Source organism: Amycolatopsis sp. NPDC005232 (assembly GCF_040607795.1).
Taxonomy (GTDB): Bacteria; Actinomycetota; Actinomycetes; order Mycobacteriales; family Pseudonocardiaceae; genus Amycolatopsis.
The window spans coordinates 111,128-166,830 of the sequence record NZ_JBEXHL010000018.1 but is presented as its reverse complement, the minus strand read 5'-3'; the positions used below and the strand labels follow the sequence as shown (position 1 = coordinate 166,830).

Annotated in this window: 53 protein-coding genes, 1 pseudogene and 1 riboswitch (2 of these 55 running past the window's edge); of the genes and pseudogenes, 31 read left to right on the top strand and 23 right to left on the bottom strand. The window is 71.9% G+C overall.

Going from position 1 to position 55,703, the window contains the following annotated elements; translation table 11 throughout:
* Positions 1-1,533 carry the 5' portion of an elongation factor G-like protein EF-G2 gene (locus ABZU76_RS31125; RefSeq protein ID WP_354875675.1) on the bottom strand. The gene continues 576 nt to the left of window position 1, outside the view, so only the first 1,533 of its 2,109 coding nucleotides appear in the window; the start codon lies at positions 1,531-1,533; its stop codon lies beyond the left edge, outside the window.
* A 144-nt stretch (positions 1,534-1,677) separates the two neighbouring features.
* On the opposite strand from ABZU76_RS31125, the pseudogene ABZU76_RS31120 reads away from it, so the two are divergent.
* Positions 1,678-2,220: pseudogene (locus ABZU76_RS31120) on the top strand (FAD-dependent oxidoreductase); the annotation flags it as partial.
* A gap of 68 nt (positions 2,221-2,288) precedes the next feature.
* Here ABZU76_RS31120 and ABZU76_RS31115 read toward each other — a convergent pair.
* Positions 2,289-2,762, bottom strand: coding sequence for a hypothetical protein (locus ABZU76_RS31115; RefSeq protein WP_354875673.1), 474 nt, complete (start codon positions 2,760-2,762; stop codon positions 2,289-2,291).
* Positions 2,763-3,187: 425 nt separating this feature from the next.
* Between ABZU76_RS31115 and ABZU76_RS31110 the strand changes: the two genes are divergently transcribed.
* Entirely contained in the window at positions 3,188-4,153 is a 966-nt protein-coding gene (locus tag ABZU76_RS31110) for a DUF5937 family protein (protein WP_354875671.1), read from the top strand.
* A gap of 3 nt (positions 4,154-4,156) precedes the next feature.
* Here ABZU76_RS31110 and ABZU76_RS31105 read toward each other — a convergent pair whose 3' ends face one another.
* The gene (locus ABZU76_RS31105) at positions 4,157-4,477 is read right to left on the bottom strand and encodes an AzlD domain-containing protein (RefSeq protein WP_354875669.1); all 321 of its coding nucleotides are present in this window, start codon (positions 4,475-4,477) and stop codon (positions 4,157-4,159) included.
* Complete coding sequence (locus ABZU76_RS31100) at positions 4,477-5,172, bottom strand: AzlC family ABC transporter permease (protein WP_220241359.1); 696 nt, start codon at positions 5,170-5,172, stop codon at positions 4,477-4,479. The genes ABZU76_RS31105 and ABZU76_RS31100 overlap by 1 nt, the downstream gene beginning before the upstream one ends.
* Before the next feature lie 70 nt (positions 5,173-5,242).
* On the opposite strand from ABZU76_RS31100, the gene ABZU76_RS31095 reads away from it, so the two are divergent.
* A complete protein-coding gene (locus ABZU76_RS31095) occupies positions 5,243-5,806 on the top strand; it encodes an XRE family transcriptional regulator (RefSeq protein WP_354875667.1) in 564 nt (187 codons plus the stop codon).
* Between the two features lie 42 nt (positions 5,807-5,848).
* On the opposite strand, the gene pdxS is transcribed toward ABZU76_RS31095, so the two are convergent.
* Positions 5,849-6,763, bottom strand: coding sequence for a pyridoxal 5'-phosphate synthase lyase subunit PdxS (gene pdxS / locus ABZU76_RS31090; protein WP_220241358.1), 915 nt, complete (start codon positions 6,761-6,763; stop codon positions 5,849-5,851).
* 454 nt (positions 6,764-7,217) lie between these two features.
* Here pdxS and pdxT point away from each other — a divergent pair, with 454 nt between their 5' ends.
* The 3 genes from pdxT to ABZU76_RS31075 all read left to right on the top strand — a co-directional run bounded on the left by pdxT (position 7,218) and on the right by ABZU76_RS31075 (position 9,512).
* A complete protein-coding gene (gene pdxT / locus ABZU76_RS31085) occupies positions 7,218-7,877 on the top strand; it encodes a pyridoxal 5'-phosphate synthase glutaminase subunit PdxT (RefSeq protein WP_220241357.1) in 660 nt (219 codons plus the stop codon).
* Between the two features lie 60 nt (positions 7,878-7,937).
* A complete protein-coding gene (locus ABZU76_RS31080; RefSeq protein ID WP_354875664.1) occupies positions 7,938-8,693 on the top strand; it encodes a YebC/PmpR family DNA-binding transcriptional regulator in 756 nt (251 codons plus the stop codon).
* 297 nt (positions 8,694-8,990) lie between these two features.
* Complete coding sequence (locus ABZU76_RS31075; RefSeq protein ID WP_354875662.1) at positions 8,991-9,512, top strand: DUF4262 domain-containing protein; 522 nt, start codon at positions 8,991-8,993, stop codon at positions 9,510-9,512.
* A gap of 31 nt (positions 9,513-9,543) precedes the next feature.
* On the opposite strand, the gene ABZU76_RS31070 is transcribed toward ABZU76_RS31075, so the two are convergent.
* A complete protein-coding gene (locus tag ABZU76_RS31070; protein WP_354875660.1) occupies positions 9,544-9,990 on the bottom strand; it encodes a cupin domain-containing protein in 447 nt (148 codons plus the stop codon).
* A 74-nt stretch (positions 9,991-10,064) separates the two neighbouring features.
* Between ABZU76_RS31070 and ruvC the strand changes: the two genes are divergently transcribed.
* The 8 genes from ruvC (at position 10,065) to ABZU76_RS31030 (ending at position 19,246) form a co-directional block, all read left to right on the top strand.
* Complete coding sequence (gene ruvC, locus ABZU76_RS31065) at positions 10,065-10,706, top strand: crossover junction endodeoxyribonuclease RuvC (RefSeq protein ID WP_255638075.1); 642 nt, start codon at positions 10,065-10,067, stop codon at positions 10,704-10,706.
* Positions 10,703-11,299 carry a Holliday junction branch migration protein RuvA gene (ruvA, locus tag ABZU76_RS31060; RefSeq protein WP_354875658.1) on the top strand — a complete coding sequence of 199 codons (597 nt, stop codon included), beginning with the start codon at positions 10,703-10,705 and terminating at the stop codon, positions 11,297-11,299. Before ruvC ends, ruvA begins: the two co-directional genes overlap by 4 nt.
* A 3-nt stretch (positions 11,300-11,302) precedes the next feature.
* Positions 11,303-12,376 (top strand): Holliday junction branch migration DNA helicase RuvB, encoded by a 1,074-nt coding sequence (gene ruvB, locus ABZU76_RS31055; RefSeq protein ID WP_354875656.1) that lies wholly within the window; start codon positions 11,303-11,305, stop codon positions 12,374-12,376.
* Between the two features lie 144 nt (positions 12,377-12,520).
* Positions 12,521-12,943, top strand: a complete 423-nt coding sequence (gene yajC, locus ABZU76_RS31050) for a preprotein translocase subunit YajC (protein ID WP_354875654.1) — start codon at positions 12,521-12,523, stop codon at positions 12,941-12,943.
* A 205-nt stretch (positions 12,944-13,148) separates the two neighbouring features.
* Complete coding sequence (gene secD, locus ABZU76_RS31045; protein ID WP_354875652.1) at positions 13,149-14,912, top strand: protein translocase subunit SecD; 1,764 nt, start codon at positions 13,149-13,151, stop codon at positions 14,910-14,912.
* 1 nt (position 14,913) lies between these two features.
* A complete protein-coding gene (secF, locus tag ABZU76_RS31040) occupies positions 14,914-16,167 on the top strand; it encodes a protein translocase subunit SecF (RefSeq protein WP_354875650.1) in 1,254 nt (417 codons plus the stop codon).
* Between the two features lie 5 nt (positions 16,168-16,172).
* A complete protein-coding gene (locus tag ABZU76_RS31035) occupies positions 16,173-16,691 on the top strand; it encodes an adenine phosphoribosyltransferase (RefSeq protein WP_354875648.1) in 519 nt (172 codons plus the stop codon).
* Between the two features lie 179 nt (positions 16,692-16,870).
* Positions 16,871-19,246 carry a bifunctional (p)ppGpp synthetase/guanosine-3',5'-bis(diphosphate) 3'-pyrophosphohydrolase gene (locus ABZU76_RS31030; protein ID WP_354875646.1) on the top strand — a complete coding sequence of 792 codons (2,376 nt, stop codon included), beginning with the start codon at positions 16,871-16,873 and terminating at the stop codon, positions 19,244-19,246.
* Here ABZU76_RS31030 and ABZU76_RS31025 read toward each other — a convergent pair.
* The gene (locus ABZU76_RS31025; RefSeq protein WP_354875644.1) at positions 19,222-20,085 is read right to left on the bottom strand and encodes an alpha/beta hydrolase; all 864 of its coding nucleotides are present in this window, start codon (positions 20,083-20,085) and stop codon (positions 19,222-19,224) included. The two genes, ABZU76_RS31030 and ABZU76_RS31025, sit on opposite strands and share 25 nt — an antisense overlap.
* A gap of 73 nt (positions 20,086-20,158) precedes the next feature.
* Between ABZU76_RS31025 and ABZU76_RS31020 the strand changes: the two genes are divergently transcribed.
* The gene (locus tag ABZU76_RS31020; RefSeq protein ID WP_354875642.1) at positions 20,159-20,938 is read left to right on the top strand and encodes an enoyl-CoA hydratase-related protein; all 780 of its coding nucleotides are present in this window, start codon (positions 20,159-20,161) and stop codon (positions 20,936-20,938) included.
* 7 nt (positions 20,939-20,945) lie between these two features.
* Here ABZU76_RS31020 and ABZU76_RS31015 read toward each other — a convergent pair whose 3' ends face one another.
* Positions 20,946-21,734 (bottom strand): aminotransferase class IV, encoded by a 789-nt coding sequence (locus ABZU76_RS31015; RefSeq protein ID WP_354875640.1) that lies wholly within the window; start codon positions 21,732-21,734, stop codon positions 20,946-20,948.
* Positions 21,735-22,619, bottom strand: a complete 885-nt coding sequence (locus ABZU76_RS31010; protein ID WP_354875638.1) for a peptidylprolyl isomerase — start codon at positions 22,617-22,619, stop codon at positions 21,735-21,737.
* A 146-nt stretch (positions 22,620-22,765) separates the two neighbouring features.
* Between ABZU76_RS31010 and ABZU76_RS31005 the strand changes: the two genes are divergently transcribed.
* Positions 22,766-23,341, top strand: a complete 576-nt coding sequence (locus ABZU76_RS31005; protein ID WP_354875636.1) for an MBL fold metallo-hydrolase — start codon at positions 22,766-22,768, stop codon at positions 23,339-23,341.
* Between the two features lie 5 nt (positions 23,342-23,346).
* Positions 23,347-24,003, top strand: coding sequence for a hypothetical protein (locus tag ABZU76_RS31000; protein WP_354875634.1), 657 nt, complete (start codon positions 23,347-23,349; stop codon positions 24,001-24,003).
* On the opposite strand, the gene ABZU76_RS30995 is transcribed toward ABZU76_RS31000, so the two are convergent.
* The 3 genes from ABZU76_RS30995 to ABZU76_RS30985 form a co-directional block, all read right to left on the bottom strand.
* Entirely contained in the window at positions 23,975-24,262 is a 288-nt protein-coding gene (locus ABZU76_RS30995; protein WP_354875632.1) for a hypothetical protein, read from the bottom strand. The genes ABZU76_RS31000 and ABZU76_RS30995 overlap by 29 nt on opposite strands.
* 101 nt (positions 24,263-24,363) lie before the next feature.
* Positions 24,364-25,683: a YibE/F family protein gene (locus ABZU76_RS30990; protein WP_354875630.1), complete on the bottom strand. Its 1,320-nt coding sequence runs from the start codon at positions 25,681-25,683 to the stop codon at positions 24,364-24,366.
* An 802-nt stretch (positions 25,684-26,485) separates the two neighbouring features.
* Positions 26,486-27,463 (bottom strand): GlxA family transcriptional regulator, encoded by a 978-nt coding sequence (locus tag ABZU76_RS30985; protein ID WP_354875628.1) that lies wholly within the window; start codon positions 27,461-27,463, stop codon positions 26,486-26,488.
* Positions 27,464-27,561: 98 nt separating this feature from the next.
* Between ABZU76_RS30985 and ABZU76_RS30980 the strand changes: the two genes are divergently transcribed.
* From ABZU76_RS30980 to ABZU76_RS30960, 5 genes are all read left to right on the top strand, one after another.
* Positions 27,562-28,263, top strand: a complete 702-nt coding sequence (locus ABZU76_RS30980; RefSeq protein WP_354875626.1) for a DJ-1/PfpI family protein — start codon at positions 27,562-27,564, stop codon at positions 28,261-28,263.
* A 676-nt stretch (positions 28,264-28,939) separates the two neighbouring features.
* Complete coding sequence (locus ABZU76_RS30975) at positions 28,940-31,900, top strand: BTAD domain-containing putative transcriptional regulator (protein ID WP_354875624.1); 2,961 nt, start codon at positions 28,940-28,942, stop codon at positions 31,898-31,900.
* Positions 31,901-31,999: 99 nt separating this feature from the next.
* A complete protein-coding gene (locus tag ABZU76_RS30970; protein WP_354875622.1) occupies positions 32,000-32,506 on the top strand; it encodes a hypothetical protein in 507 nt (168 codons plus the stop codon).
* 200 nt (positions 32,507-32,706) lie between these two features.
* The gene (locus ABZU76_RS30965) at positions 32,707-33,060 is read left to right on the top strand and encodes an STAS domain-containing protein (RefSeq protein WP_354875620.1); all 354 of its coding nucleotides are present in this window, start codon (positions 32,707-32,709) and stop codon (positions 33,058-33,060) included.
* Positions 33,061-33,172: 112 nt separating this feature from the next.
* Positions 33,173-33,571, top strand: a complete 399-nt coding sequence (locus tag ABZU76_RS30960) for an SPW repeat protein (RefSeq protein WP_354875618.1) — start codon at positions 33,173-33,175, stop codon at positions 33,569-33,571.
* Here ABZU76_RS30960 and ABZU76_RS30955 read toward each other — a convergent pair.
* Both ABZU76_RS30955 and ABZU76_RS30950 read right to left on the bottom strand, forming a co-directional pair.
* Positions 33,555-35,003 carry a DNA polymerase ligase N-terminal domain-containing protein gene (locus ABZU76_RS30955; RefSeq protein ID WP_354875616.1) on the bottom strand — a complete coding sequence of 483 codons (1,449 nt, stop codon included), beginning with the start codon at positions 35,001-35,003 and terminating at the stop codon, positions 33,555-33,557. The genes ABZU76_RS30960 and ABZU76_RS30955 overlap by 17 nt on opposite strands.
* Before the next feature lie 50 nt (positions 35,004-35,053).
* Positions 35,054-35,803, bottom strand: coding sequence for an SRPBCC domain-containing protein (locus tag ABZU76_RS30950; protein WP_354875614.1), 750 nt, complete (start codon positions 35,801-35,803; stop codon positions 35,054-35,056).
* 121 nt (positions 35,804-35,924) lie between these two features.
* Here ABZU76_RS30950 and ABZU76_RS30945 point away from each other — a divergent pair, with 121 nt between their 5' ends.
* Positions 35,925-37,673 (top strand): pyruvate dehydrogenase, encoded by a 1,749-nt coding sequence (locus ABZU76_RS30945; protein WP_354875612.1) that lies wholly within the window; start codon positions 35,925-35,927, stop codon positions 37,671-37,673.
* Between the two features lie 95 nt (positions 37,674-37,768).
* On the opposite strand, the gene ABZU76_RS30940 is transcribed toward ABZU76_RS30945, so the two are convergent.
* From ABZU76_RS30940 to ABZU76_RS30930, 3 genes are all read right to left on the bottom strand, one after another.
* Complete coding sequence (locus ABZU76_RS30940) at positions 37,769-39,658, bottom strand: ABC transporter ATP-binding protein (RefSeq protein WP_354875737.1); 1,890 nt, start codon at positions 39,656-39,658, stop codon at positions 37,769-37,771.
* A gap of 190 nt (positions 39,659-39,848) precedes the next feature.
* A complete protein-coding gene (locus ABZU76_RS30935; RefSeq protein ID WP_354875610.1) occupies positions 39,849-41,582 on the bottom strand; it encodes an ABC transporter ATP-binding protein in 1,734 nt (577 codons plus the stop codon).
* Positions 41,583-41,646: 64 nt separating this feature from the next.
* Positions 41,647-42,288, bottom strand: a complete 642-nt coding sequence (locus ABZU76_RS30930) for a TetR family transcriptional regulator (protein WP_354875608.1) — start codon at positions 42,286-42,288, stop codon at positions 41,647-41,649.
* Between the two features lie 237 nt (positions 42,289-42,525).
* On the opposite strand from ABZU76_RS30930, the gene ABZU76_RS30925 reads away from it, so the two are divergent.
* Complete coding sequence (locus ABZU76_RS30925; protein WP_220241330.1) at positions 42,526-43,416, top strand: Ku protein; 891 nt, start codon at positions 42,526-42,528, stop codon at positions 43,414-43,416.
* Positions 43,417-43,624: 208 nt separating this feature from the next.
* The gene (locus ABZU76_RS30920; protein ID WP_354875735.1) at positions 43,625-43,837 is read left to right on the top strand and encodes a hypothetical protein; all 213 of its coding nucleotides are present in this window, start codon (positions 43,625-43,627) and stop codon (positions 43,835-43,837) included.
* A gap of 242 nt (positions 43,838-44,079) precedes the next feature.
* Here the strand turns inward: ABZU76_RS30920 and ahcY are convergent, their stop codons facing one another.
* The 4 genes from ahcY to ABZU76_RS30900 all read right to left on the bottom strand — a co-directional run bounded on the left by ahcY (position 44,080) and on the right by ABZU76_RS30900 (position 48,318).
* Complete coding sequence (gene ahcY, locus ABZU76_RS30915) at positions 44,080-45,555, bottom strand: adenosylhomocysteinase (RefSeq protein ID WP_354875606.1); 1,476 nt, start codon at positions 45,553-45,555, stop codon at positions 44,080-44,082.
* A 205-nt stretch (positions 45,556-45,760) separates the two neighbouring features.
* A riboswitch (S-adenosyl-L-homocysteine riboswitch) is annotated at positions 45,761-45,843 on the bottom strand.
* 67 nt (positions 45,844-45,910) lie between these two features.
* Positions 45,911-46,684: a GAF and ANTAR domain-containing protein gene (locus ABZU76_RS30910; RefSeq protein ID WP_354875605.1), complete on the bottom strand. Its 774-nt coding sequence runs from the start codon at positions 46,682-46,684 to the stop codon at positions 45,911-45,913.
* Positions 46,685-46,770: 86 nt separating this feature from the next.
* Positions 46,771-47,817 (bottom strand): DNA polymerase IV, encoded by a 1,047-nt coding sequence (locus tag ABZU76_RS30905; RefSeq protein ID WP_354875604.1) that lies wholly within the window; start codon positions 47,815-47,817, stop codon positions 46,771-46,773.
* A gap of 63 nt (positions 47,818-47,880) precedes the next feature.
* Entirely contained in the window at positions 47,881-48,318 is a 438-nt protein-coding gene (locus ABZU76_RS30900; protein ID WP_354875603.1) for a DUF3040 domain-containing protein, read from the bottom strand.
* Between the two features lie 342 nt (positions 48,319-48,660).
* Here ABZU76_RS30900 and ABZU76_RS30895 point away from each other — a divergent pair, with 342 nt between their 5' ends.
* The 3 genes from ABZU76_RS30895 to ABZU76_RS30885 all read left to right on the top strand — a co-directional run bounded on the left by ABZU76_RS30895 (position 48,661) and on the right by ABZU76_RS30885 (position 52,119).
* On the top strand, positions 48,661-50,481 hold the full coding sequence (locus ABZU76_RS30895) for a serine/threonine-protein kinase (RefSeq protein ID WP_354875601.1): 1,821 nt from the start codon (positions 48,661-48,663) through the stop codon (positions 50,479-50,481).
* A complete protein-coding gene (locus tag ABZU76_RS30890; protein WP_354875599.1) occupies positions 50,478-51,311 on the top strand; it encodes an FHA domain-containing protein in 834 nt (277 codons plus the stop codon). The genes ABZU76_RS30895 and ABZU76_RS30890 overlap by 4 nt, the downstream gene beginning before the upstream one ends.
* 67 nt (positions 51,312-51,378) lie before the next feature.
* Positions 51,379-52,119 carry an FHA domain-containing protein gene (locus ABZU76_RS30885; protein ID WP_354875597.1) on the top strand — a complete coding sequence of 247 codons (741 nt, stop codon included), beginning with the start codon at positions 51,379-51,381 and terminating at the stop codon, positions 52,117-52,119.
* A 16-nt stretch (positions 52,120-52,135) separates the two neighbouring features.
* Here the strand turns inward: ABZU76_RS30885 and ABZU76_RS30880 are convergent, their stop codons facing one another.
* A complete protein-coding gene (locus ABZU76_RS30880) occupies positions 52,136-52,615 on the bottom strand; it encodes a MarR family winged helix-turn-helix transcriptional regulator (RefSeq protein WP_220241321.1) in 480 nt (159 codons plus the stop codon).
* Between the two features lie 98 nt (positions 52,616-52,713).
* Between ABZU76_RS30880 and ribA the strand changes: the two genes are divergently transcribed.
* Positions 52,714-53,349, top strand: a complete 636-nt coding sequence (gene ribA / locus ABZU76_RS30875; protein WP_354875595.1) for a GTP cyclohydrolase II — start codon at positions 52,714-52,716, stop codon at positions 53,347-53,349.
* A 24-nt stretch (positions 53,350-53,373) separates the two neighbouring features.
* Here ribA and ABZU76_RS30870 read toward each other — a convergent pair whose 3' ends face one another.
* The gene (locus ABZU76_RS30870; RefSeq protein WP_354875593.1) at positions 53,374-54,357 is read right to left on the bottom strand and encodes a LacI family DNA-binding transcriptional regulator; all 984 of its coding nucleotides are present in this window, start codon (positions 54,355-54,357) and stop codon (positions 53,374-53,376) included.
* A 163-nt stretch (positions 54,358-54,520) separates the two neighbouring features.
* Here ABZU76_RS30870 and ABZU76_RS30865 point away from each other — a divergent pair, with 163 nt between their 5' ends.
* Together ABZU76_RS30865 and ABZU76_RS30860 are read left to right on the top strand one after the other, a co-directional pair.
* Positions 54,521-55,285: a sulfite exporter TauE/SafE family protein gene (locus tag ABZU76_RS30865; protein ID WP_354875733.1), complete on the top strand. Its 765-nt coding sequence runs from the start codon at positions 54,521-54,523 to the stop codon at positions 55,283-55,285.
* A gap of 84 nt (positions 55,286-55,369) precedes the next feature.
* A protein-coding gene (locus ABZU76_RS30860) for a xanthine dehydrogenase family protein molybdopterin-binding subunit (RefSeq protein WP_354875591.1) crosses the window boundary here: on the top strand, positions 55,370-55,703 show its 5' end (the start). The gene runs 1,931 nt beyond the window's last position; only the first 334 of its 2,265 coding nucleotides appear in the window; its start codon is at positions 55,370-55,372; its stop codon lies off the right edge, out of view.

Here is a 55,703-nt window from a genome sequence, read left to right as displayed (position 1 = left end):
ACGGCCGTGGCCGCGGGCGGGTTTGCCGAACGTGGCGCGCAGGCTGATGCGCACCGGTTCGGTGTCCACGTCGGCGCCGCCGGCGCGCAGCCGGGACAGGACGACGTCGGCGTGCGCCTCGCCCATGCACCAGAGCACGAGCTGACCGGTCTCGGCGTTGCGGTCGAGCCGCAGCGTCGGGTCGCCGGCCACGAGGCGCGACAGGTTGCGCGAGAGCGTGTCCTCGTCGCTGCGGGTCTTCGCGATGATGGCGACCGGCAGGAGCGGCTCGGGCATGCGCCAGGGTTTCATCACCAGCGGGTCGTCCGGCGACGAGACGGTGTCGCCCGTTTCCGCCGAGCCGACCTTGGTCAGCGCGCACAGATCGCCCGCCACGCAGTAGGGGACTTCGCGCAGCGCGGAGCCGAGCGGCGAGTACAGGTGCGCCACGCGTTCGTCGGCGTCGTGGTCCTCGTGCCCGCGCTCGGCGAGGCCGTGGCCGGACACGTGCACCGCGTTCTCTGGCCGCAGCGTCCCCGAGAACACCCGGACGAGCGACACGCGGCCGACGTAGGAGTCCACGGCCGTGCGCACGACCTCCGCCGCGAGCGGTCCGGCGGGGTCGGCCGTCAGATCACCGTGCGCGCCGCCGTCGGGCGTCGTGACGCCCGGCAGGGCGTGCTCCAGCGGTGACGGGAACGCGCGCACGATCCCGTCGAGCACCTCCGCGAGCCCGATGCCGCTGGTGGCGCACACGGGGATGACGGGGTGGAACGACCCGCGCGCCACCGCCGTCTCGAGATCGGCGATGAGCGTGTCCTCGGAGATCTCCTCGCCGCCGAGGTAGCGCTCCATGAGGGTCTCGTCCTCGCTCTCGGCGATGATGCCCTCGATGAGCGCGTTGCGGGCGTCTTCGAGCCCGGCGAGGTCGGCCGGGTCGGGCTCGCCGATCCGCGGCGGGTAGCCGGCCGAGTAGTCGAAGTAGCGCTGGGTGATGAGGCCGACCAGTCCATCGCGGGCCGGCAGGTAGAGCGGCAGCACGCCCGCGCCGAACGCGGCCTGGCAGGCGGCGATCTCCGCGAGCGCGTCGGCCCGGTGGTGGTCGAGGCGGGAGACGATCACGGCCCGGGGCATCCCGACCGACGCGCACTCCTCCCACACGGCGACCGTCGCGGCGTCGACGCCTTCGGCCGCGCACACCACGAACAGCGCGGCGTCGGCGGCGCGCAGCCCGGCACGCAGCTCACCCACGAAATCGGCGTACCCCGGCGTGTCGATCAGGTTGATCTTGTGGTCCTGGTGCAGCACCGGCGCCACCGACAACCCGACGGAACGCTGCTGGCGCTGTGCGGCCGGGTCGTGGTCGCACACCGTGGTGCCCTCGACGACCGAGCCGGCGCGTGGGACGGTGCCCGACGCCGCGAGCAACGCCTCGGTGAGCGTGGTCTTCCCGGAGCCCGAAGGCCCGACCAGTACGACGTTGCGCACCCGGGCGGGGTCGGCCACAGCGACGGCGGCCCCGGTGTCGGTACTCCTGCTCTGTTTGTCGGCCATAGCGACTCCTCGGCGAACGGCTGGTGTACGCGATGTGTCCTCGATCACACACCCGCTACCCTGGGCAGGGCAAGGCAGGGCCGGGGGGACCACGCGTTTGCTCCCCGGTGGGTTCCGGCCTCGGGCCGGGTAGGGGGGAGCGGGATGACGATCAGCAGGCGCACGTTCCTGTGGGTGTCCGGGGCGGCGGTACCGGTGGCGGCGGGCCTGGGAGCCACCACTCCGGACACGTCGCCGGACCGGTGGGCGGCCCTTCGGCGGCGGCTTTCGGGGGCGTTGCTGGTGCCCGGCGACGCGGGGTACGAGGCCGCCCGCCACGGCTATTTCACGTTGTACGACCACCATCCGGCGGCGATCGCCGGCTGTGTGAGCGAGGCGGACGTGCAGGCGTGCGTGGACTTCGCCGCGCAGCACGGCATCCCAGTGGCCGCGCGCGCGGGCGGGCACAGCTACGTCGGGTACTCCACTGTGGACGGTGGCCTGGTGGTGGACGTGGGGCGGCTCGACGGGATCCGCGTCCTCGGCCACGGACGGGCCGTGGTGGGTGCGGGCGCGCGGCTGGGGCCGGTGTATCAGGCGCTCGGTTCGGCCGGGCGGGCGCTGGCGGCGGGCACGTGCCCGACCGTCGGCATTGCCGGGCTGACGCTCGGTGGGGGAGTCGGCGTGCTGGGCCGCAAGCTCGGGCTCACGTGCGACCAGCTCGAGTCGGCGCGGGTCGTGACGGCGGACGGCGTGGCGCGCACGGTGTCGGCGCATCAGCACGCGGACCTGTTCTGGGCGTTGCGCGGCGGCGGGGGCGGCAACTTCGGCATCGTCACGTCGTTCACCTTCCGGACCGCCGAAGCGCCCGACCTCTCGTCGTTCGACCTGCAGTTCCCGCCCGAGACGGCCGCGACGCTGTTCGCCGAGTGGCAGGACTGGCAGCCGCGGATGCCCGACGAGCTCTGGTCCGACCTCGGGCTCGGCGCCACGGCGGCCAACTTCGGCGGCTGCTTCGCAGGTCCGCGCACCCGGCTGAAGCCGATCCTCGACGACTTCGTCCGCCGGGTGGGCGCCGTGCCGCTGAAGCGTGAGGAGCCGGAGACCGATTTCCTCGGCGCGATGCGGTACTTCGCCGGGTGCACGGACCTCGCGGGTTCGGCGTGCGGCCCCGGCTGGGGCGGCGGCACCGGCAAGATCGGGACCGGGGCGTACGTGGCGACCTCGCGGATGCTGATGCGCCCGGCCAAGGATCCGACCGCGGTGCTCGAGCTGCTGAGCGAGGACCCGGATTCTTACACGATCGTGGACGGTGGCGGCGGCGCGATCGCGCGCGGCGACTCGGCTTTCCCGCACCGCCGGGCGCTCGCGAGCTTCCAGTTCACCCACGGGCTGGAGCACGCGACCGAAACCGCGGCAAGGCGAGCGATCGGGCGAATTCGCGACGGGCTCGGGCCGGAATTCGGCACAACCGGTTACGTCAACTACCTCGATCCGGAAATGCCCGACTGGGGTCAGGCCTATTACGGCAGGAAACCTGCCCCGGCTGCGCGCTCTCGCCCGCCGATACGACCCGGACTGCGTGTTCGCCTTCCCGCAAGGGGTTACCCCGGCCTGACTGTCCACAACGGATTGTTTTACACTTCTCCGATTCCCGTTTTCGAGGAGGAGGAACGTGCTGGAGCTGGCGTGGTCGGTGGACGAATTGGCGCGAACGAGGCTCGCGTTCTCCCCGTTGTGGGAAATCGTGGCGAGCGTCCGGGTGCTGGCGCGTCCGGGGGAGCACGCGCTGCACCTGCCGTGGGTGCGCAAGGCGTCGGGCGCGCTGGCCGACGCGGGCATCGACGTCACGCCGCTCGCCGATCTCGTCGCCGGCCGCTCGGTGCCGCGGTTCCTCACGCCGACGCCGGCTTCGCCCGTGCCACAGCTGGCCGACGAGCTCGCGGACCTGCGCGACGTCGCCCCGCGCGCGGTTCGACGCGAGCTGGAGGCGATGGACCCGCCGCGCTCGGGCGCGCTGACGCGCTTGCACCGCGATCCGGAGGCGGGGCTCGACCGGCTCGCGGGCCTGATGGAGCGGTACTGGGCGGTGGCGCTGGCGCCCGCGTGGCCGCGCATGCGGGCACTGCTGGAAGGCGACGTGCTGCACCGTTCGCGCCTGCTCGCCGCCGGTGCGGCGGAGGACCTGTTCCGCGACCTGGCGCCCGCCGTCCACTGGGCCGAGGGCGCGCTGATCGTCGCGCAGCGCCACGTCCCCGGCACGGGCGCGCCGCACGGCCACGGGCTCGTGCTGGCGCCGTCGGTGTTCGTCTGGCCGCGCGTGATCTCCCGGACCCACGCGGGCCGGCAGCCCGTGCTGCGCTATCCGGCCCGCGGCGTCGCCGGCCTGTGGGAATCCGGCGGTACCGCGTCGTCGGCGGCCCTGCGCGGGGTGCTCGGCCGCAGCCGCAGCACGCTCCTCACCTCACTGACCACGCCGGCGGACGTCGGCGAGCTGGCGCGCCGCACGGGCCTGAAGCAGGGCGTTGTCGCGAAGCACCTCCAGCTCCTGCGCACCGCCGGCTTGGTCGCCACGGCTCCCGACGGCGTCCACTCGCGCACGGTCGCCGCCGACGCCGTGGTCACCGCGGCCGACGACTGAGCGTCAGGGGACTCCGGCCAGCCGCAGCAGCGCCGCCGTCGCCGCGGCGGCCACGACCACGGCCACGAACGGGGCTTTGCGCCAAGCCAACACGCCGCCGACCAGTACCCCGGCCGGCCGGGCGGCGCCGGCGAACGCATGCCCGTCCATCAGCGCGCTTGTCGCGACCAACGCGGCCAGCAGGACGACGGCGGACAGCGCCATGAGCCGCTGGGCGCGAGGGGAGAGGCGCACGCGCGTGCGCAGCACCGGCCCGGCGAAGCGGAAGGCGAACGTGCCTGCCGCGAGGACCGCGGTGGCGATCAGGAGCTCGACGCCGTCCATCAGTGGGCTCCTTCCAGCGTCTTCGGTTCCTTGGCCGCGACGCCGACGAGCACGCCGGCCAGTGCCAGCAGCACCGGGAGACCTGCGGGCAGGAACGGGGTCGCCACCAGGGCGACCACCACGCCCACGGCGACGGGCAGCCGGGTGGCGCGGTCGCGCAACGACGGCAGCACGAGGGCCAGCAGCACGGCCGGGAACGCGGCGTCCAGGCCGAAGGCGGCGGTGTCGCTGATCGCGGTGCCGGCGAAGGCGCCCGCGACGCAGCCGGCGTTCCACGCGACGAACAGGCCCGCGCCGCACGCCCAGTAGGCGGCGCGGCGGCGCCCGGAATCGCGCTGGGCCAGGGCGAAGGCCACAGACTCGTCGATCATCAGGTGGCTGCCGGCGATGCGGGCGGCCCACTTCGAGCCGAAGACGTCGCCGATCGCGAAGCCGAACGGCAGGTGCCGCGCGTTCACCAGCAGGCCCGCGACCACCGCGGCCAGCGGGTTGCCGCCGCCGGCGATGATGCCCACCAGCATGAACTGCGACGCGCCCGCGAAGACCAGCAGCGACAGCAGCATCGGAGCCCACAGCGGGAAGCCCGAGCTCACCGCGATGGCGCCGTAGGAGACGCCCACGAGGCCGTCGGCCACGCAGACGAGCGCGATGTCCCGGGTCAGCTCCCGGTCGAGTGTTCGCCAAATCGAACGCATAGTGCTTTATGCTGAACACAAGACCGGGTGTTCGTCAAGGCGAACGGAAAGACTGATGGAGCGAACACGGATGTCTCAGGAGACCACCGGCGCGCCGCTGGAGATCATCGCCGCGTCGCTGCGCCGCGAGCGCACCCGCGCGGGCCTGTCGCTCACCGAGGTCGCGCGCCGCGCCGGCCTGGCGAAGTCGACGCTGTCGCAGCTGGAATCCGGCTCGGGCAACCCGAGCGTGGAGACGCTGTGGGCCCTCGGAGTGGCGCTCGACGTGCCGTTCTCCCGGCTCGTGGAACCCGAACGGCCCCAGGTCCGCGTGATCCGCGCGGGCAAGGGGCCGACGGTGTTCGCCGAGCACGCCGACTACGCGTGCACGCTGCTGTCCGCGTGCCCGCCCTCGGCGCGCCGGGACATGTACGTGATCCGCGCGGAGCCGGGCACTCCGCGCAGGTCGGACCCGCACATGAACGGCGTGGTCGAGCACATCGTGATCTGCGCCGGACGAGCCCGCGTCGGCGTGCGCGACGACCCGGTCGAGCTGCTGCCCGGCGACTACATCTGCTACCCCGGGGACGTGCCGCACATCTTCGAGGCGTTGGAGCCCGGCACGTTCGGGGTGGAGATCTCCGAGTACTCGTGAAAGCAGTACTCGTGAAAAACCGGTGGTGAAAAACCCGGGGGCTTACCAGCCGCGCTCGGCGAGCCGGTGCGGCTCCGCCAGCTCCTCGACGTTGATGCCCACCATCGCCTCGCCGAGGCCGCGCGAGACCTTGGCCAGCACGTCGGGGTCGTCGTAGAACGTCGTCGCCTTGACGATGGCCTCGGCGCGCTGCGCGGGGTTGCCGGACTTGAAGATGCCCGAGCCCACGAACACGCCCTCGGCGCCGAGCTGCATCATCATCGCCGCGTCGGCCGGGGTCGCGATGCCGCCCGCGGTGAAGAGCACCACCGGCAGCTTGCCGTTCTGCGCGACCTCCTTGACCAGCTCGTACGGTGCCTGCAGCTCCTTCGCCGCGACGAACAGCTCGTCCTCGGGCAGCGACGACAGCTTGCGGATCTCGGCGCGGATCTGGCGCATGTGGGTCGTGGCGTTGGAGACGTCACCGGTGCCGGCCTCGCCCTTGGAGCGGATCATCGCCGCGCCCTCGGTGATGCGGCGCAGCGCTTCGCCCAGATTGGTCGCGCCGCAGACGAAGGGCACGGTGAAGGCCCACTTGTCGATGTGGTTGGCGTAGTCGGCGGGCGTGAGCACCTCGGACTCGTCGATGTAGTCGACGCCGAGCGACTGCAGCACCTGCGCCTCGACGAAGTGGCCGATGCGGGCCTTCGCCATGACCGGGATCGAGACGGTCTCGATGATGCCGTCGATCAGGTCCGGGTCGCTCATGCGCGCGACGCCGCCCTGGGCGCGGATGTCGGCGGGCACGCGCTCGAGCGCCATGACCGCGACCGCGCCGGCGTCCTCGGCGATCTTCGCCTGCTCGGCGGTGACTACGTCCATGATCACGCCGCCCTTGAGCATCTCCGCCATGCCGCGCTTGACCTTGGCGGTGCCGGTGACGGACTGGGGTTCGGGGGTGGTCTGCTGCTCGGACACCTCGGGGGCCTTTCTCGGGACGGACTCCTGCGCCTTCGAGCGTAGGGGTGTGGTGGACCGGTGAACCAGGCCAGTGCCCGGCTATCTCGGCAGTCCACTTTTCGAGTGGCCACCACCTGCGGATCCGGTCGCCGCGGGGCGGTGTCGGCCGCGTCACGTGCCGCCGGATCGACCCTGACCTGCGCTGGTGCCGACGGGGTATCCTGGACGTACGGATGGGGGTCGCTTCGCGGATTCCCGGTGCTGTCCGGCCGGTGGGTGTCGTGAGCTCCGGCAAGATCCCCCTCGAGGTGGCCACTTGGCGACGTTTCGGGAAGGCCACTCGTCGGCGCCGGAGTCCGGTGGCCGGCCCGGTCCCTCGGGTGGGTGACAGCCGGCCGACCGCCCGCTGACCTGGCCGGAAGGCCCGCGAGGCGTCCCCCTAAGCTGAGCAGAACGTCTTTCGGGAGGTCGGGTGGCGACAGCTTCGGGAGCACGGCCGACAGTCGGTGTGCTCGCCCTGCAGGGCGCCGTGCGCGAGCACGTCGCGATGCTGGAGCGCGCGGGCGCGCACGCCGTGCCCGTGCGCCGAGAGGCGGAGCTGTCCGAAGTGGACGGCCTGGTGCTCCCCGGCGGGGAGTCCACCACCATGTCGCGGCTGCTGGAGAGCTTCGAGCTGCTCGAGCCGCTGCGGGCGCGGATCGCGGACGGGATGCCCGCCTTCGGCTCGTGCGCCGGGTTGATCCTGCTGGCGCGCCAGGCGCTCGACGGGCGCCCGGACCAGCAGCAGCTCGGCGGGCTCGACGTGGTCGTCCGGCGCAACGCGTTCGGCAGGCAGGTCGACTCGTTCGAGGTGGACCTCGACTTCGCGGGTGTCGAAGGCGGGCCCGTGCACGCGGTCTTCATCCGGGCCCCGTGGGTCGAGAAGGCGGGGGCGGGCGTCGAGGTGCTGGCCACCGTCCCGGCGGCGCTCGTGCCGGGAGACTCGGTGCCCGAAGATCCCGCGGTCGGCGAGCCCGAGGCTAGGATCGTCGCCGTCCGGCAGGGGTCGGTGCTGGCCACGGCGTTCCACCCGGAGATCACCGGGGACGAGCGGGTGCACCGGTTGTTCGTCGAGCTCGTGCGAGAAGCCTGAGCAGGGATTGCGGCGTGCGCGCGACGCGAGTCGGGGGTACGCGGAACAAATGGAGGAAAGATGAGCGGCCACTCCAAGTGGGCCACGACGAAGCACAAGAAGGCCAACCTCGACGCGAAGCGTGGCAAGCTCTTCGCCCGGCTGATCAAGAACATCGAGGTGGCCGCCCGGACCGGCACCGGCGGTGGGGACCCCGACGGCAACCCCACGCTCTACGACGCCATCCAGAAGGCGAAGAAGAACTCGGTCCCGCAGGACAACATCGAGCGCGCGCGCAAGCGCGGCGGCGGTGAAGAGGCCGGCGGCGCCGACTGGCAGAACATCACGTACGAGGGCTACGGGCCCAACGGCGTGGCGGTGCTGATCGAGTGCCTCACCGACAACAAGAACCGCGCCGCCATGGAGGTCCGGACCGCGCTCACGCGCAACAACGGCTCGCTGGCCGACCCGGGCTCCGTCGCCTACATGTTCAACCGCAAGGGCGTCGTGATCATGCCCAAGGGCGAGGCGAGCGAGGACGACGTGCTCATGGCCGTGCTCGACGCGGGCGCCGAGGAGGTCAACGACCTCGACGAGAGCTTCGAGATCGTCTCCGAGGGCGGAGACCTGGTGCCAGTGCGCAAGGCGCTGCAGGAGGCCGGGTTCGAGTACGAGTCGGCGGAGCTCACGTTCCTCCCGACGGTCTCGGTGCCGCTGGACGTCGACGGCGCGAGGAAGGTCTTCAAGCTGATCGACGCGCTCGAGGACTGCGACGACGTGCAGAACGTGTACGCGAATTTCGATGTGTCCGACGAGGTCATGGCGTCCGTCGACTGATAGTGGTGAGGCGCAGAGCGTGTACGCGCTGCGTCGAATTCCATGTCTCTGATGAGGTCATGGCGTCCGTCGACTGACGGCCGATTTCGCCGCTCCGGCACGGGTTTTGGGTGCCGGCACGAGCGGCTTGATCACTTCTCGACCGGCCCCGGTCGGGCACGGGACCACCCGCGCCCGGCCGGGGCCGACTGATCACAGGCGAACTCGCGAGTAGTCGGATCCCTTGCGGCGTCCGGGAAAACGGCCGGGAAAATTGCCCCGCGCCGGTACTGGGCTCAGCCGCGCGGGTGCGGCACAATGACCGCCGTGACGACCTCAGCCCTCACCGCCGAAGAGCAGCGCCTGATCGACTGGATCGAATCTCAGGCGAAGGAACGGGGCAACGCGGTCATCGCGGTCCCGCAGGACGATCAGGGCGCAGGCTTCTGCTTCACCGCCTGCGCGTGGGCGCTGCACAACGTGCCGGAAGTCGTGGTCGTCGGCCTGCCCGGCGACCTGGGCCCGATCCTGCTCGACGCGTACGTCGACCGCGCGGCCAACGGCGAGATCTTCGAGGTCGGCAAACGCTACGACGACTTCTTCCAGGGCAGCGCCGTCGTTTTCGAACGCGTCGCCAAAGGCCACTACCCGGAGTACTTCGGGTCGGCGTTCCTCGTCTACCCCGACGGCGACTTCCCGGCGCTGCAGCTCGTCGTCGCCACGGCCGACGGGCACTTCCCCTGGCAGGACACGGCTCCCGAGGGCTTCTCCGAGTGGCAGCCGGTGCTCACCGAAAGCGGTGTGCCCGAGAGCTGGACCCCGGGCGTCGACGGGCCCTGATCACCGGCGCCTGATCATCGACGGCGCCTGATCACCGCGGCAAGGCCCTGAGATCCGCTGCTGCGGCGGGAAACCGCGCGGCGAGCGTCTCGATGTCGGCGAACTCCACGCAGTCGTCGGTGTAGGGCGGCACCACCACGGTGCCGAGCAGAGACCACTCGCCCAGCGGTACCGTCGCCTGCCAGGTCCCGGCGGGCACCACGACCTGCGGCCGTTCGCCAGCCGCGACGTCGGTGCCCAGCACCGGCCGCGTCACCGCGCCGTCCGGGTGCAGGAGCAGCATCCGTGCCGGCGCCCCGGCGTGGTGGACGAAGATTTCGACGCGATCCAGCCGGTGTGGCGCCGAGAACTGCGGCGCCACCAGCAGGTAGTAGATCGCGGACCCCTCTTCGGAACGCCAGCTCTGCGCGAAGAGGCCGCCTTCGACGGGCAGCGGCGACAGACCCAGGTGGCGGATGAATTCCGGTGGCTGCGGCATGGCGCCCATCCTGCCGGGCCCCGGCCCAGTAGCCTGCACGTCGAACGGATGTTCGTGCGGGCGAAGGAGAAGGTGTGCGGGTGCTCGGGGTCGACCCCGGTCTGACCAGGTGCGGTCTCGGCGTGGTCGACGGTGGCAAGGGCCGGGTCGTCCGCGCGGTGGCCGTCGGTGTCGTGCGCACCCCGCCGGAGGACGATCTCGCCCACCGGCTCCTCGGCATCGCCGACGAGGTCGAGGTCTGGCTGGACCGCTACAAGCCCGAGGCGATCGCCGTCGAGCGCGTGTTCGCGCAGCACAACGTCCGCACCGCCATGGGCACCGCGCAGGCGGGCGGCGTCGTCGCGCTGGCCGCGGCCCGGCGCGGGCTGCCGGTCGTGTTCCACACCCCGAGCGAGGTCAAGGCCGCGGTCACCGGGTCGGGCCGCGCGGACAAGGCGCAGGTCACCGGTATGGTGATGCGCCTGCTCAACCTCGAGGTGAAGCCGCACCCCGCCGACGCCGCCGACGCGCTGGCGCTGGCCATCTGCCACCTCTGGCGCGAGCCGATGCGGGTCCGCCTCGCCGAGGCCGAGGCGCGCGCGGCCGAGCTGGCCCGCGCGCACAAGGCCAAGCTGGCGGCCGCCGCGAAACAGGCGGGCGCGGCCACCCGGACCCCGGTGCGGCGCGCGGCCCGCCGGACCCCGAGCAAGCTGGACGACACTGGAGCACCCCGATGATCTCCTCCGTACGCGGTGAAGTGCTGTCCGTCGGCCTGGACCACGTCGTGGTCGAGGTCGGCGGCATGGGCTTCGCCGTCCAGGCCACCCCGGCGACGCTCGCGACGCTGCGCCGCGGCGAGCAGGTGCGGCTGCACACCGCGCTGGTCGTGCGCGAGGACTCGCTGACCCTGTTCGGGTTCGCCGACGACGACGCGCGCGAGCTGTTCGGCCTGCTGCAGACCGTGTCGGGCATCGGACCGCGGCTCGCGCTCGCCACGCTCGCCGTGCTGGAGCCCGACAAGCTGCGCGCCGCGCTCGTCGAAGGCAACATCACCGTCCTCACGCAGGTGCCCGGCATCGGCCGCAAGGGCGCCGAACGGCTCAGCCTCGAACTGCGCGACAAGGTCACCGCGCTCGCCGGCACCGGCGAGGTGCCGGCCGTGTCCGCGCCCGGCGCGCTGCGCGCCGAGGTCGTGGAAGCGTTGGCAGGACTGGGTTTCCCAGCCAAGCAGGCAGAGCAGGCGGTGGACCGCGTGCTGGCCGAGGGCGACGGGCACACCACCGCCACGGTGCTGCGCTCGGCGCTGGCCACCCTCGGGCGCAAGCGGTAGCCGATGGACCACGAAGTGACGGAGTTCGAAGCGGACGACGAGACACTCTCCGCTCTCTCGCAGAACGGCGAACGCGAGGTCGAGACGACCCTACGGCCGCGCAAGCTCGACGAGTTCGTGGGCCAGCCCCGCGTGCGTGAGCAGCTGGAGCTGGTGCTCGAGAGCGCCCGCCGCCGTGGGGTGCCGCCCGACCACGTGCTGCTGTCCGGTCCACCGGGGCTCGGCAAGACGAGCATGGCGATGATCGTGGCCGCGGAGCTCGGCGCGGCCATCCGCATCACGTCCGGTCCGGCGCTGGAACGCGCGGGCGACCTGGCCGCGATGCTGTCGAACCTCGCGCCCGGCGACGTGCTGTTCATCGACGAGATCCACCGCATCGCCCGGCCGGCCGAGGAGATGCTGTACCTCGCGATGGAGGACTTCCGCGTCGACGTCGTGGTCGGCAAGGGGCCGGGCGCCACGAGCATCCCGCTCGAGATCGCGCCGTTCACGCTGGTCGGGGCCACCACACGGTCGGGCTCGCTTACCGGGCCGCTGCGCGACCGCTTCGGCTTCACCGGCCAGATGGAGTTCTACACCGACGCGGAGCTGGAGCTCGTCGTGCGCCGCGCCGCGACGATCCTCGACATCCCCATCGACCGTGACGGCTGTTCGGAGATCGCCCGCCGCTCCCGCGGCACGCCCCGGATCGCGAACCGCCTGCTGCGCCGCGTCCGCGACTACGCGGAGGTCCGCGCCGACGGCAACGTGACCATTGACGTCGCCCGGGCGGCGCTGAAGGTCTACGACGTGGACGAACTGGGCCTCGACCGGCTGGACCGGGCCGTGCTCAGCGCGCTGACCCGCTCGTTCGGCGGGGGACCGGTCGGCATCTCGACACTCGCCGTCGCCGTCGGTGAGGAGGCGACCACGGTGGAAGAGGTGTGCGAGCCCTACCTGGTCCGCGCGGGTATGCTCGCCCGCACTCCGCGTGGCCGGGTCGCGACCGCGGCCGCGTGGGAGCACCTCGGCCTGGTGCCGCCGCCTGAGGCAGGGCGGCCGGACCAGGGCGGTCCCTCGTTGTTCGACCAGGGCTGACGGGGACGTCGGACACCGGCCGGCGGGAGCGCAACGGACGGTGGGTGCTGGCGATTTCGCGAGCACCTGGCACACTCGAAGACAGCACATCCGTCAAAACCGGACGTAAGCACCGACGACGTGACGTCCGTCGAATGGAGAGTCATGAACAACTTACTGCTGCCGTTGCTGCTGCTGGTCGTGGTGGCCGTGCCGCTCGTCCTCGGTACCCGCAAGCAGAAGAAGCAGCAGGCAGCCCAGCAGGACCTGCAGAAGAGCATCGCCCCCGGCGACCGCGTGATGACCACCTCGGGCCTCTACGGCACCGTCGCCGACGCTTCCGGCGACGACACGATCGACATCGAGATCGCCCCGGGCGTCGTCACCACGTGGCTGCGAATCGCGGTCCGCGAGAAGGTGCAGCCGGCCGTCGAGACCGACGAGACCGAGGTGGAGTCGGACTCCGACGACACCGTCGGCGGCGTGGCTTCGACCACCGCCGAGGCGCCCGCCCAGGAGTCCATCGAGGACGAGGGCGAGAAGTCCGGTGCGCAGATCGCGCCCCCGCTGGAGCACGGCAAGAAGTGACCTGCTTCTTCCCCGGGCAGTGACACGCGCGTAGCCGACGAAAGTCGGTACGGGCGAACGCAGGGCTCACGCAGCACCGAGTACTGTCTCGGTGCTGCGTGCGTGTCCGCCGCCATAGTCATGCCCAGCAGCGTGCCGGGAGCACCGTCCCGGCTCGCTCACCAAACCAGTTGGGGTCCACCCAGTCCGAGGAGACCGAAGCACCGTGGCACCATCGGCCGGGCATCTCCGCCCGGGACGCTATCTCGCCTTCTTCGCCCTGATCGTGGTCGTGCTTTACGCCCTGGTGTTCTTCACCGGCAGCGGCAAGGCCACGCCGAAGCTCGGCATCGACCTGCAGGGCGGCACCCGGGTCACGCTCACCGCGCGGACGCCGGACGGCGGCCAGCCCACGCGAGACTCGCTGAACCAGGCGCGCCAGATCATCGAACAGCGCGTGAACGGCATCGGTGTCGCCGGCACGGAGGTCGTGCTCGACGGCAACAACGTCGTCATCACGGTCCCGGGCGCGCAGGGTGACCAGGCGAAGTCCCTCGGCCAGACCGCGAAGCTCGGCTTCCGCAAGGTCATCACCTCGCAGCCGAACGCCCCGGCCGCGCCGCCCGCCTCGGGCAACCCGGCCGCCCCGCCGGCTTCGGGCACCCCGTCGCCGCCGCCGTCTTCCGGTGCGCCCTCGGCCCCGCCGTCCGCCACCGGCGCGCCGTCGAGCACGCCGAACGGCGGCGGTGGCGCGGCCGGTGCCCCGGCCCAGCAGCCGCCGAGCACCACGCCGTCGGCTCCGCCGGCCTCGAACACGCCGGCGGCCGGTGGCCAGGCGAAGACGCCGATCCAGCAGGCGCAGGAGATCCGGCAGAACCCCGACCTGGCTTCGGACGACCAGGCGAAGGCGCAGGCCGCGCAGCAGGCCGCGCTGGCCTCGCTCACCTGCGCGCCGAACGTCGCCGACCCGCTCGAGGGCAACGACCTCTCGGACAAGCCGCTGGTCGCCTGTGGTGACCAGGACGCGACGAAGTACGTGCTCGGCCCGCAGTTCCTGCCCGGCACCGAGATCTCCGGCGCGAACTCGGGCTACGACCAGCAGCGCGGCCAGTGGATCGTCGACCTGACGTTCAACGGCACCGGCAGCAAGACCTGGGGTGACTTCACCGCGGCCAACGTCGGCCAGCAGGCCGCGTTCGTGCTCGACACCCAGGTCGTGTCCGCGCCGACCATCCAGGGCGCCATCCTCGGCGGCAACACGCAGATCACCGGGCAGTTCACGCAGGCGACCGCGAAGAACCTCGCCGACGTCCTGAAGTACGGCTCGCTGCCGCTCTCGTTCGACTCGTCCGACGCCACCACGGTGTCGGCGACGCTCGGTTCCGCGTCGCTGCAGGCGGGCCTGCTCGCCGGCGCGATCGGCCTGATCGTGGTCTTCATCTACTGCCTGATCTACTACCGCCTGCTCGGCATCCTCACGATCCTGTCGCTGGCGCTGTCCGGCCTGCTGGTCTACGCGGTGCTGGTGCTGCTCGGCCGGTGGATCGGGTACACGCTCGACCTTGCCGGCATCGCCGGCCTGATCATCGCCATCGGCATCACGGCGGACTCGTTCGTCATCTACTTCGAACGGCTCAAGGACGAGATCCGGGAAGGGCGGACGTTCCGGTCCGCGGTTCCGCGCGGCTGGGCCCGCGCCCGGCGCACGATCCTGGCGTCCGACGCGGTGAGCTTCCTCGCCGCGGCGATCCTGTACGTGATCGCGGTCGGCGACGTGCAGGGCTTCGCGTTCACCCTCGGCATGTCGACGGTGCTCGACCTCGTGGTGGTCTACCTCGTGACGCACCCTGTGGTGGCGATGGTGTCCACGTCGAAGTCGGCGTTCCTGTCCAACCCCCGCAACCTCGGCCTCGGTGCCGTCCAGCGCCTGGCCTCGGAACGCAGGGCGTCTCGTCCCGCCGTCGGCCGCACGAACGTGAAGGAGGCCTGACGTGGGCGTCGAAGACCTGGGCACGGACGCCGAATCGGGCGCCGGCAAGGCCACCCCGTCCGGCAAGAAGGAAAGCGTCTTCCACCGGCTCTACGTCGGCACGGGCGCGTTCGACATCATCGGCAAGCGCAAGCGCTGGTACATCTTCTTCGCGGCGCTGGTGCTCGTCTGCATCGGCTCGATGTTCATCCGCGGCTTCAACGTCGGCATCGAGTTCGAGGGCGGCACGCAGATCCAGCTGCCCGCGCACGGCGCGCGCGGCGACATCAGCACTTCGCAGGCGGCCGAGTCGTTCACCAAGGCGCTGGGCGAGCAGCCGTCGGAGACCCAGCGCGTGGGCACCGGCAACGCGGCCACCATCCAGATCCGCTCGGAGGCACTGCCGGCCGACAAGGTCGCGAAGGTGAAGCAGCAGCTGTTCACCGACTGGGCGCCGATCGGGGCGAACAACCAGGCGAGCGTGCAGGCCATCAGCGACAGCGCGGTGAGCGCGTCGTGGGGCGACGAGATCTCGCGGCAGGCGCTGATCGCGCTCGCGGTCTTCCTCGTGGCCGTGGTGATCTTCCTGGCGATCTACTTCGACACCCGGATGGCCGCGGCCGCGCTGATCTCGCTGATCCACGACATCGTGGTCACGGCGGGCGTGTATTCGCTCGTCGGTTTCGAGGTCACGCCGGCGACGGTGATCGGCCTGCTGACCATCCTCGGGTTCTCGCTGTACGACACGGTGGTGGTCTTCGACAAGGTCCGCGAGAACACGCGCGGCCTGCTCGGCCTCACCCGCCGCACGTACGCCGAGGCGGCGAACCTGGCGCTGAACCAGACGCTGATGCGGTCGTTCAACACGGCGTTCATCGCCCTGCTGCCGATCCTCGGCCTGCTCATCGTCGGGTACATCCTGCTCGGCTCGGGCACGCTGCAGGACCTGGCGCTCGTGCAGCTCACGGGCACGCTGGTCGGCGTGCTGTCGTCGGTCGCACTCGCGACGCCGCTGCTGGTCGACCTCAAGATGCGTGAGCCGCAGTACCAGCAGCAGGCACAGCGCGTCGCGGCCCGTCGGGCCAAGGCCGCCGCTCGCGAGGCCGCGGGCGAGGACTTCGACGCGGCGGACGACGACGCCCTGGCCGCCGAGCTCCGCAAGGAGAAGGCGATGGCCGCGGCCGCCGGCGTTCCGGCCCGCACCCCGAAGGCGCGCCAGCAGAACAAGCCGCGCCGCACCGGTGGCGGCGTGTCGTCGGCGAAGCGGAAGCGCTGAGCCGGATGGAGCTGGAGAAGGCCCTCGGCCTGATCGCCGAGGTGCCGGACTTTCCCGAGCCCGGCGTGCTGTTCCGCGACCTGAGCCCGCTCTTCGCGGACGGCCCCGGGTTCGCCACGGTCGTCGACGCCCTGGCCGGCACGCTCAGCCCCGGGGTTGAGCTGCTGGCCGGCGTCGAGGCTCGCGGGTTCCTCCTCGCCGCGGCCGTCGGGTATGCCCGCGGCCTCGGCGTGGTGCTCATCCGCAAGCCCGGCAAGCTGCCGTCGGTGGCCGGCCGGGTCGACTACTCCCTCGAATACGGCACCGCCAGTGTCGAGCTGCCGGCCGACGTCGTGCGCCCCGGCCAGCGGGTCGGCGTGATCGACGACGTTCTCGCCACCGGCGGCACGGTCGCCGCGACGGTCAAGCTGCTCGAAGGCGCCGGCGCCGTGGTCGACGGCGTGTCGGTGGTGCTGGAGCTCGCGGCGCTGGGTGGTCGTGGCGTGCTGGCGGGCCGGCGGGTCGAGGCGCTGCAGGTCGTCTGACCCGTCTTCACCAGCGCGAACGGCCGGGAAGCCGGGACGCTCGTGCGGCGTTGAAGAAAATGTGGTTCCGCCGGTGCTCGGCGGCGCGTCGTCTGCCGATCGGACGTAGGCGGCGAGGCCACGCGGCCGAGCGGCTACCCTGGGGGTTTCGAAGGCCGCACGAGCAGCAGGAGGTGCGGGTGAGCCAAGAGCTCGACGCCGCGGTGCCCGCCAAGCCGGTGCCCGCGAAGGATGGCTCCGGTGCGCGCGGTGCGCAGTCGGTGCCGCCGCCGAAGGCGAACGGGGCCGCCCCCAACCCGTCGGCGACCCGCCGGGTGCGGGCCCGTCTGGCCCGCCGGATCACGGCCCAGCGGGCCGCGCCCGTGAAGCAGGTGCTCGAGCCGCTCGCCGTCATCCACCGCGAGCTGCACCCCAATGCGGACCTCGCGCTGCTGCAGCGCGCCTACGACGTCGCCGAGGAGCTGCACCGCGACCAGCGGCGCAAGTCCGGCGACCCGTACATCACGCACCCGCTCGCCGTGGCCACGATCCTCGCCGAGCTGGGCATGGACACCACCACACTCGTCGCGGCGCTGCTGCACGACACCGTGGAGGACACGGGCTTCTCGCTCGACCAGCTGAAGGCCGACTTCGGCGACAAGGTCGGCGAGCTCGTCGACGGCGTCACCAAGCTGGACAAGGTCAAGCTCGGTATTTCGGCCGAGGCCGAGACGATCCGCAAGATGGTCATCGCCATGGCGAAGGACCCGCGGGTGCTGGTCATCAAGCTGGCCGACCGGCTGCACAACATGCGCACCATGCGCTTCCTCCCACCGGAGAAGCAGGCCCGCAAGGCCCGCGAGACGCTGGAGGTGCTCGCCCCGCTGGCCCACCGCCTCGGCATGGCGACGGTCAAGTGGGAGCTCGAAGACCTCGCGTTCGCGATCCTGCAGCCGAAGAAGTACGACGAGATCGTGCGCCTGGTCGCCGACCGCGCGCCCTCGCGTGACACGTACCTGCGCAAGGTGATCGCCGACCTCACGGGCAACCTCGTGTCGTCGCGGATCACCGCCAAGGTCGAGGGCCGACCGAAGCACTACTACTCGATCCACCAGAAGATGATCGTGCGCGGGCGCGACCTCGACGACATCCACGACCTGGTGGGCGTGCGGATCCTCGTGGAGGACGTGCGCGACTGCTACGCCGCCATGGGTGTCGTCCACGCGCTGTGGCAGCCGGTGCCCGGGCGGTTCAAGGACTACATCGCCCAGCCGCGCTTCGGCGTGTACCAGTCGCTGCACACCACCGTGATCGGCCCGGACGGCAAGCCGCTCGAGGTGCAGATCCGCACCTACGAAATGCACCGCACCGCGGAGTACGGCATCGCGGCGCACTGGCGGTACAAGGAAACCAAGGGCACCCACAGTGGTAATGGGGCTGCCAACTCGATGGACGTCGACGAGATCGCGTGGATGCGCCAGCTGCTCGACTGGCAGCGCGAGGCCGCGGACCCGGGTGACTTCCTCGAGTCGCTGCGCTACGAGCTGGCCGCGCGCGAGATCTTCGTGTTCACGCCGAAGGGCGACGTGATCACGCTGCCGGCGGACTCGACGCCGGTCGACTTCGCGTACGCCGTGCACACCGAGGTAGGCCACCGCTGCATCGGCGCCCGCGTGAACGGCCGTCTCGTGGCTCTCGAGCGCAAGCTGGAGAACGGCGAGAACGTCGAGATCTTCACTTCGAAGGCGGAAAACGCCGGTCCGAGCCGCGACTGGCTGCAGTTCGCCGGGTCGCCGAAGGCGCGCGCGAAGATCCGCCAGTGGTTCGCGAAGGAGCGCCGCGACGAGGCGATCGACGCGGGCAAGGAAGCGATCACCAAGGAGATCCGCAAGGTCGGGCTGCCCATCCAGCGGCTCGTCTCGGCGGAGTCCATGGGCTCGGTCGCCAAGGAGCTGCGCCACGGCGACATCTCCTCGCTGTACGCGGCCGTGGGGGAGGGCCACACCAGCGCGAAGCACGTGGTGCAGCGGCTGGTGGCGCTCATCGGTGGCGTCGACGAGGCGGAGGAGGAGCTCGCCGAGCGGGCCACGCCGTCCACGGTTTCGCGGCGGCGCGGGTCCAACGACGTCGGCGTGATCGTGAAGGGCGCCAGCGACGTGTGGGCCAAACTCGCCCGTTGCTGCACCCCGGTGCCGGGCGACGAGATCCTCGGGTTCGTCACGCGCGGCGGTGGCGTGAGCGTGCACCGCACGGACTGCACCAACGCCGAGGACCTGCGCACTCAGCCCGAGCGGCTGGTCGAGGTGGAGTGGGCGCCGTCGTCCTCGTCGGTGTTCCTGGTGGCCATCCAGGTCGAGGCGCTCGACCGGCACCGGCTGCTGTCGGACGTCACCAAGGTGCTGGCCGACGAGAAGGTCAACATCCTCTCGGCGTCGGTCACGACCACACGCGACCGCGTGGCCGTGAGCCGGTTCTCGTTCGAGATGGGCGACCCGAAGCACCTCGGCCACGTGCTGAAGGTGGTCCGGGGCGTCGAGGGTGTGTACGACGTCTACCGGGTCACGTCGGCTTCCTGATCTTCGAACCACGAGCGGAGCGCCTCGGTCACTTCGGCGGGGCGCTCCATCGGGGGCAGGTGGCCGGTGTCGGGCAGGTCGAACCGGGTCGAGCCGCGGATTTCCCGCTCGAACTTGTCGGCCAGCTCCAGCAGGCCTGAGCCGTCTTCCCGGCCGATGACCACCAGCGTGGGTGCGGTGATCTCGCCGAGACGGTGACGGGTGTCGGGGACGTCCTCCGTCCACTTCGGATCGGTCCACTCGCGGCGGTAGACGCCCTCGCACATTTCGAGGGCGAGGGCGTAGAAGTCTTGGTCGACGTCCGATCGTGTTCGATGTGGACCGACGACGAGGTAGCGGACGTTGGCGTCGGCGATGGCCCGGACGTCTGCCTCGTCGATGTGGTCGGCGGTGTGGTCGAGGTAGCGCTTGAGCCGCTCCAGTGGCACCGCGGCGAGCATGGCTTCGCGGCTGTCCGACGCCATGGGCTCGGGCCAGTCGTGCCCGGACAGACCGGCGCCGATCAGGGCGATGCTCGTGACGCGCTCGGGCGCGGCGAGTGCGGCGTCGAGGGCGTAGGCGCCGCCCATCGAGGAGCCGGCGAGCGCGGCGCGGTCGATGCCGAGCGCGGACATGAGCGCGAGCAGGTCGCGGTGGTGGGAGACGGTGCCTTCGGCCGCCTGCGAGTCGCCGTGGCCGCGGCGGTCGTAGCGGATCACGCGGTGGTGTTCGGCCAGGGCCGCGAACTGGTGGTCCCACATGCGCCGGTCGGCGAGCCCGGCGTGCACGAGCACCACGGGCGGGCCCTCGCCAGCCTCGTCGTAGCCGAACCGTACGCCGTCGACCTCGATCATCCCCATGGGTGCCACGCTAGCGCGGGGAGCTGGTCACAGACGCGGGTTTCGCGCAGGGCGATCCCGCTAGGGTGCTGGCATGACCGACGGATTCGAGTTCACGCGCGACGGCGAAGTCGCGCGGCTGACGTTCGCCCGGCCGGAGAAGATGAACGCCATCACCTACGGGATGTGGTCGGCGATCCCGGACGTCGTGGCCGAGGTCGAGGCCGACCCGGCGCTCAAGGTCCTCGTGCTCACGGGCGCGGGCAAGCACTTCTCGGCCGGTGCCGACATCAGCGAGTTCCGCGACCTGCGTTCCACCGCCGACGGCGCGGCCACCTACGACAAGGCCGTCGACGGCGCCGTGGCCGCCCTGACCTCGATGCGCAAACCGTCGGTCGCCATGATCCAGGGCAACTGCATCGGCGGCGGCTGCCAGCTGTCGGTGGCGTGCGACTTCCGCTTCGCCTCGGAAGACGCGCGCTTCGGCATCACGCCCGCCAAGCTGGGCATCGTCTTCCACTTCGACTCGACGCGCTTGCTGGTCTCCCTCGTCGGTCCCGCGAACGCCAGGTACCTCCTGCTGTCCGGCGAGCTCATCGACGCCGTGCGCGCCCGCGAGATCGGCCTCGTCAACGACCTCCACGCCGCCGAAGGCCTCACCGCGGCCACCGCGGCCTTCGTGGACACCCTCTGCTCCCGCTCTCAGGCCTCAATCCGCGGCATGAACCGCATCATCGAGAAGATCGTCGCGGGCCGGCAAACGCCCGACGACGAAGTGGACGCCATCCGCCTCGCCGCGCTGCACGGCGAGGACTACGCGGAGGGCGTCGACGCCTTCCTGAACCGTCGGCCGCCGAAGTTCACGCACCGCTGAGGGGCGCTCAGATCTCGTCCCAGGGCACGCTTTCGTGCGCCTCGGCGAGCATCCGCGCGGCGGCGGGGTCGTTGCGCAGCGCCACACCGTCGACGGACGCGACGGGTCGGCCGACAGTCTCGGAGTTGGTGAGGAAGACGGCGTCGAAGCCGGGGAGCTCGCGGGGGTGGACCGGGCGGGTCACCTGCGCGACCGCTCCCTGCTGCTGCAGCCGTTCCTTCAGCAGCAGGTAGGTGATGCCCGGCAGCACCGCTGCTTCCGGCCACACCACGGTGTCGCCCTCGAGGAACCCGAGGTTCCAACTGGACGCTTCGCTGAGGTGTCCACTGTGGTCGATGAACACCGCGTCGTCGTAGCCCGCGAGCACGGCCTGGCGCGAGTGGTGGACAAGCCCGAACGTGCCGGTGTGCTTCACCTCGGGCAAGTCGCGTTGGTACCGCACCGACCTCAACCGGATCGGGTCGGCGACGTGCTCGTGCGGCGGGCCGGTACGCACCAGGATTTCGGGCTCCATGACAGGAGCTTCTGCGCTGGAGCGCGAAGCGATGAGCACGCGCACGGACAGCGCGCCTTGCCCGGCAACGAGCTTGCGGACATAGCCGCGGACAAGGGAGACGTCGAGTTCGCTGCCGAACAGCAGCCGGGTGCTCGTGGCCAGCCGCGTGAGGTGCAGGTCGAGGCCGCGGACCCGGCCGTCGCGGACCTGCATCGCGGTGAAGTGGCCGTAGCCGCCCAGAACGCGAGCGAGCTGAACGGCGCCGGGTTCAGCGCCGTTCAGCTCGAACAGGAAAGACACTCAGGCCGCGACATTCACGGCCGTGAACTTGACCTGCTGCTTCGGCTCACCGGTCGCGCCGTCCTGGCCGACGGTGCCGATGCCCGTCTTGGCGATCGCGTCGAGGACCTTGAGGCCGTCGTCGGAGATGCTGCCGAAGATGGTGTAGTTCGGGGGCAGCTCGGCGGTTCCGTAGACCATGAAGAACTGGCTGCCGCCCGAGTTGGGCTGGCCCGTGTTGGCCATGGCGAGGATGCCGCGGCCGTACTTCTCGCCGTCGATGAACTCGTCCGGGATGGTGAAGCCGGGTCCGCCGGTGCCGTCGGCGTTCACGTCACCCTTGGCGTTCGGGTCGCCGCACTGCAGCATCTGCAGGTCGGTGACGCCGAGGCGGTGGCAGATCGTGTCGGTGTAGAAGCCCTGCTTCGCCAAGCTCACGAACGCTTCGACGGTGCACGGCGCCAGCGCGCGGTCGAGCGTGATCGGGATGTCGCCGACGGTGGTCTTCATCGTGATGTCGACCTTGCCCTGCGACGACACGTTCTTGCCGTCCGGCGCCGTGGTCTTCTTCGGCGGCGTGCTTTGCGTGTCGGCCGGGTACGCGCACGTGGTCGGGTTCGGCAGGGCCTTCGGCCGCGTCGGCAGCGCGGTGCGCTGCGTCGGGATCTGGCCGACGGTCGGCACTGGCGGGGCCGAGCTCGACGGCGGCGGGCTGGCGGCCGCCGTCGTGTCGTCGCCACCGCCGCTGTTCACGACCCACACGACTACCCCGGCCACGATGAGGACGACACCGCCGACCACTCCAGCGCCCACGATCTTGCGTCGCTTGGCCCGGTCCCGCCGGCGCTCGATCTGCCGCTCGAGTTTCCGCTTAGCGGCTTCACGGCGCTGCTGGTTGGTCGCCACCCGCCCTCCAGTTCAGGCTCGATGTCACACGTCTGAGGTAGCGGCAGTGTATGGGCACAGCCTGTGAGGACTCTGTACAGGGGCCGCTAGTCTCGATCCGATCGTGATCAGCGCCGCTTCGCCAACGCCGGGACAGGAGGGGTTTGGTGCTCGTCGTCGGGTTCGCCGCAGGGCCGCTGCGCGCGAACTGCTATCTGCTCGCCCCGGCGCCCGGCGGCGAGTGCGTGGTCGTGGACCCCGGGCAGGAGGCGGCAGAACCGCTCGCGGCCGCGCTGGCCGAGCACGGGCTCACGCCGGTCGCGCTGTTAGCCACCCACGGTCACCCCGACCACGTCGCCGGCGCCGCCGGCCATGACCTCCCGCTGCACCTGCATCCGGCCGACCGCGAGTGGTTCGCGGGACCGTCGGTGCCGCTGGCCGAAGGCCCGCTCGAAGTGGCGGGTCTGGCGCTCGAGGTCGTGGCCGTGCCCGGCCACACGCCGGGGTCGGTGGCTTTCGCCGTGAGGGCGAGCGAAGGTGGCAGGCTGGTGCTCACGGGGGACACGCTGTTCGCCGGGTCGATCGGGCGCTCCGACGGCTCCGGCGCCGAACTGGAGAGATCGTTGCGCACGAAGCTGCTGACCCTGCCCGACGACGCCGTGGTGCTGCCGGGCCACGGGCCCGCCACGACCATCGGGCGCGAACGCGCGACCAACCCCGCGCTCACGGCGGCGGAGGCGTGACGGGCATGACCGAGCAGGACGGCGTCAAGGGCGCACCGGAACGGCTGCCGCTGTTCGCCGAGGACGCGAAGCTCACCCGCCGGCGCGCGTGGTCCGGCTTCATCGGCGCGGTGATCGTGGCCGCGGCCTTCGGTGGCATCGCCGGGCTGATCGGCGGGCAGCTGGCAGGGCTGATCGTCGCGGTGGTCGTGGCGCTTCCCTTGCTGTACATCGTTCTCTACACGCTGCGCCGCCGGATCTGGCTCGAAGGCACGACGCTGGTCGTGCGCACGTGGGGCATCCGGCGCATCGGGCTCGTCGAGGCGGAGCGGCTCGACATCGTGATCGGCGACGTGCGCGGCACCCGCACGGTGAGCCTGCTCGTGAACGCGGGCAAGCGGCGCAAGACCGTGAAGGTCGACCTCGCCGTGTTCGCCGGTACGGGCGGGCGTGAGCTGGGCGCGCTGCAGCTGCGCCGCGTCGCCGACGCGCTGCTGAACAACACCGAGGCCAACGGGCTGGTGTTTTCCGAGCTGCTGGTGGCGGAGCTGCGGTCGGAGGCACGCGGCGACGCCGTGGCCGAGCGGCCCCTGTATCGGCTCGCGTCGGCGGCCCCGGCCGGGCGCTACATCCAGCGGTTCCCGATGGAGGCCGTCAGCCGCTTCGTCGCGACGCTGGAGTGACCGCTGGAGGGACGCTGCCCTTCGACGCTTCCTCCATGCTGTCGACGCGGGCGCGGATCTGCTCCACCTGGTCGGCGAGGTCCGGCAGCTCCTCGGCGACGTAGGCGAGCAGGCGCTCGAGGTGGCGCAGCGTCGCCCGCACGTCGTCGAGCGCGCCCGCGATCCGCGGGACGGCCTCGGCCGCCTCCAGCAGCGCCGCGAACAACCGCCGGACCAGGTGCACGGTGACCCGCGGTCCCGCCAGTACGGCTGAGAACACGACCCCTCCTCGGGTACGGATGTACTCGCCTCGGTCGCGGACTTCGTACCGCAGCCACCGGGTCCTGTTCCGGCCGGGGTTCGCTCGTGTTACTGGTGTGACTACGGAGTATTCGTGGTGCTCACGAGGTGGTCTACGGGCTCGCGCGCTGCGATCAGCGCCGCCAGGATCGTCGTGACCGGGACTGCCGCGACGATGCCCACGGACCCCGCGAGCGTGCGGATGATCTCCGACGCGATGTCCTCGCTGCCGAGCAGCGCGCCGAGCCCGACGCCGGAGATCGACGAGTACAGCAGCACCGGCAGCGCGGCACCGGCGTAGGCCATCACGAGGGTGTTCACGGCCGAGCCGACGTGGTCCCGTCCGATGCGCAGGCCCGAGCGGTAGAGCTCCCGCCAGCCCAGCGACGGGTTCGCGCGCCGTAGCTCCCAGACGGCGCTGGTCTGCGTCACCGTCACGTCGTCGAGCACACCGAGCGCGCCGATCACGATGCCGGCGAGCAGCAGGCCGCGCGCGTCGATGCCGTGGCCGAGTGAGCCGATGAGCGTCGACGTGCTGTCGTCGAGGCCGGTGAGCGAGGCGCCGACGGAGAAGATCGCCGACAGGACGCCGATCAGCGCGAGGCTGGCCAGCGTGCCGAGCACCGCGACCGACGTTCTCGCCGACAGCCCGTGGGTCAGATACAGCGCCACGAACATGATCGCGCCGGCGCCCGCGATCGCGACCACCAGCGGGTTCTCGCCGGCGAGGATCGAGGGGAGCACGAACAGCACGATCACCACGAAGCTCAGCACCAGCGCGACGAGCGCCGCGAGCCCCTGCCAGCGGCCGAGCACGAGCACGGCGAGGGCGAACAGCGCGGCCAGCAGCACGAGCGGCGTGCCGCGCTGGAAGTCGACGAGCTGGAACGACGCCGGGTCGGTGGCGTTGCCGCCGTTGTAGGCGAGGACCACGTTGTCGCCGGTGGAGAAACGCGGCGTGCTCGGCTCGATCGGCACGATGAGGCGCAGGGGTTTCCCGTTGCCCGGGCCGTCGGTCATCGTCAGGTCGACGGTCTGGCAGGGCTTCTGGTCGGGGTCTGTGTCGGCGCCGACCTGCACCTGGCCGTTCGCGAGGCACGGCCCCGTGGCGGTCGCCGTGATCGACGCCTGCACCGGCGTGCCCTGCGGCACCACACTCGTCGGCGCCGCTTTGCCCCACGGGTACAGCACGACCATGCCGACGACCGTCGCGAGGGCGAGCGGGACGAGCAGCCAGATGAGGAGCTTGCGGACGCGGGTGGAGGCGGGGGCGGCGGGGCCGTGTCCGTGGCCGTGCCCATGACCGTGGCCGTCCGCTTGCGCGGCGAGGGCGGCGCGGAGGCCCTTGCGGGGGGTGGGTTCGGCGGCGTCGAGGGGTTCCGGCGCTTCGTCCGGGCTCACGGCGGTGCGGGGGCGGCGGCCGGTGGGGGGAGGCGTGTCGCCGGAGCGCCGAGACGCTGGGGGAGGCGTTTCGCCGGTGGGGCGGCCGGCGGTCGGCCAGGCGCCGTCGGCATCCGGTGAGGACGGTTCGCTTGTGGTGCGCGAGATTTCGCCGTCTCGGCGCGCTTGCCCCTGGGTGCGGCGGGAGGGCGGCAGCGGAGTTTCGCCGGTGCGGCGACCTTGTCCCTCGGACCGGCGTGAGGAGGGCAGCGGAGTTTCGCCGGTGCGGCGCGATGTTTGGCCGCCACGGCGGCCCGTCGGTGGTGGAGTCTCGCCGCGACGGCGTGGGGGGAGCGGGGTTTCGCCCGTGTGGCGGCCGGCCGACGCCGGGGTTCCGTCGGCGTGGTGCGACGGCAGCGGAGCTTGCCCGGTTCGGTCGGCCCGCGGGGTGTTCGCGGTGCGGGCGCTTGCCGGGGGTGGCGTGTCGCCGTTGCGGCGGCCGGCCGGAGTGTCGCCGGCGCGGCGTGGTGGCAGCGCGGTTTCGCCCGTGCGGCGGGCGGCGGGGTTGTCGCCGGAACGGGGTGCGGCTCGGCGCACCGGCTCTTCGGCTCCGGGCCAGGCCGGCTCGTCGCCCGCGTGGGATCGGCGGGACCGGGCTGGGGGCGCGGAGGGGTCGCCGGCGACGCGGCGGATGGGGCCGGTGTCGGCGGTGTCGTCGGCGTCGTCGGGGTAATCGGGCGGTGCCACGGCGCACATCCTGCACTCCGGCGGTGGCCGTCACCCGTACCGGGTGGGGACGACCCGGTCGTATCCGGCGTTTCGCTCAGCCGAGGGCCTGGCGCAGGTGCACGCGGCGGTAGGCGGACGGCGGGGTGTCGAAGTGGTCGAGGAAGGCCTGGCGAAGCGTCTCGGTGGAGCCGAAGCCGCAGCGGCGGGCGATGGCGGCCAGGGGCAGGTCAGTGCCCGCGAGGAGGCGGGCGGCGTGCTCGGCGCGGACGGTGCGCACGTACTTGCCGGGCGTGGTGCCCAGGTGCGCGTCGAACAGGCGCGTGAGCTGGCGGGTGCTGATGCCCGCCTGCCGGGCCAGCACCGGCGTGCCGAGGTCTTCGCCCAGGTGTTCGGCGACGAACGCGGTGAGGTCGCGCACCTGCCGGTGCTCGGGCGGCGGGCCGGACAGGAACATGCTCACCTGCGCCTGGTTGCCGGGCCTCTGCAGGTAGGTCACGAGGGCGCGGGCGGCTTCGCGGGCGAGCGTCGGGCCGTGGTCCTCCTCGACGAACGCCAGCGCGAGATCCAGCCCGCTGGTGACGCCGGCGGAGGTGTAGACGTCGCCGTGGCGGATGAACAGCGGCACCGGGTCCACGGTCACCGACGGGTACTTCGCGGCGAGCTGCGCCGCGTACGCCCAGTGCGTGGTCGCGCGGCGGCCGCTCAGCAGGCCGGCCGCGGCGAGCACCGTGGAGCCCGTGCAGACCGACGCCGTGCGCGTGCTGTCGCGGGAGAGGCGGCGGACGTGTTCGAGCAGGCGCTCGTCGCCCGCCGCCGCGCGGTGGCCGAGGCCGCCGGAGACGACGATCGTGTGCAGCGGCCCCGAAACCTGGTCGAGCCGCACGTGGGGCGTCAGCGTGATGCCGGACTGGCAGCGGAACGGGTGTCCGTCCACAGTGGCCAGCCGCAGCGCGTAGCCCGGGCGCGCGCCGAGCCGGTTGGCGGCATCGAGCGCGTCGGAGACGCACGCGATGTCCAGCAGTTCGGCGTCGGGATACCCGACGATCACGACCCGCCGTTCTGGCCCCGGCATGATCAAACTTTAGCAGGTCAGCAGGCCGATCGACATGGTTCGCAGGATTACGGACATCGCCCTCCCGTCCGCGCGCCCGCGGGGGCACGGTGGGACGCATGACCGAGAAGACGTTCGCCTTTGTCCTCTACCCCGGCCTCACGGTGCTCGACCTCGTAGGCCCGCTCCAGGTGCTGAGCGCGTTCGCCATGGCGGATCAGGACTTCCGCGTGGTGGTCGTGGGCGAGACCCTCGACCCGATCGGCACCGACACGCCCCTGCGGATCGCGCCCAGCCACACCTTCTCCGACATCCGCGAGCCCTACGGCGTCCTCGTCCCGGGCGGCTCCGCGCCGACCATGGAGGCGCTCGCGAACCGGCCGCTGATCGACTACCTGGCCACGACCGCGCGCACGGCCGAGCTGATGACGTCCGTCTGCACGGGCGCCCTGCTCCTCGGCGAGGCCGGCCTCCTCGACGGCCGCGAGGCCACCACCCACTGGATGTTCCGCGACCTGCTGCGTGCCTTCGGCGCCACCCCGGTCGCCCGCCGCTGGGTCGACGCCGGCCCCGTGATCACCGCCGCGGGCGTCTCGGCGGGCATCGACCTGGCCCTGCACCTCGTCGACCGCCTCGCCGGCCCCGACGTCGCCCGCACCATCCAGTTCGGCATCGAGTACGACCCGGAGCCGCCGCTGGGTCCGCTCGACTGGTCGAGCGCCCCGCATGGTGCTCTGAAGCCGTTGCTGGAACACACCCTGGGCGACAACGTCCTGGCCGACCGGCCGGATTTGAAGGCGAAGCTGCTCGCTCACGCCTGAGGCGGGAGACTGGCGCGAACGGACCGCTCGCGCCGGGTTCACCGCTCGAGTGGGCGGTGTTCCGGTGCACGGCGGGACTGTTCGCGCCGGGCCGCGCACGGTCGGGTGAGCGCTGCGGTGCGTTCGGTGGCCGGTGCGGTGCTGAGCGATGGTCGAGCGCCCGCACGGCACCGTGCAGCTGTTGCTGGAGCACGCCCTCGGCGACGACGTCCTGGCCGACCGGCCGGATTTGAGGGGCGAACCTGCTCGCTCAGGCCCGACCCGCGAGGCTGGCGCGAACGGACCGCTCGCGCCGCATTGTGTTGGCGGGTGGCGCGCGCTGGCGGCATCGGCTCGATACGGCGGTGCCGCGGGCGCGCGAGGAGTAGACGCGGCGGGACCACTAGCCCCGCGCCGCGCACGGTCGGGTGGGCGCTGCGTGGCGTTCGGTGAACGGACCGCTCGCCGAGCGAAGGTCGAGCGCGGCGGGACTGTTCGCGCCCAGTTGTCAGGCCGTGCGCGCCGCACTGGCCACCTGCCCGGCGGGTGCAGACGCGGGCCGGCGTGGAGGGACCGTGCACCCTTCCAACGGGGTGGGCCATCCGGGTGAGGGCCGCCCGAACAGCCGGGAGCGGAGGGTGGCGCAGGTACTTTCGGGTCGCTCGATCAGGTGACGTGCGGCCGTGGGGAGCTTGCGGTGCGGTTCCAGGTCCTCGGTCCGCTGGCGGCGACCGTCGTGTTGCCGTCGGCGGCGCAGCCGCGGCGGTTGCTCGCGTTGTTGCTCGCGCGGCCCAACGAGGTGGTCGGGCGGGCGACGATCGTCGACGAGCTGTGGCCCGACGGGGCGCCGCCGAGTGCGGCGGCGATCGTGCAGGTGACGGTGTCGAAGCTGCGCAAGGCGGTGTCGCCCGGGTTGGCCGCGGATGATCCGGGCCAGCGGCTCAAGTCGGGGCAGCGCGGGTACGTCCTCAGGGTGGCCGAAGGGGAGCTCGACGCCGCGGAGTTCGTCGCGCTCGCGTCGGCCGGGTTGGCGGCGGAGGACACCCAGGCGAAGCAAGAGCTGCTGACCCGCGCCCTCGCGTGCTGGCGGGGCGGGGCGTTCTGCGACGTCGCGACGGGACGGCTCGTCGAGGCGCACGAGGTGTGGCTGGAGGACCGCCGGCGGACGGTCCTGCTGCAGCTGGTGGAGCTGCAGCTCGCCGAGGGCGACGCGCAGGCCGTGGTGCACCGGCTCGCCCCCGTCGTGGCCGCGCGGCCCGCCGACGAACGGCTCGCCGGTCGCCTCGCCGGGGCGCTGGAGGGGCTGGGCCGCCGCGACGCCGCGCTCGACGTGCTGCGCCGCACGCGCCGCGCGCTGTGGGACGAGGCCGGCGTGGTGCCCGGCCCGGAGCTCGACGCGCTCTACCGCCGCATCGCCGGCGCCGATTGGACGGCCGGGGGCCCGCCCGCGCAGCTGCCCGCGCCCGTGCCCGACTTCACTGGCCGCGCAACGGAACTGGCCGCCGTCGCGCGGCACCTGCGCGCACCCGCGCCGGTCGTGGTCCACGGCGCCGCCGGGGCGGGCAAGAGCGCGCTCGCGGTGCACGCCGCGTGGCGGGCGCGGCGCCGCTTCCCCGACGGGCAGCTCGTGGCCGACCTTGCCACCACCGAACCCCGCGACATCCTCATCGCCTTCCTGCGTGCCCTCGGCGCCGCCACGGCCGAATTCACCGGCGATCTCACGGCGCTGGTCGCCGCTTGGCGCAGCCACACCGTCGACCTGCGGCTGCTGGTCCTGCTCGAAAACGCGCGTACCGAAGCCCGGGTCCGCCCCCTGTTGCCGAGTGGCTCCGGCTGCGGCGTCCTCGTGACGGCGCGGCGGCCGTTGCCAGGATTGGTGGCAGCCAGGGCGGTTCCCGTCGGTGATCTGTCCACTGCGGACTCGGCAGCGCTGCTCACCGCCGTCGCCGGCGAAGCCCGGATCGCGGCCGAGCCCGCCGCCGCCGACGAAGTGGTCGCTCGCTGCGCCGGGCTTCCCCTCGCCCTGCGCATCGCCGGGCTGCGGCTCGCTACCCGGCCCCACCTCCGGATCACGGACCTGGCCGCCCGCCTCGGCGACGACCGCCGCGCCCTCGACGAGCTCGCCGCCGGCGACGTCAGCGTCCGCGCGGCGATTCTTCCGGCGCTGCGCGAATGTTCCGCGGAAGACCGCGACCTCCTGCGCCTGCTGGGCTTGTTCCGCCGACCCGTGCCCGACTGGTGTGCCGCCGCGCTCCTCGCCGTCCGCCCCGCCGAAGCCCGCGACCGCCTCGAAGCCCTCGCCGACACCCACCTCCTGGCCGCAGACGACCACGGCCGCCACGCTGTCCCCCGCTTCGTCCGCCTCGGTCTGGCGCGGCTGCCCGGCGAACCCGACCAGTCCGCGCTGAAACGCACCCTCGAAGCCACCTTGGCCCTCGCCGAACGCGTGCTTTCCGCCCTGGACAAGGGTTTCACCCCGGTCGGACCCCCGTTCGCCCAGCCGGACGCCGGAGCCGCCCGCACCGCGACCGCCGACCCCGATGCTTGGCGACGCCGGGAAACCGAACTCGTCGCCACGGCCGCCCGGCTCGCCGGCCGCCACCACTGGCACGCCCTGGCCGCCCGTCTCTCCGACGCGTGCGCGGCCCTCGCCGGCACGCCGTGGCTCGGCCGCTCCGCGAGGGCGGTCTCGGTCGTCGGCCTCGCCGCGGCCCGCCGCCTCGGCGACCGCCCGGCCGAGGCGGGCAAGCTGTTCACCCTCGCGTCCGTCCACTGGCAGCTCGGCCGATCGCGCCAGGCTCGCACCTACTTCGCCATGGCCGGCACTCGCTTCAAGACGCTCGGCGACCCGCGCGGCCGAGGCGCCGCCCTGGTCGCGCTGGCCGACCTCGACGCCGACGCGGGCCAGGCCGAGCTCGCCGTCGAAGAGCTGCGCGAAGCCCTGGAGCTCCTGCGCGCGTGCGGCGACGTCCGGGGCCAGGCCATCGCGGCCGCCCAGTTCGGCGGCCTGTCGGAAGACCTCGGCGACCTCCGCCGCGCCGTCGAGAGCTTCGAAGCCGCCCTGCTGCTCGCCGGCGACTGCGCCGGCCGCTGGCACGACCAGGTCGCCAAGCGCTACGCCGACGTGCTCCGCCGCCACGGCCGCACCGACCGCGCCGCCGACCTGCTGACGGGCGCGCTCGGCGGCGCCGTCCGCACGCGCGAGCGCCACTGGGAAGCCCACGTGCTGCGCAGCCTCGGCGACCTCCACACCGACGCCGGCGAGGTCGCCGAGGGCGAGCGTTGCCTCACGCGCTCGCTCGACCTGTTCGAGCAGATCGGCCACCGGCACGCGGCCGCCTACACCCACCGCAGCCTCGCCGAGACCCGCCTGCGCGCGGCGGACCCGGCCGGCGCGCAGCAGCACCTGCGCCGCGCCATGGCCGTGTTCCGCGACCTGGACGACCGCCGCGGTACGGGCTACGCGCTGCTGAGCCTCGGCAAACTGCAGGCCGGCGCGGGCGAAGCACCCAAGGCTCTCGCCGGTGCCGCGGACGTCTTCCGCGACCTCGGCTTCCCGCTGTGGGAGCTGCGCGCGTTGCGGGAGCTCAACGCCGCTTCGAGTGATTCACCCGCCGGCGACCGGGCTCGTGAAGTCTTGGCGAAGATCAGGATCTGACGCGCGCCGCGACGCCCCCGGCGCGAGCGCGTTTGGCGTTCGTATGGAGCCGCGCACTTGGCTGCCTCTCGTCGTAAGTCCCCACGAGGAGGCAAAGTCATGCGCGTTCCTCCGATGCTGCCCAAGGCGGCCGTCGGACTGGCTGCCGCGGCGGCCATGACGGTGCTCGGTACGGCCACGGCTTCGGCCGCTCCCACCGTCACCAAGCTGACGCAGTCCCAGGCGGCGTCGCAGCTGTCGGCGGCGGGTGTCACGCACTCGTCCAGCGGCGGGTGCACCACGCGGTCGAACTCCACCTGCACGTCGTTCGAGCAGATCAACCAGACCACCGTCAGTGGCGTGATCACACTCAAGCGCGCCAGCGGCTGCGCGATCAACATCACCGGCGGCACCGAGGTCGGCCACGCCTCGGGCACCTACAGCCACTACAACGGCTACAAGGTGGACATCTCGCACAACAGCTGTATCGACGGCTACATCAAGAACAGTTTCGCCTACATCGGCCTGCGCGGCGACGGCTACCCGCAGTGGCAGGCCCCCTCCAGCAACCTCTACTGCGACGAGGGCAATCACTGGGACATCACCTACTACACCACCGGCGGCTGATCGGACCCTGTCGTTCGCACCGGCCGCGCGGCCGGCCGGGGACTGCCCACCACTGAGGGCGATGGGCAGTCTCCGGCCCGGCCCAGCAGCACCGATGACCGTTCCGCACCGTTACGGTCACTCCGGGTGACCCGTGAGGTCCCCCACCTGCGCGCCGCGCGGGGGTTGACCGGGCCGGGGGAGCGCGTACCGTCAGCCCAATGCCCCAGCGCCGAGGGGATTCCGGTCTCACCCTCCTGACCACCGTCCGCGACGACGACCTCGTGCTCGTCACCGCCGCGGGCGAGATCGACGCCGCCTCGGTCGGCGACTTCCGGACGGTGCTTGCCGCGGCGTGCGTGGTGGGGGACAAGCTCGTGGTCGACCTCTCGCGCGTCGCGTTCCTCAGCTGCGCCGGCCTGCGCGTGCTGGAGGAGACGAGCCGCACGCGCCCCGCGTTGTCCGTGGTCGCGACCGGACGCCTCGTGCTGCGGGTCTTCGACGTCACGGGCGCCGCCCAGGCCCTCGACGTGCAGCCGCGGCTCGTGGACGCCTGCGCGGCCGCCCGCGCCTGACCGGCCGCCGAACGGGTGGAGATCACCCCGGGCCCGTGCGAGCCGCGCCGATCGTGGGTACTCCACCCGTGAACCCGATCAAGGGAACCCGACTACGGCGAGGTGATCCGGGATGTCCACCACGACCGAACGCACCGGCGCGAACGGTGCCGTCGGCGCACTGGTCGGCGGCGCCGCGGGGCTGGCCGTGCTGGCCGGTCTGTACTTGATCATCGGCCCTTGGCTGGCGCGGTTCGGCGGCGCGGCCGAGCTCGCGATCAGCAACACGGTAGCCGGTCTGGCGATCATCGTGCTCGCCGCCGTGCGAGCGCGCACCACGCGCCCGCAGGCCCTCACGTGGGTCCTGCCGGTGCTCGGCGTCTGGGCCGCGGTGTCGCCGCTGGTCCTGCGCTACGGCGACGAGACCGCGCCGTCGGCGGGAGCGTTGACGGGCAACATCGTCGCCGGTGCCGTCGTGCTGCTGGCCGGTATCGCGCTGTGCCTGCGCCGCCCGGCTACCCGGGCTCGCTGAGCAGCCCGCGCCAGCGCGGCGCGGACTTCGGCCCGTGCACGACCTCCGCGGCGAGCACGGGCCGTACCCAGCGCGCATCGGGGTGGTCCGGCACGTCGGCCAACGGCGGCCGCGGTTGTTCCAGCTGCGCGAGCACCGCGGCGAGCGAGCCGAGTTCCTCCTGGGAGAAGCCGACTCCGACGCTGCCCGCGTAGCGCAGGCCCGCGCCGTCGGGCACGGCCAGCAGCAGTGAGCCGAACGTCCCGGCTCGCCGGCCGCCGCCGGGACGCCAGCCCGCGATGAGCACCCGGCGCACGTCCGGGGACTCCACGAACAGCCAGTCCGTGTTCGCCCGGCCCGGCCGGTACGGGCTGCTCCGGCGCTTCGCGATAAGGCCGGGCAGACCGTGGTCGCGGCTCGCCCGTGCGACGGCGCCGCCGTCGCCGAGGTGGGTCGGCGGCACCTGCCAGTGGTCGCCGGCGAGGCCCAGATCGTCGAGCAGCGCGCGGCGTTCGACATACGGCAGGGCCAGCCGCGAGCGGCCGTCGAGGTGCAGCACGTCGGAGACGAAGAAGAACGCGGGATGCCGGTCCACGAGCCGGCGCGCCGTTCCGGGGTCCGCTTCCGCGCGGCGGCGCAACCCTTGCGGGTCCGGCCTGCCCGCGGCGAACACCACGATCTGCCCGTCCAGCAACGCTTCCGTGGATCCGAGCTGTGCGGCGAGACCACGCAGCTCCGGGTAGCGCACGGTCACGTCTGCGCCGGTCTCGTCGACGGCCGTCACGCGCGCGCCGCCCGCGCGCACGAGCGTGCGACGGCCCGGCCACGCGAACTCGTACGCCCAGTCGCCGTCCTCGGCGGTGGAGGGCATGCGTCCCGGCCGGGCGGGCATCGGCGCGAGGAACCGCGGCGTGTCCTCGTGGCCGGGCTCGGCGGGGTCGAGCCGACGCAGCCGCCAGCCGTCCGCCTCTCCCGCCTCGGTGCTGCCTCGGTCGAGCTCGTAGCGGCCCCGCAGGCGTTCGCCGTGGAGCACGAACTCGATGCGGTGCTCGTGCCAGTGCACGGTTTCGTAGCGGCCGCGGTCCCACACCTCGACCGTCCCGGCACCGTACTCGCCCGCCGGGATCTCGCCTTCGAAGTCCGCGTAGGCCACAGGCTGGTCGTCGATGCGGATGGCGAGCCGGCCGCGGCCGGGGGAGCGGGGCAGGCCGCGCGGGACGGTCCACGACGTGAGCACCCCACCGCGTTCGAGGCGGAAATCCCAGTGCAGCTGCGAAGCGCGGTGTTCCTGGACCACGAACACGCCACTGTTTTCGATGAGGCGCTGGTCAGTGGGGTGCTGGTCGACGGGATGCTTCTCGACGGGATGCTTCTCGACGGGATGCTCGGGTGCCGCTTCGGGTGCCTGGCCGAGTGCGCGTCGGCGCCGGCGTTCGGCGAGTTCGTCCGCCATCGCAGGCGTGGCACCCCCGTCCCTTCGGGTGCGCTTACCTTAGCGCCCGATCACGCCAGCACGCGCTCCAGCCACGCCTGCCAGGCCTTGCCTTCCTGCTCGACGTCGGCGTCTCCGGCGAACAGGTGGTGCCCGATCGCGATCGGCATCCCCATCCCCGACCGCTCGTGGAAGCGGTAGAGCGCGTCCGGGGTCCGGATGCCCACGTAGTGCGGGGTCGTGTAGTCGAGGATCCCGTCGACAGGCGCGACGCCGTCGACCGCGAACCGCACCGGCTGCCCGGCCTCGGGCGCGTCCGGCAGCCCCAGCGCGCGCACCAGCTTCGGCCAGGCTTCCGGCGACGCCGACGACTCCGGACCGGCGGCGATCACGAACCGCGCGCGGCGGCCGGGGAAGTGCTGCAGGAGCTGGCCGAGCGTGTGCAGGTACATGTCCCAGCCGCGGCTGAAGCCCTCGTGGTACTCCTCGCCCCAGTCCTGCGCGGTGAAGCCGTGGTGGATGAAGCGCAGCACCGACGTACCGCCCTCGGCCGCCTCCACGAGGAACTCGAAGGCGTCGAAGCTGCCGTCGGGCGCCGGCGTCGCGCGGTAGGCGAAGCGCCGCGGCGGCTCCCACGTGGTGATCTCGGCTTCGCTCGTGAACTCGCCCATGGCGAAGCGGACGCGCCGCGCCTGGGCGTCGACCTCGTGCTTGCCCATGAACCACGAGTCGATGCCCGGTCCCGTGGCCACGGCGTCCCACACGGCCTCCGGGGGTGCGGGCAGACGGACCTTCTTGGTTACGTCGAACTCGTGGGTCATGACCGGTTCCTCCTCACCTGGCGGGAATTCCACGGTGTCATTGACAAGAATAGTTGTCAAGGGCGAGCGACGTTCACCGGGAGGTGCGAGACTGCCGGGGACCCGAGGGAAAGGACCGCTCATGGCGACCGTGGCCGACCAGCTGATCGACGTTCTCGTGCAGTCCGGCGTGCGCCGCATCTACGGCGTGGTCGGCGACAGCCTCAACCCCGTGGTCGACGCCGTGCGCCGCACCGGCGGCTCGGCGCGCGGCGGGATCGACTGGGTGCACGTGCGCAACGAGGAGGCCGGCGCGTTCGCCGCGGCCGCCGAGGCGCAGCTCACCGGTGAGCTGGCCGTGTGCGCGGGCAGCTGCGGTCCTGGCAACCTGCATCTGCTGCAAGGGGTCTACGACGCGCACCGCTCGGGCGCGCCGGTGCTCGCGCTCGCGTCGCACATCCCGTCGACTCAGATCGGCACCGGCTTCTTCCAGGAGACGCACCCGCAGCAGCTGTTCGCGGAGTGCTCGCACTACTGCGAGCTGGTGAGCGGCCCCGAGCAGATGCCGCGGCTCGCGCGGATCGCGGTGCAGAACGCGGTGGGCCGGCGCGGCGCGGCCGTGCTGGTGCTGCCCGGCGACGTCTCGCACGAGTCCGCCGTGAACCCGACGGGGGTGTCGGCGCCGCTCGGCACTCCACCGGCCATCGTGCCCGCCGCAGCCGACGTCGACCGGCTCGTGGAGCGGATCAACCGCGCCGAGAAGGTGATGATCATGGCCGGCGCGGGCTGCCGCGACGCCCACGAAGACCTCCTCGCGCTGGCCGACACGATCGGCGCGCCCGTGGGGCATTCCTTGCGGGGCAAGGAGTTCGTGCAGTACGACAACCCGTTCGACGTCGGCATGAGCGGCCTGCTCGGCTACGGCTCCTGCTACGACGCGATGCACGAGGCCGACCTCGTGCTGCTGCTCGGCACCGACTTCCCGTACGACACGTTCCTGCCGCAGCGCAACACCGTGCAGGTGGACATCGACCCCGCCCGCATCGGGCGCCGCTCGGTGCTCGAGTTCGGGGTGCTGGGCGACGTCGGCGCCACGATCCGCGCCGCCCTGCCGCGGCTGCGCCGCCGCGAGGACCGCTCGTTCCTGCACAGCATGCTGCACAAGCACGAACGCAGCCTGCAGCGCGTGGTCGACGCGTACACCAGCGACGTCGCGCAGCGCGTGCCGCTGCACCCGGAGTACGTCGCCGACATCCTCGACGAGGAGGCCGCCGACGACGCGGTGTTCACCGTGGACACCGGCATGGGCAACGTCTGGGCGGCCCGCTACGTCACACCCAACGGCCGGCGCCGGCTGATCGGCTCGTTCGTGCACGGCAGCATGGCCAACGCCCTGCCCCACGCCATCGGCGTGCAGTCGGCCGCGCCGGGCCGCCAGGTCGTGGCGATGTGCGGCGACGGCGGGCTGGCGATGCTGATGGGGGAGCTGCTCACGCTGAAGACCCACGCGCTGCCCGTGAAAGCCGTGGTGTTCAACAACTCCTCGCTCGGCATGGTGAAGCTCGAGATGCTCGTGGACGGCCTGCCCGAGTTCGGCACCGACCACGACTCGGTCGACTTCGCCGCCATCGCCCGCGCGTCGGGCCTGCACTCGCGCCGGGTCGAGAAGCCGGCCGACGTGCGCGAGGGCATCCGCGAGATCCTCGACCACGACGGCCCCGCGGTCCTCGACGTGGTGACCGATCCCAACGCGCTGTCGATCCCGCCGAACATCACCGCCGCCCAGGTGCGCGGCTTCGCGCTCGCCGCGAGCCGCACGGTCCTCGGCGGCGGCGTGGGCAAGATGCTGCAGCTGGCGAAGTCCAACCTGCGCAACGTGCCCCGTCTGTAGAACGCCTGGAGAACCGGAGCCCGTAAACGCATCCGGGGCGGCGCCACCGTGTTTCATCACAGTGGCACCGCCCCGGATCGGACACCCCCGGCGGATCAGTCCGTCTCGGCCATCGCCTCGGCGAACTGCGCCGCGTACAGGCGGGAGTACGCGCCGCCCGCGTGCAGAAGGGTTTCGTGGTCGCCCTGCTCCACGATGCGGCCCGACTCCATCACCAGGATCACGTCCGCGTCGCGGATCGTGGACAGGCGGTGGGCGATCACGAAGCTCGTGCGGCCCTCGCGCAGCGAGTTCATCGCGTGCTGGATGAGTACCTCCGTGCGGGTGTCCACGGAGCTGGTCGCCTCGTCGAGGATGAGGATGGCCGGCTTCGCGAGGAACGCCCGCGCCACCGTGATCAGCTGCTTCTCACCGGCGCTGACCGTGCCGCCCTCGTCGTCGATCACCGTGGCGTAGCCGTCGGGCAGCGTGCGCACGAAGCGGTCCACGTACGTCGCGGTGGCCGCTTCCACGACCTGCTCGTGGGTCACGTCGTCGGCGCCGTAGGCGATGTTCTCCTCGATGGTGCCGCCGAACAGCCACGCGTCCTGCAGGACCATGCCGGTCTTGTCGCGCAGCTCCTCGCGGTTCATCTTCGCGATGTCCACGCCGTCGAGCGTGATGCGCCCGCTGTCGATCTCGTAGAACCGCATCAGCAGGTTCACCAGTGTGGTCTTGCCGGCACCGGTCGGGCCGACGATCGCGACCGTCTGGCCCGGCTCCACCGTGAGCGAGAGGTCCTCGATCAGCGGCGTGTCCTCGAGGTAGCGGAAGGATACGTCGTGGAACTCGACCTTGCCGTGGACCACGGCCGGGCGCTGTGGGTCCGCCGGCTCGGGCTCCTGCTCCTTCGCGTCGAGCAGCGCGAACACCCGCTCGGCCGAGGCGACACCCGACTGCAGCAGGTTCGCCATGCTCGCGATCTGCGTCACCGGCTGGCTGAACTGGCGCGAGTACTGGATGAACGCCTGCACGTCGCCCAGCGTCAGGCTGCCCGACGCCACGCGCAGCGCGCCGATCACGGCCACCAGCACGTAGTTCAGGTTGCCGATGAACATCATCGCCGGCTGGATCGTGCCGGAGATGAACTGCGCCCGGAAGCTCGCGTTGTACAGCGTGTCGTTCTGCTCGCGGAACATCGCTTCGGCCTCTTCGCGCCGGCCGAAGACCTTCACCAGCGAGTGGCCGGTGTACATCTCCTCGATGTGCGCGTTGAGCTTTCCGGTCGTGGCCCACTGCTTGATGAACTGCGGTTGCGCCCGCTTGCCGATCTTGGCCGCGATGAACACCGAGGCGGGCACGGTCAGCAGCGCGATGATCGCGAGCAGCGGTGAGATCAGGAACATCATCACCAGCACGCCGATCACCGTCAGCACCGAGGTGACGATCTGCGCGAGCGTCTGCTGCAACGACTGCGCGAGGTTGTCGATGTCGTTGGTGACGCGGCTGAGCACCTCACCGCGCGGCTGGCGGTCGAAGTAGCGCAACGGCAGCCGCGCGAGCTTCTCCTCGACGTCGCGGCGCAGCGAGTACACCGCGCCCTGCACGAGGCTCGTCGTCAGGCGCGCCTGGATCAGGCCGAAGAACGACGCGATCACGTACAGCGCCAGCACGATCAGCAGCACCTGGCCCACGGCCGTGAAGTCGATGCCCTGGCCCGGCACGATGTCGGCGCGAGCGAAGATGTCCGCGAGCGTGGTGTTGCCCTGTGCCCGCAGGCCGGCGACGACGGCGTCCTTCGTGACGCCGGAGGGCAGGTTCTTGCCGATCACGCCCGCGAAGATCAGGTCGGTGGCGCGCGCGAGGATCTTCGGCCCGATCACGGTCAGCGCGACGCTCACCGTGCCGAGGATCAGCACGCCGATCAGCGCCGCCCGCTGCGGCCTCAGCAGGCGCAGCAGCCGGGCCAGCGACCCCTTGAAGTCCATCGCCTTCTCCGGCGGCATGCCGCCGGCCATGAACCGCCCCGGCCCCGCGGCGGGCGCGACGTTCTTGTTGCGCGCCGCAGTCGGCCGTTCGCCGACCTCCGTCGCGACGGCTCCCGTGGTGCCCTCTTCCTCGCTCACGCCGCCTCCTGTGTCTTGCGGGACACCCGCACCCGGTCGGCGTCGTTGGTAAGCGTCCGCCATTGTGTACTCACGCCGCCTCCTGCTCGGTCAGCTGCGAAAGCACGATCTCGCGATACGTTTCGTTGCCGTCCATCAGTTCGTGGTGGGTTCCGGTGCCGACGACGCGCCCGTCGTCGAGGACGATGATGCGGTCGGCGCCCCGGATGGTGCTCACGCGCTGCGCGACGATGACCACCGTCGCCTCGCGGGTCTCGTCGGTCAGCGCGCGGCGCAGCGCCGCGTCGGTGGCGTAGTCCAGCGCGCTGAACGAGTCGTCGAACAGGTAGATCTCAGGTTTGTGCACCAGCATCCGCGCGATGGCGAGACGCTGGCGCTGCCCGCCCGAGACGTTCGTGCCGCCCTGGGCGATCGGGGAGGCGAGCCCTTCGGTCATCTTCTGCACGAAGTCCTTGCCCTGCGCCACTTCCAGCGCGTGCCAGAGCTCGTCGTCGGTGGCGTCCGGGTTGCCGTAACGCAGGTTGCTCGCCACCGTGCCCGCGAACAGGTACGGCTTCTGCGGCACCATCCCGACGGCCGAGGCGAGCACGGCCGGGTCGAGCTCGCGTACGTCGACGCCGTCCACGCGGACGGTGCCGGAGGTGGCGTCCATGAGCCGGGGGATCAGGTTGAGCAGGGTGGTCTTGCCGCTGCCGGTGCTGCCGATCACGGCGGTGGTCTCACCGGGGCGCGCGCTCAGCGAGATGTCGCGCAGCACCGCCTTCTCCGCGCCGGGGTAGCAGAACTCGACGCCGGTCAGCTCCAGCACGCCGTGCACGCGGCCGGGGGAGACCGGCTTCAGCGGCGGGCGGACGCTCGACTCGGTGTCGAGGACCTCGGAGATGCGCTCGGCGCTCACCTCGGCGCGCGGCACCATCATGAACATGAACGTGGCCATCATGACCGACATCAGGATCTGCAGCAGGTAGGCCAGGAACGCCGTCAGCGCGCCGATCTGCATCGAGCCGCTCTCGATGCGGTGCCCGCCGAACCACAGCACGGCGACGCTCGAGACGTTGACCACCAGCATCACGGTGGGGAACATCAGCGCCATCAGCCGGCCGACGCGCAGCGACACGGTGAGCAGCTCGTCGTTGGCCTGGCCGAAGCGTTCGCGCTCGCGCTTGTCTCGCACGAACGCGCGGATCACGCGGATGCCCATGATCTGCTCGCGCATCACCTGGTTGATCTTGTCGATGCGCACCTGCATGAGCCGGAACGCCGGACGCATGCGGGCGATGATCAGGCCGACGGCGACGCCCAGCACCGGCACGATCACCAGCAGCAGCGACGAGAGCGGCACGTCCTGGTTCAGCGCCAGGACGATGCCGCCGACGCACATGATCGGCGCCGACACCATCAGCGTCAGCGTCATCAGCACCAGCATCTGGACCTGCTGCACGTCGTTGGTGGTGCGGGTGATGAGCGAGGGTGTGCCGAACTGGCCGACCTCGCGGGCGGAGAAGTCCTGGACCCGGTGGAACACCGAGCCGCGCAAGTCGCGGCCCAGGGACATGGCGGTGCGGGCGCCGAAGTAGACGGCGCCGATCGAGCCGGCGATCTGCACCAGCGTGACCAGCAGCATCATGCCGCCGATCCGCATGATGTAGCCGGTGTCGCCTTTCACGAGCCCGTTGTCGACGATGTCGGCGTTGAGCGTCGGCAGGTACAGCGCGGCCAGCGTCTGCACCAGCTGCAGGACGACGACCAGCCAAATGGTCGTCTTGTAGGGGCGCAGATGACTGCGCAACAGGCGGATCAGCACGGGTCGGTTCTCCCCCAGGATGGTGTTCTGTGGTGGTGTGTCTGTTTTGGACGGTTCGGGTGGCTCATGGTGCGGTGGCACTCGCCGCGGCCGCGGCCAGGGTGGGCATGCCCGCGGACGCCTCCCGCAGCAGGTCCACGAACGTGGGCAGGAACTCGGCGTCCGGCCCGGAGGTCAGCCACGTGTGGAACGCGATGCGGGAAGCGCTCTGTACGATCCCCGCGAGCATCCTCGCGTGCAACGGATTTGCGGTGCTGCCCGCCCGTTCGGTGACGGCTTCGGCCAGTACGCGCTCCACGGTGGCGTGCGCGCGCAGCATCTCGGCGAACAGCCCGGCGTTGCGCACCATGTCGCGCATGCGGCGCACGTCCTCGCGCCGGGGCGAGCCGTCGCGTGAGGCCTGCTCCACCGCCGCGTTGATCACGGCCTCCCACAGCGGCTCGTGGGCCGGCCGGGCCCGCAGTGCCTCCCGCACGCGCTCCTGCTGCGCGACGATGAACGAGCAGACCGCCTCCTCCTTGCTGGAGAAGTAGTTGTTGAACGTGCGTGGCGACACGCCGACCTCGCTCGCGATGTCCTCGACTCGCAGCTGGTCCAGGCCACGCTCGAGCGCGAGCCGCAGCGCCGCGGCACCCAGCGCCTGCCGGGCCGCCTGCTTCTTGCGTTCGCGCAGCCCGAGCGCGGGTGCCACGGATTCGGAGGTCATGCGAACCAGCGTAGCAAAAGTGCGGGGCACGCAATAATCTGCGTGCCCCGCACTTTTGCGTGACGCGGCACATCCGGGGAGCCGCTACCCCGGGTGACCGGTCGCGGCCGGTCGTCGCAGGTCAGGCTGGGCCGGTCGGAGGCCGCGCCGACCGGCGGGACTGTCGGGATCGGATGATCCGGGCTACGGTTGTTACCGAGCGTGAGTGGAGCACCGGCAGACGGCGGAGGAGCGCGCATGCGGTCGATGTGGAAGGGCTCGGTCTCGTTCGGGCTGGTCAGCATCCCGATCCAGCTGTACGCGGCCACGGAGAACAAGAACGTCTCGCTGCGCCAGGTGCACGAGTCCGACGGCGGCCGCATCCAGTACAAGCGCTTCTGCTCGGTCGACGGGCAGGAGGTGCCCTACGCCGAGATCGCCAAGGGCTACGAGCTGCCCGACGGCGAGATGGTCGTGATCACCGACGCCGACCTCGCCGACCTGCCGCTGGCCACGCAGCGCACGATCGACGTGCTGGAGTTCGTGCCGCTCGAGTCGATCGACCCGATCCAGTTCGACAAGACCTACTACCTCGAGCCGCAGAAGAACGCCGTCAAGCCGTACGTGGTGCTGCGCGACGCGCTGCACAAGGCCAGCCACGTGGCGATCGCCAAGGTCGCCGTGCGCCAGCGCGAGAGCCTGGCGCTGCTGCGCGTGGTGTCCGATGTGCTCGTGATGACCACGATGCTCTGGCCCGACGAGGTGCGCACGCCCGATTTCCCGTTCCTGCGCGAGGATCCGCCGCAGGTGCGCCCGCAGGAGCTGACCATGGCCGGCTCGCTGATCGATTCGCTGTCGGAACCGGTGTTCGAGTCCGAAAAGTACACCGACGGCTACCGTGAGGCGCTCGAATCCGTGATCGAGGCCAAGGTCTCGGGCAACGAGACGACGAAACCCGGTGCGGTGGCGGCGAAAGCCGACGTCGTCGACCTCATGGCGGCCCTGGAGGCGAGCGTTTCCGAAGCCCGCAAGACGCGCTCGGCGGCGCCGGCCAAGAGCACCTCGTCGCGCTCTCGCAAGGCCGCGCCGGACGAGGAGAAGCCGGCCAAGAAGGCCGCTCCGCGGACCCGTCGGCCGAAGAGCGCCTGAGCGAGCTTTCCCGCCGAGCCGCGGGAAAGCCGCGGGAAACCCGGGGAAATCACCGTCGGTCCGAGATCACCGGACCGACTGCGGCGACACGCCGCCCGTATGCCAGACTCTGGCGCCCACCGGTGGTACCAAGAAGCTGTCCGGTCTGATAAGAGCCGGTGGTGACTTGAACCGGTTCGAGAGCACGAGAGCGGAAGGCGGCCTGAGCATGGAGTGCGCGTTCTGCACCAGCGGGATCGACCATTGTCACGGCACCCTGGTGGTTCACCCGGACGGCGGGTTCGCCGAGTGCACGCACGAGAGCTGCGCGGACCTCGACCGCGTGCGCCACGGCCTGATCATCGACTGCCACACCGTCGACGCGGAGTGCTCCTGCACGCTCGCCGTCGAGGTCGAGGCGGAGCTTCGGCAAGCTTCCTGAGCCCTCCCGCGGCCCAGTGACCGTGAAGGCCTCGTTCCCCGGACCGCAGGGGAACGAGGCCTTCACGGTTTTCCGCCGAGGGGTTCCCCTCCGGCCCCGATCCTTACCCGATCGTGTATGCAGCTGTGTACACCGGCTTGGCGATGTGCTAACACTAACGAGGTCCTTCGGCTCTCCCTCCCCCTCGGAGCCGGAGGACCCCTTATTTCCGGCCTCCGGTCTCCGCCGGGGCGGCCCGGAGCTCAGTAGCGGTAGTGCTCCAGCTTGAACGGGCCGGCCGCGTCCACGCCGATGTACTCCGCCTGCTCCTTCGTGAGCTTCGTCAGCTTCACGCCGAGCGCGTCGAGGTGCAGCCGCGCCACCTTCTCGTCGAGCAGCTTGGGCAGGCGGTGCACGCCGACCGGGTACTCGCCGGGCTTGGTGAACAGCTCGATCTGCGCGATCGCCTGGTTCGCGAACGAGTTCGACATCACGAACGACGGGTGCCCGGTGGCGTTGCCGAGGTTCATGAGCCGGCCCTCGGACAGCACGATGATCGAGTGCGCCGGGCGCCCCTCGGCCGCGGGGAAGGCCCACTCGTGCACCTGCGGCTTGATCTCCAGCTTGCGGATGCCGGGCACCTTGGCGAGGCCGGCCATGTCGATCTCGTTGTCGAAGTGGCCGACGTTGGCGACGATCGCGTTGTGCTTCATCCGCGCCATCTGCGCGGCGGAGATGATGCCGAAGTTGCCGGTGGTGGTGAGGAAGATGTCACCGCGCTCCACGACGTCGTCCAACTCGACCACGTCGAGGCCCTCCATGGCCGCCTGCAGCGCGCAGATCGGGTCGATCTCCGTGACCACCACGCGCGCGCCCTGGCCGCGCAGCGCCTCGACGGCGCCCTTGCCGACGTCGCCGTACCCGCAGACGACGGCGAGCTTGCCGCCGATCATCACGTCGGTGGCGCGGTTGAGGCCGTCGACCATCGAGTGGCGGATGCCGTACTTGTTGTCGAACTTGGACTTCGTCACCGAGTCGTTCACGTTCATCGCCGGGAACAGCAGCGTGCCCTCGGTCGCCAGCTTGTAGAGCCGCTTGACGCCGTTGGTGGTCTCCTCGGTCACGCCGCGGACCTCGCCGGCGATGCGCGTGAAGCGCTTCGGGTCGGCGGCGAGGCTCTCGGCGAGCGTGCGCAGGATGATCGCGTACTCCTCGGCGTCGTCGTCCGTGGCGGCGGGCACGGCGCCCGCGGCCTCGAACTCGACTCCCTTGTGGACGAGCAACGTCGCGTCGCCGCCGTCGTCCAGGATCATGTTGGGGCCCTGCCCGTCGGCGAACCGGAAGAGCAGGTCGGTGCACCACCAGTACTCGTCGAGCGTCTCGCCCTTCCACGCGAACACCGGCGTGCCCTCGGGCCGCTCGGCCGTCCCGTTCGGACCGACGACGACGGCGGCCGCGGCCTCGTCCTGGGTGGAGAAGATGTTGCAGGACACCCAGCGCACGTCGGCGCCCAGCGCCACGAGGGTTTCGATCAGCACCGCGGTCTGCACGGTCATGTGCAGCGAGCCGGCGATGCGGGCGCCCTTCAGCGGCTGCGCCTCGGTGAACTCGCGCCGGATCGCCATCAGGCCCGGCATCTCGTGCTCGGCCAGGCGCAGCTGCGTCCGCCCGGCCTCGGCGAGCGCCAGGTCGGCCACCGCGAACTCGAGTCCGCCGACGTTCTGCAGTTTCGGGCTCATAGAGGTTCCGCTCCCATTCGATACGGTTCTGGTTTCTGTTTCAGGGCACGGGGAATAGCGGCACCACCGCGTTCGGCAGCACCGGGCTCACCCGGGAGGGTTCAGGAGGTGCGGAGGCCGTCCTCCGGCTTTTGCTGGGACGGCAACACCTGTGCCGACGACGTCCGCGTCGACGACAGCTGGGTCAACAAAAAAGGCACCTCCTTCGCAGGAGGCGCCCTTGTCCGGAACTCGCGGGCCGAGCGTGGCGGAAACCTCTCGGCTTCCGTCGCAGCGCCTCTCGGCCCGGAGTGCGCCCTCGCGGCGCACGGTTCGTTCTACCGGTTCCCACCATGGCAAGGCGGGCCGGAGGCTGTCAAGCGCGCGGACCGGGCAGGTCGAGCTCGGTGTGGCGCGTGGCCAGGGTCTCGGCGAGCACGGCGAGCTTCACGTTGAGGTCCTGTGATGTGCGGCGCAGGATGTCGAACGCCTCGTCGGCCGAGATGCCCCGCCGCTGCATCAGGATGCCCTTCGCCTGACCGATCACGTCGCGCGAGTCGATGGCCTTGCGCAGATGCGCCCGCTGGAGGTCCGCGGCCGTCACGGCGTTGGTGGTAGCCAGCGCCAGCGAACCGTGGGTGGCCAGCAGCAGCGCGAGGTCGCGGTCGGTGGGCGTGAGTGCGCCGGTCTCGCGCGCGTAGACGTTGAGGGCACCGGACAGCTGCGGCTCGCGGGCGTCGGGCAGCAACGCGATGGCGAGCATCGAGCCCATGCCGCGTGCGGCCGCGGCCGGTCCGAACTTCGGCCACTCGGTCTCGTGGGCGAGGTCCTGGCTCTCCGCGTGGGCCGGGCCGTCCGGGCGGGCCGCGTCGAGGCAGGGGCCCTCCCCGGTGCGGTACTGCACCTGGTCGAGCTCGACGGCGATTGCATCGGTCTCGATCGGGGTGTAGAACAGCCCGTCGGGCGAGCGCAGCGTGACACTGACGACGCTCGCCGCGGGGATCACCCGGACCGCCGCCGTCACGAGCTGCTGCAGCACGCCGCCGACGGTCGTGACCTCCAGCAGCGACCGCGTGAGGTCCAGGAACTCGCCACCCAGCCCGCCGAATCGGTCGTCGGAACCGGTCGCGGGGACTCCGTTTTCGGACATGCCTCACCTCAATCGTGTGCCCGGAGTCCCGATTACCCCCTCGACAGGCTCGGCCAAACGCGCACCCCGCCGGTCACCGCGTCCGATCACGCGGGCGGGTGGGAGAACTCCGCGCGCACCCCGAGCAGCCGGACCGGCTGGTCCAGCAAGAACATCCCGAGCACCTCGCGCGCGGCGCGCCCGATCGCCGAGGCGTCCGAGGTCGGCTCCGGCAGCGTGATGCTGTGGGTGTGCGTGTGAAACGGCGCGAAGCGCACCTTCACCGCGACGCGCGCCGCCGGGCGGCCCTCGTCCACGACGTCACGGGCGACCCGCACGGCGAGGGTGTCGATTTCTTCCGCGATGCGCGCGGGATCGGTGAGGTCTTGCTGGAACGTCGTCTCGCGGCTGCGGGAGCGCGCGACGTACGGCGTGGCGGTGACCTCGGCGTCGCCGATCCCGCCCGCCAGCACCCGGTACCACGGGCCGAGGCGCGGGCCGAACCGCGCGGCCAGGTCGTCCGCGTCGGCGCCGGCCAGCTGCAGCACCGTGGTGAACCCGGCTTCGGCGAGCTTCTTGGCCGTCTTGCGCCCGATGCCCCACAGCGCGTCGGTGGGCCGCTCGGCCATCACGGCCCACCAGTTCTCCTGCGTGAGGCGGAAGATCCCGGCCGGTTTCGCGAATCCGGTGGCGAGCTTGGCGCGCAGCTTGTTGTCGCCGATGCCGACCGAGCACGAAAGCCCGGTCTCGTCCTCGACTGCCCGGCGGACCTCGGCCGCGAACGCCTCGGGGGCGTCGGTGTCGACGTTTTCGGTGTCGAGGCCGAGGAACGCCTCGTCCCACCCGAGCACCTCGACCACCACCGGCAGCTCACGCAGCCGCGCCATGACGCGGTCGGAGACCTCCTGATACGCGGGCGCGTCGGTGGCCAGGAACACCGCGTCGGGACAGCGTTTCGCGGCCAGCCGCAGTGGCATGCCGGACTGCACGCCGAACTCGCGCGCTTCGTAGGACGCGGTGGCCACCACGGCGCGCTCGGTGGGGTCGCCGTTGCCGCCCACGACCACCGGCCGGCCGCGCAGCTCGGGCCGGCGCGCGATCTCGACCGCGGCGATGAACTGGTCGAGATCGACGTGCAGGACCCAGGCGGACACCGCACCAGTGTGCGGCGCGGACCCGGGTGAGCGCACGTCAAACGTGCCGCGGCCCCCGCTGCGTCACGAGCGGCCGCGCCCGCGCACGACGTGCAGCGCCACCCCGCCGCCGGCGGCGAGCAGCGCGCACAGCGTGAAGGCGGGGCTCGTGGTGACGAGACCGGCCACGAGGAACGCGACGGCCGAGACGTCGAAGAGCACCGCGAAAAGGGTGATCAGACGACGGTTCGGCCCCGGCCTGCCTCGGGAGAGCGCCGCTGCCAGTTCCGGATCGCTGAACTCGAACCAGCGTTCGATCTTGTCCAGCTCGCTGCGTTCGTGGTGACTGAGCATGGAGGTCTCCTTCGGCGGCGCGCCTGCCGTCACGTCCGCCAGATACCCCCGGCCACCGTGATCCAATCGCCGATCCGGGCGCTCCGCAGCGGATTCACCCGGCCGCACCCATCCGTATAACAGCCTATACGTCGAATCTTGGACCGCCGTGCCGGTTTCGATGTCCACTGTGGACGATTGATCGGCCGGACGGGTGACCCGGTGCTCACGCAGCGCAGCGCGGATTCGCGCCGGTTCCCGTTGGCGCGCAAGGGAACCGGCACCGGGTCACGGCGCGCAGGCCGGCTCGGGGCCGACCGAGTCGTCACGGGACGATTTGTCGATTCCGACCTCGCAGCGGATCGACGCGTCGACGTGGTTGTTTCGGCGTGGGAGTCGTTCGTGCCCGGACCGTAGGCGGGCATCGGGGGAGTGGTCGCGATCCGGGCCGCTTCCTGCCACCGGACGTGATGCAGTATCGTCACTGCGAGTTACCTCACAGAGGTTCCGACCACGCCGAGGGGAGCGTCGGTGCAGGGTGACCGGCTGATCGCGGAGCGCTATCGACTGCTCGAGCGGATCGGCACCGGGGGCATGGGCGTGGTCTGGCGTGCGCACGACGAGCAGCTCGACCGTGAGGTGGCACTCAAGCAGGCGCGGCTTTCCGATGCGGTCAGCGGCCGCACCCTGCGTCGCGAAGCCCGACTCGCCGCCGGGGTGCAGCACCCGAACGTGGTGACCTTCTTCGACGTCGTCGCCCAGGGCGACGAGCTGTGGCTCGTGATGGAGTACGTGCCCTCGCGCAGCCTCGCCGAGGTCCTCACCGCCGAGGGCAGTCTGCCCGCGCGCACGGTCGTCGAGATCGGCGTGCAGGTCGCGGGCGCGCTCGCGGCGGTGCACGAGGGCGGCGTGGTGCACCGCGACGTGAAGCCCGGCAACGTCCTCATCACCGACGACGGCCGTGCCAAGCTCACCGACTTCGGGATCTCGCGCTCGGTCCGCACCGACGAGACGGTCACGGACTCCCCGCACATCGGCGGCACCCCCGGTTACCTCGCGCCGGAAGTCGCGCAGGGGCACCCGCCGACCGCCGCGTCCGACGTCTTCTCCTTGGGCGCCACGCTGTTCTCCGCGGTCGAAGGCGCTCCGCCCTTCGGTGGCGGCAACGAGTACGCGACCATCCGGCGCGCGGCCGAGGGCGCGGTCCCGCCGGCGCGCAAGGCCGGTGATCTCGCGCCCGTGCTCGCCGCGTTGACGCGGACGGCTCCCGAAGACCGGCCTACCGCGGCCGCCGCGCACGACCTGCTGGTCGCCGGCGCGGGCGGGCTGCCTCCCTCGTCGCCGCTGCGCCGCCGGCCCGACGGGCGCCGGCGGCGGCTCGTGATCGCGGGAGCGGTCGCCGCCGTCGTGGTGCTCGCGGGCGTGGCCCTGATCCTGCTGCCGGACAGCGGAAAGCCGCCGACCCCGGCCGCGGCTTCGAAGGTGCCAGCCGCTCCGGCGAAGCTCGGCATCGGCAAGGATCCGCGTTCGGCCGATCCGTGCCGGCTCGTGGACGCGGTGCCGCTGCGCCCCTACGGCGACCCCGAGGTGGACCCGGACTACGGCAACTTCGACCGCTGCGACGTGATCCTCAACCGTGGCAACGATCTTCAGGCCGACGTGAAGGTCGAGCTGGAGGACCCGCCCTCCGGCGGCGCCGCGCCGGAGGGACAGCGCTCGCGCTCCGGCCCGTTCGACGTGTTCGGCGACCCCGCGCAGGACGGCGCGTGCGTGCGCCTGATCCAGCTGCAGGACCACTACCTCGTGCGCGTGACTGTGTCCGACGACGACGGCGACAACCTCGACACCTGCAAGCCCGCCGACGTCGCGGTCGCGTCGGCGACGAAGGTGCTCGCCGTGGCGGGCGTACCCGCGCGGTCGACGCCGGTCCCGGCCGGCTCGCTGTCCGATGTGGACGCGTGTTCGCTGCTGAGCTCCGCCTCGCTCGGCAGCACCGCGGGCGTCACGGCGCCGGTGCAGGTGGTGCCGGGCTACGGGGACTGGACCTGTGATTGGGACAGCTCGGCGTCAGACCGCGCGGTCACGGTGATCTTCGACCGCGACCAGCCGCCGGACGGCGACTCGGGCCAGCTCGTCAAGGTCTCCGGGCACGACGCGTACCTCGCGACCGACGACTTCGCCGACGACACGTGCCAGGCACTGCTGGTCTACCGGAGCTACACCGACGCACACGGAGAGGCCGCGGTGGAGCAGATCAAGGTGGTGGTCCACGGCGACCCGCCGTCGCAGGACCTCTGCGCCCCGGCCACGTCACTGGCCGGCGACGTCGTCGCGAAGCTGCCGCAGGCATGACCGCGCTGCGATCCGGCGGGCCGGCCGAGTCCCTCGGCGCCGACCACGGCAGCCTCGCCTACGGGGTGCCGCCCGCGGCGCCGGGCACGATCTTCGCACTGGCCGTGACCGGCGGCGTGCGCATGCCGCCCCGCGACGGCCGGGAAGTCCTCTTCGGACGCAACCGCGAAGACGTCCACGTGTGCGTGGGGGAGGACGACCGGAAGGTCAGCCGCAAACAGGGTTTCCTTGTGCGCCGGCGCGACGCGTGGTGGATGCACAACACCGGGCGGCTGCCGATCCGCCTGCCCGGCTCGCGCCTGTTGTTCCCCGAAGAGGAGCCCGTGCCGCTCGCGGAGGGCTACACGGCGGTGTTCGTGCGCGGTTCGGCCGACCGCGAGCACCTGCTGGAGCTGTACGTGTCGGGGGCGGACGGACGCCGGCCGGAGTCGCGTCCGCAGGACGTGACCGAGCCGCCGCGCATGTGGCGGCTGAGCCCCGAAGAGCGCCTCGTGCTGGTCTCGCTGGCTCAGCGTTACCTGCTGCAACAGCCCTACCCGCAGCCGATGGCGTGGCGGCAGGTCGCCGAGCAGCTCTCCGAGCTGGCGCCGGGCAGCCGCTGGACGCCCAAACGGGTGGAGCACCTCGTGGTCGCCGTGCGGGCGCGGCTCGCGCGCGCCGGCGTCGCGGGCCTCACGCGTGAAGAGGTCGGTGAGCCGGTGGGCAACTCCCTCAACGACAACCTCGTGAAGGAGCTCCTGCTGTCCACTTCGCTGGTGCCGCCGGACCTCGCGCTGCTCGAACCACCTGACGAAACCGCTCCGGGAGGGGTCCCGGCGCCGCCCGGTTAGCCTCGCGGCGCGCGGTGGGGCAGGCCCCGCGCCGGGAACGGGCGGGGGCGTCGTGACGGGTGAGGGGATGCGGGCACTGCCCGCCGGGCATCCGAGCCTGGCGCGGGGCTTCGCGTCACCGCCCGGCACGCTGGTCGTGCTCGGGCTCGCCGGGGGAGTGCTGGTGCCGCCGTCGGCGCCGGGTCCGGTGACGTTCGGGCGCAACACCGCGGAGGTCTCCGTGCCGGTCGGGGAGGACGACCGGCGGGTGAGCCGCCGCCACGGCGTGCTGGAGCACCACCGCGACCGCTGGTGGGTGCGGGCCACGGGCAAGGTCCCGTTGCGGCTGCCGGAATCCCGGCTCCTGTTCACCGGCGCGGCGCCGGTCGCGTTGCCGGCGGGCTACCTGCCGTTGTTCGTGCACGGCTCGCGCGGGCGGGAGCACGTGCTGGAGGTGCACGTCGCCGACGGCAGGCCCGCCGGGCGACCCGCGCCGCACGGGGTGCTCGACACGCGCGAACGGCTGGCGCTCACCGTGGTCGGCCAGGGCTTCCTGCGCTGGGAGGCGCAGCCACGGCCGGTGCCGCCGGAGCGGGCGGCGGCTCAGCTCGCGGTGCTGGACCCCGGCGGCGACTGGACCTCGCTGGGCGTGCGGGCCGCCCTCGACGGCGTGCGAGCCCGGTTCCACCCGGCGAGCGGCGACGACCTGTTGCTCGGTGCGTTGCTGGCCGCCGCGGTGCTGGTGCCGCCGGACCTGGCCTTGCTGACCGCCGAACCCGTGCCGCAACCGCGCGTGCCCGACTGGACACAGAGGACAGTCGGCTCGTAGTGCCGGGTGCCGAGCGTCACACGGCGGTTCGTTGCGGCCGCTGGGCGCCGCGCAGCCGGGACTCCAGGGTGTCGAGCGCGGTGCTGAACACGCCGAACTGCTCGGGCGTGAGCGCGTCAACGAGCAGCTCGCCCACGAGCGCGGCGTGCCCGGACGCGGCCTCGCGAAGCTGTGACCAGCCGAGATCGGTGAGGAAGGCGATCACGCCGCGGTCGTCGGACTCGCACGAGCGGCGCCCGACGAGCCCGGTCTTCTCCAGCTGGCCGACCTGGTAGCTCAGCCCGCTCTTGGACGTGAGAGCCGCGCCCGCCAGCTCCGTCATGCGCAGGGCGCCGCCGGCGGCGGCGAGGCGCGCCAGAACTTCGTACTGTGGGTGCGAAAGCCCCGCGTCGTCGCGAAGCTGCTGTTCGACGCGACGGTTGAGCTGCGAGCTCACCGCCAGGAAGGCCTGCCAGGTCTTCAGCTGGCGATCCGTGAGCCATCGGGGGTCGGCCATGCACCCATGGTAACGCAGGTTGTTCGAATTTGAACCATGTTGTAGGGTCGATCAAGTCGTGGTTCGAATTTGAACCACCTGGGAGAACGGAGCAGCCGATGGCGACGGTGGCGGAGGTGCGTACGCGGGTGCGGATCCCGCTGCGGCTGGGCGACGACCTCTCCGTCGACGCGGAGGCCGTGACGTTCCACGGGCTCGCCGACGGGCTGGAGCACCTCGCGTTCGTGCTCGGCGAGCCGGGCCCGGTGCCGCTCGTGCGGATGCACTCCGAGTGCCTGACCGGCGACGTCTTCGGCTCGGCCCGCTGCGACTGCGGCCCGCAGCTGCGCGAGTCGGTCGCCCGGATCTCCGAGACCGGCGGCTACCTGCTCTACCTGCGCCAGGAAGGCCGCGGTATCGGCCTGTACAACAAGCTCGACGCGTACGCGCTGCAGGACGGCGGGCTCGACACCTACGAGGCCAACGCGGCACTCGGCCTGCCCGAGGACGCCCGCGACTACACCGCCGCCGCGCAAATGCTCACCGCACTCGGCGTGCGCCGGCTCGACCTGCTGTCGAACAACCCCGACAAGGCCGCGCAGCTGACCGCCCACGGTCTCGACGTGCGCGACCGCGTGCCCACGGGCGTGTTCGCGACGGAGACCAACGTCCGGTACCTGCGGGCGAAGGTCGAGCACACCGGCCACAACCTCGTGCTGCCCGCAGGGTTCGGCCACGCCGGCCTCGCCAGCTGAACCGTCCACATCGGATCGTCCGCGTCAGGGCGCCGACTCCCGCACCACCAGTTCGGTCGGCAGCACGGTCACGCCGTCGAGAGGCGTGTCGCCGGTCAGCTTGCCGAGCAGGCGTCGCGCCGCCGTTTCCCCGAGGGCCCGGGAGGGCCGGCGCACGGTCGTGAGCGGCGGGTGCGTGAACGCCGCGAGCGGCAGGTCGCCGAACCCGGCCACGGCGACGTCTCCGGGCACGGTGCGGCCGGCTTCGCGCAGTCCGGTGAGGACACCGGCTGCCACCACGTCGTCACAGGCGAACACGGCGTCGAACCCGTGGCCCGAGGCGACGAGCCGCCGCACGGCCGAGTGGCCGCTGCCCGCGGTGGAAGCCGCCTCGGTGACGGCGTTCCCGGTGAGTGGTGAACCGGCTTCTTCGAGTACGGACCGGAATCCGGCGAGCCGGGAGGCGGCGTGTTCGCCGGGACCCGTCACGACGGCGACGTGGCGCCGGCCGCGCGCCAGGAAGTGCCGGGCCACCGCGGCGGCGCCCGCGGCGTCGTCGCCGGTCACGGACGGGAACGCCGAGCGTGCCCCGTCGACGACCACGACCGGGAGGTCGGAGTCGCGCAGCGCGTCGTTGTCCGTGACAGCGGGTGGCGGGTCGAGCAGCAGCAGCCCGTCGAACGCGTGGGCCCGCACCTGGTGCGTGAAGCGCTCGAGCGAGTCCGCGCCCCGGGCGGCCGTGCTCAGCAGCAGGCCGTGGTCACTCTCCTCGACGACGTCGGCCACTCCCTGCAACACCTCGCCGACGCCTGCCGGCGAGAGTCCCGGCACGAGCACCCCGACGAGCCGGGTCCGGCCCTTCGCCAGACCGACGGCCCCGGCGCTCGGGATGTAGCCCGTCGCGGCGATGACTTCACGCACGCGCACGGCGGTGGCGGCGTCCACGTCGGACTTGTTGTTGAGCACCCGGGACACGGTCGTCTTGCTCACCCGCGCTCGGCGGGCGACCTCCGCGATCGTGACGCGCATCGGTCCTCCATGCGAATCCGAGCACCGGGCGGGTTGCCTTCTCTTCAACGTACTCGCCTGTCCGCCTGTTGCCGGGCGTCCGTTCGGCGGTGTCCGTTCCGCCGGACGTGACATGTATAACAACCTATACGGCGGCGCGGGAGCGCGTGTTCTGATGGCGGGCGTGATCATCGACGCGGGCGAGTTCGTCCTCCTGCTGCTCGCCGGAGTGGGCGCCGGCCTCGTCGGCGCCACCGCGGGACTGGCCTCGCTCGTGTCGTACCCCGCGCTGCTCGCCGCCGGGATGCCGCCGGTGGTCGCGAACATGACCAACACCGTCGCGATGCTCGGCACCACCGCGGGCGCGGCCGCCGGTGCGCGGCCTGAGCTGAAGGGGCAGTGGCGCCGCCTGCTGCCGCTGTGCCTGATCACCACGGCCGGCGGTGGCTGCGGCGGGCTCGTGCTGCTGCTGACGCCGCCCGACGCGTTCACCGTGGTGGTCCCGTGGCTGATCGGCGGTGCGGCGCTGGTCCTGTTGGCGGGTCCGCGGTTGCGCCGGTTGGCGGAAGGCGCGGAGCGCCACGGCATCGGCCCGGTCACCGGCGCTGCGGCGTTCCTGGTCGGCGTGTACGGCGGCTATTTCGGTGCTGCGGCGGGCGTGCTGATGCTGGCGCTGCTCACCACCGTGTGGACGCAGCCGTTGGCCCGCACGAACGCGGCCAAGAACATCGCCACGGGCACGGCGAACCTGATCGCCGCGGCCGTCTTCGCGTTCACCGGCCGCGTGCTCTGGCCCGCGGCGCTCGCCGTGTGCCTGGGTTCGGTCGCGGGGTCCTGGCTCGGTTCGATCCTCGTGCGGTACCTGCCCGCGACCCCGCTGCGGATCGCGATCGCGATCGGCGGGCTCGCGCTCGCGGTGATGCTTGCCCGCGAAGCCTACGCGGGCTGATCGCAGCGGAACCGTTGCCGTGCCCGGCTGACGCGCGGGCACCCCAGGGGGCATGATCGGCGGGGTACCCGAGCAGGAGGCCAGATGAGCATTGTCGGCACCCGCGTGGTGCGCGTCGAGGACGAGAAGCTGATCACCTCGGGCGGAACGTACGTCGACGACTTGCGGGAGGCGGCGCTCACCGGCGCTGTCCACGCGGTCTTCGTGCGCAGCCCGATCGCCCACGCGCGCATCACCGGCATCGACACGGAAGAGGCGAAGCAGGCACCGGGAGTCGTCGGCGTTTTCACGGCGGCGGATCTCGACCTCGCGCCTCAGCAAGTCGGTCCCGTGACCGAACCGTTCCTGGCCACGGACGTAGTGCGCTACGTCGGCGAACCCGTCGCGCTGGTGCTCACCGAAGAGCGCTACCAGCTGG

Bases quoted from the DNA above. Each gene is read 5' to 3' on its own strand.
- ABZU76_RS30890 (WP_354875599.1), top strand. From the start codon at position 50,478: ATGACCGCGCTGCGATCCGGCGGGCCGGCCGAGTCCCTCGGCGCCGAC.
- ABZU76_RS31095 (WP_354875667.1), top strand. From the start codon at position 5,243: ATGTCTCAGGAGACCACCGGCGCGCCGCTGGAGATCATCGCCGCGTCG.
- ABZU76_RS30885 (WP_354875597.1), top strand. From the start codon at position 51,379: ATGCGGGCACTGCCCGCCGGGCATCCGAGCCTGGCGCGGGGCTTCGCG.
- ABZU76_RS30880 (WP_220241321.1), bottom strand. From the start codon at position 52,615: ATGGCCGACCCCCGATGGCTCACGGATCGCCAGCTGAAGACCTGGCAG.
- ABZU76_RS31020 (WP_354875642.1), top strand. From the start codon at position 20,159: ATGACCGACGGATTCGAGTTCACGCGCGACGGCGAAGTCGCGCGGCTG.
- ABZU76_RS30965 (WP_354875620.1), top strand. From the start codon at position 32,707: ATGCCCCAGCGCCGAGGGGATTCCGGTCTCACCCTCCTGACCACCGTC.
- ABZU76_RS30870 (WP_354875593.1), bottom strand. From the start codon at position 54,357: ATGCGCGTCACGATCGCGGAGGTCGCCCGCCGAGCGCGGGTGAGCAAG.
- ABZU76_RS30960 (WP_354875618.1), top strand. From the start codon at position 33,173: ATGTCCACCACGACCGAACGCACCGGCGCGAACGGTGCCGTCGGCGCA.
- ABZU76_RS31105 (WP_354875669.1), bottom strand. From the start codon at position 4,477: ATGGACGGCGTCGAGCTCCTGATCGCCACCGCGGTCCTCGCGGCAGGC.
- ABZU76_RS30945 (WP_354875612.1), top strand. From the start codon at position 35,925: ATGGCGACCGTGGCCGACCAGCTGATCGACGTTCTCGTGCAGTCCGGC.
- ABZU76_RS31035 (WP_354875648.1), top strand. From the start codon at position 16,173: ATGGAGCTGGAGAAGGCCCTCGGCCTGATCGCCGAGGTGCCGGACTTT.
- ABZU76_RS30925 (WP_220241330.1), top strand. From the start codon at position 42,526: ATGCGGTCGATGTGGAAGGGCTCGGTCTCGTTCGGGCTGGTCAGCATC.
- ABZU76_RS30970 (WP_354875622.1), top strand. From the start codon at position 32,000: ATGCGCGTTCCTCCGATGCTGCCCAAGGCGGCCGTCGGACTGGCTGCC.
- ABZU76_RS31070 (WP_354875660.1), bottom strand. From the start codon at position 9,990: ATGCCGCAGCCACCGGAATTCATCCGCCACCTGGGTCTGTCGCCGCTG.
- yajC (WP_354875654.1), top strand. From the start codon at position 12,521: ATGAACAACTTACTGCTGCCGTTGCTGCTGCTGGTCGTGGTGGCCGTG.
- ABZU76_RS30985 (WP_354875628.1), bottom strand. From the start codon at position 27,463: ATGCCGGGGCCAGAACGGCGGGTCGTGATCGTCGGGTATCCCGACGCC.
- ABZU76_RS30910 (WP_354875605.1), bottom strand. From the start codon at position 46,684: ATGTCCGAAAACGGAGTCCCCGCGACCGGTTCCGACGACCGATTCGGC.
- ABZU76_RS30930 (WP_354875608.1), bottom strand. From the start codon at position 42,288: ATGACCTCCGAATCCGTGGCACCCGCGCTCGGGCTGCGCGAACGCAAG.
- ruvA (WP_354875658.1), top strand. From the start codon at position 10,703: ATGATCTCCTCCGTACGCGGTGAAGTGCTGTCCGTCGGCCTGGACCAC.
- ABZU76_RS31100 (WP_220241359.1), bottom strand. From the start codon at position 5,172: ATGCGTTCGATTTGGCGAACACTCGACCGGGAGCTGACCCGGGACATC.
- ABZU76_RS30980 (WP_354875626.1), top strand. From the start codon at position 27,562: ATGACCGAGAAGACGTTCGCCTTTGTCCTCTACCCCGGCCTCACGGTG.
- ABZU76_RS30940 (WP_354875737.1), bottom strand. From the start codon at position 39,658: ATGCCGCCGGAGAAGGCGATGGACTTCAAGGGGTCGCTGGCCCGGCTG.
- ABZU76_RS30955 (WP_354875616.1), bottom strand. From the start codon at position 35,003: ATGGCGGACGAACTCGCCGAACGCCGGCGCCGACGCGCACTCGGCCAG.
- ribA (WP_354875595.1), top strand. From the start codon at position 52,714: ATGGCGACGGTGGCGGAGGTGCGTACGCGGGTGCGGATCCCGCTGCGG.
- ahcY (WP_354875606.1), bottom strand. From the start codon at position 45,555: ATGAGCCCGAAACTGCAGAACGTCGGCGGACTCGAGTTCGCGGTGGCC.
- ABZU76_RS31025 (WP_354875644.1), bottom strand. From the start codon at position 20,085: ATGGGGATGATCGAGGTCGACGGCGTACGGTTCGGCTACGACGAGGCT.
- ABZU76_RS31075 (WP_354875662.1), top strand. From the start codon at position 8,991: ATGACCGCCGTGACGACCTCAGCCCTCACCGCCGAAGAGCAGCGCCTG.
- ABZU76_RS30950 (WP_354875614.1), bottom strand. From the start codon at position 35,803: ATGACCCACGAGTTCGACGTAACCAAGAAGGTCCGTCTGCCCGCACCC.
- ruvB (WP_354875656.1), top strand. From the start codon at position 11,303: ATGGACCACGAAGTGACGGAGTTCGAAGCGGACGACGAGACACTCTCC.
- ABZU76_RS31000 (WP_354875634.1), top strand. From the start codon at position 23,347: ATGACCGAGCAGGACGGCGTCAAGGGCGCACCGGAACGGCTGCCGCTG.
- ABZU76_RS30920 (WP_354875735.1), top strand. From the start codon at position 43,625: ATGGAGTGCGCGTTCTGCACCAGCGGGATCGACCATTGTCACGGCACC.
- ABZU76_RS31080 (WP_354875664.1), top strand. From the start codon at position 7,938: ATGAGCGGCCACTCCAAGTGGGCCACGACGAAGCACAAGAAGGCCAAC.